The 57,081-nt window shown below is 71.9% G+C and carries 51 protein-coding genes, 1 pseudogene and 2 riboswitches (1 of these 54 running past the window's edge); of the genes and pseudogenes, 24 read left to right on the forward strand and 28 right to left on the reverse strand.

The window, feature by feature from the left end; all coding sequences use genetic code 11:
- Positions 1 to 55 precede the first annotated feature (55 nt).
- The 6 genes from RI138_RS28365 to RI138_RS28390 all read right to left on the reverse strand — a co-directional run bounded on the left by RI138_RS28365 (position 56) and on the right by RI138_RS28390 (position 6,877).
- Positions 56 to 1,120 (reverse strand): lipoate--protein ligase family protein, encoded by a 1,065-nt coding sequence (locus RI138_RS28365; protein WP_311122165.1) that lies wholly within the window; start codon positions 1,118 to 1,120, stop codon positions 56 to 58.
- Between the two features lie 310 nt (positions 1,121 to 1,430).
- Positions 1,431 to 2,240 carry an enoyl-CoA hydratase gene (locus RI138_RS28370; RefSeq protein ID WP_311122166.1) on the reverse strand — a complete coding sequence of 270 codons (810 nt, stop codon included), beginning with the start codon at positions 2,238 to 2,240 and terminating at the stop codon, positions 1,431 to 1,433.
- Positions 2,237 to 3,163, reverse strand: coding sequence for a 3-hydroxyisobutyrate dehydrogenase (gene mmsB / locus RI138_RS28375; RefSeq protein WP_311122167.1), 927 nt, complete (start codon positions 3,161 to 3,163; stop codon positions 2,237 to 2,239). Before mmsB ends, RI138_RS28370 begins: the two co-directional genes overlap by 4 nt.
- Positions 3,160 to 4,227: an enoyl-CoA hydratase/isomerase family protein gene (locus RI138_RS28380; RefSeq protein ID WP_311122168.1), complete on the reverse strand. Its 1,068-nt coding sequence runs from the start codon at positions 4,225 to 4,227 to the stop codon at positions 3,160 to 3,162. Before RI138_RS28380 ends, mmsB begins: the two co-directional genes overlap by 4 nt.
- Positions 4,224 to 5,378: an acyl-CoA dehydrogenase family protein gene (locus tag RI138_RS28385; protein WP_311122169.1), complete on the reverse strand. Its 1,155-nt coding sequence runs from the start codon at positions 5,376 to 5,378 to the stop codon at positions 4,224 to 4,226. Before RI138_RS28385 ends, RI138_RS28380 begins: the two co-directional genes overlap by 4 nt.
- Complete coding sequence (locus RI138_RS28390) at positions 5,375 to 6,877, reverse strand: CoA-acylating methylmalonate-semialdehyde dehydrogenase (protein WP_311122170.1); 1,503 nt, start codon at positions 6,875 to 6,877, stop codon at positions 5,375 to 5,377. The genes RI138_RS28385 and RI138_RS28390 overlap by 4 nt, the downstream gene beginning before the upstream one ends.
- A gap of 225 nt (positions 6,878 to 7,102) precedes the next feature.
- Positions 7,103 to 7,281: riboswitch (cobalamin riboswitch) on the reverse strand.
- Between the two features lie 141 nt (positions 7,282 to 7,422).
- Between RI138_RS28390 and cobF the strand changes: the two genes are divergently transcribed.
- Entirely contained in the window at positions 7,423 to 8,265 is an 843-nt protein-coding gene (gene cobF, locus RI138_RS28395; RefSeq protein ID WP_311123042.1) for a precorrin-6A synthase (deacetylating), read from the forward strand.
- Positions 8,266 to 8,275: 10 nt separating this feature from the next.
- Here cobF and RI138_RS28400 read toward each other — a convergent pair whose 3' ends face one another.
- Positions 8,276 to 8,473: a hypothetical protein gene (locus RI138_RS28400; protein ID WP_311122171.1), complete on the reverse strand. Its 198-nt coding sequence runs from the start codon at positions 8,471 to 8,473 to the stop codon at positions 8,276 to 8,278.
- A 221-nt stretch (positions 8,474 to 8,694) separates the two neighbouring features.
- Positions 8,695 to 8,909: riboswitch (cobalamin riboswitch) on the forward strand.
- A 164-nt stretch (positions 8,910 to 9,073) separates the two neighbouring features.
- On the opposite strand from RI138_RS28400, the gene metE reads away from it, so the two are divergent.
- Together metE and RI138_RS28410 are read left to right on the forward strand one after the other, a co-directional pair.
- A complete protein-coding gene (metE, locus tag RI138_RS28405; RefSeq protein ID WP_311122172.1) occupies positions 9,074 to 11,398 on the forward strand; it encodes a 5-methyltetrahydropteroyltriglutamate--homocysteine S-methyltransferase in 2,325 nt (774 codons plus the stop codon).
- A 166-nt stretch (positions 11,399 to 11,564) separates the two neighbouring features.
- Positions 11,565 to 12,530: an Imm49 family immunity protein gene (locus tag RI138_RS28410; protein WP_311122173.1), complete on the forward strand. Its 966-nt coding sequence runs from the start codon at positions 11,565 to 11,567 to the stop codon at positions 12,528 to 12,530.
- 54 nt (positions 12,531 to 12,584) lie between these two features.
- Here RI138_RS28410 and RI138_RS32445 read toward each other — a convergent pair whose 3' ends face one another.
- Complete coding sequence (locus tag RI138_RS32445; RefSeq protein WP_398863915.1) at positions 12,585 to 12,806, reverse strand: hypothetical protein; 222 nt, start codon at positions 12,804 to 12,806, stop codon at positions 12,585 to 12,587.
- A gap of 155 nt (positions 12,807 to 12,961) precedes the next feature.
- On the opposite strand from RI138_RS32445, the gene RI138_RS28420 reads away from it, so the two are divergent.
- A complete protein-coding gene (locus RI138_RS28420; RefSeq protein WP_311122174.1) occupies positions 12,962 to 14,353 on the forward strand; it encodes a lysine N(6)-hydroxylase/L-ornithine N(5)-oxygenase family protein in 1,392 nt (463 codons plus the stop codon).
- Between the two features lie 63 nt (positions 14,354 to 14,416).
- On the opposite strand, the gene RI138_RS28425 is transcribed toward RI138_RS28420, so the two are convergent.
- Positions 14,417 to 15,379: an electron transfer flavoprotein subunit alpha/FixB family protein gene (locus RI138_RS28425; RefSeq protein WP_311118477.1), complete on the reverse strand. Its 963-nt coding sequence runs from the start codon at positions 15,377 to 15,379 to the stop codon at positions 14,417 to 14,419.
- 81 nt (positions 15,380 to 15,460) lie between these two features.
- Positions 15,461 to 16,246, reverse strand: a complete 786-nt coding sequence (locus tag RI138_RS28430) for an electron transfer flavoprotein subunit beta/FixA family protein (protein ID WP_311118478.1) — start codon at positions 16,244 to 16,246, stop codon at positions 15,461 to 15,463.
- Between the two features lie 170 nt (positions 16,247 to 16,416).
- Here RI138_RS28430 and RI138_RS28435 point away from each other — a divergent pair, with 170 nt between their 5' ends.
- The 8 genes from RI138_RS28435 to RI138_RS28470 all read left to right on the forward strand — a co-directional run bounded on the left by RI138_RS28435 (position 16,417) and on the right by RI138_RS28470 (position 25,047).
- Positions 16,417 to 17,124, forward strand: a complete 708-nt coding sequence (locus tag RI138_RS28435) for a TetR family transcriptional regulator (RefSeq protein WP_311123043.1) — start codon at positions 16,417 to 16,419, stop codon at positions 17,122 to 17,124.
- A gap of 124 nt (positions 17,125 to 17,248) precedes the next feature.
- Positions 17,249 to 17,617, forward strand: coding sequence for a Zn-ribbon domain-containing OB-fold protein (locus RI138_RS28440; RefSeq protein WP_311123044.1), 369 nt, complete (start codon positions 17,249 to 17,251; stop codon positions 17,615 to 17,617).
- Positions 17,618 to 18,019: 402 nt separating this feature from the next.
- On the forward strand, positions 18,020 to 19,894 hold the full coding sequence (locus tag RI138_RS28445) for a gamma-glutamyltransferase family protein (RefSeq protein WP_311122175.1): 1,875 nt from the start codon (positions 18,020 to 18,022) through the stop codon (positions 19,892 to 19,894).
- A gap of 58 nt (positions 19,895 to 19,952) precedes the next feature.
- Complete coding sequence (locus RI138_RS28450) at positions 19,953 to 20,798, forward strand: inositol monophosphatase family protein (protein ID WP_311122176.1); 846 nt, start codon at positions 19,953 to 19,955, stop codon at positions 20,796 to 20,798.
- 148 nt (positions 20,799 to 20,946) lie between these two features.
- Complete coding sequence (locus RI138_RS28455) at positions 20,947 to 22,365, forward strand: phytoene desaturase family protein (protein WP_311122177.1); 1,419 nt, start codon at positions 20,947 to 20,949, stop codon at positions 22,363 to 22,365.
- Positions 22,366 to 22,410: 45 nt separating this feature from the next.
- Positions 22,411 to 22,947, forward strand: a complete 537-nt coding sequence (locus tag RI138_RS28460) for an O-acetyl-ADP-ribose deacetylase (protein WP_096628349.1) — start codon at positions 22,411 to 22,413, stop codon at positions 22,945 to 22,947.
- A 78-nt stretch (positions 22,948 to 23,025) separates the two neighbouring features.
- Positions 23,026 to 24,498 (forward strand): AlkA N-terminal domain-containing protein, encoded by a 1,473-nt coding sequence (locus RI138_RS28465; protein WP_311122178.1) that lies wholly within the window; start codon positions 23,026 to 23,028, stop codon positions 24,496 to 24,498.
- 12 nt (positions 24,499 to 24,510) lie between these two features.
- Positions 24,511 to 25,047 (forward strand): methylated-DNA--[protein]-cysteine S-methyltransferase, encoded by a 537-nt coding sequence (locus RI138_RS28470; RefSeq protein WP_311122179.1) that lies wholly within the window; start codon positions 24,511 to 24,513, stop codon positions 25,045 to 25,047.
- A 138-nt stretch (positions 25,048 to 25,185) separates the two neighbouring features.
- On the opposite strand, the gene RI138_RS28475 is transcribed toward RI138_RS28470, so the two are convergent.
- Positions 25,186 to 25,770 carry a TMEM165/GDT1 family protein gene (locus RI138_RS28475; protein ID WP_311122180.1) on the reverse strand — a complete coding sequence of 195 codons (585 nt, stop codon included), beginning with the start codon at positions 25,768 to 25,770 and terminating at the stop codon, positions 25,186 to 25,188.
- Positions 25,771 to 26,159: 389 nt separating this feature from the next.
- Here RI138_RS28475 and RI138_RS28480 point away from each other — a divergent pair, with 389 nt between their 5' ends.
- Complete coding sequence (locus RI138_RS28480) at positions 26,160 to 26,576, forward strand: (2Fe-2S) ferredoxin domain-containing protein (protein WP_096628343.1); 417 nt, start codon at positions 26,160 to 26,162, stop codon at positions 26,574 to 26,576.
- Positions 26,577 to 26,587: 11 nt separating this feature from the next.
- Here RI138_RS28480 and RI138_RS28485 read toward each other — a convergent pair whose 3' ends face one another.
- Together RI138_RS28485 and RI138_RS28490 are read right to left on the reverse strand one after the other, a co-directional pair.
- Entirely contained in the window at positions 26,588 to 27,319 is a 732-nt protein-coding gene (locus RI138_RS28485) for an SIR2 family NAD-dependent protein deacylase (protein ID WP_311122181.1), read from the reverse strand.
- 125 nt (positions 27,320 to 27,444) lie between these two features.
- A complete protein-coding gene (locus tag RI138_RS28490) occupies positions 27,445 to 27,942 on the reverse strand; it encodes an NUDIX hydrolase (protein ID WP_311122182.1) in 498 nt (165 codons plus the stop codon).
- 151 nt (positions 27,943 to 28,093) lie between these two features.
- Between RI138_RS28490 and RI138_RS28495 the strand changes: the two genes are divergently transcribed.
- Positions 28,094 to 29,212 carry a glycerate kinase gene (locus RI138_RS28495; RefSeq protein WP_311123045.1) on the forward strand — a complete coding sequence of 373 codons (1,119 nt, stop codon included), beginning with the start codon at positions 28,094 to 28,096 and terminating at the stop codon, positions 29,210 to 29,212.
- An 83-nt stretch (positions 29,213 to 29,295) separates the two neighbouring features.
- On the opposite strand, the gene RI138_RS28500 is transcribed toward RI138_RS28495, so the two are convergent.
- Entirely contained in the window at positions 29,296 to 30,027 is a 732-nt protein-coding gene (locus RI138_RS28500) for a PucR family transcriptional regulator (protein WP_311122183.1), read from the reverse strand.
- 252 nt (positions 30,028 to 30,279) lie between these two features.
- Between RI138_RS28500 and RI138_RS28505 the strand changes: the two genes are divergently transcribed.
- Genes RI138_RS28505 through RI138_RS28525 form a run of 5 tightly spaced genes read left to right on the forward strand, consistent with a single transcriptional unit; the run spans position 30,280 to position 35,200 of the window.
- Positions 30,280 to 31,077, forward strand: coding sequence for an ABC transporter ATP-binding protein (locus tag RI138_RS28505; RefSeq protein ID WP_311122184.1), 798 nt, complete (start codon positions 30,280 to 30,282; stop codon positions 31,075 to 31,077).
- Positions 31,065 to 31,874, forward strand: coding sequence for an ATP-binding cassette domain-containing protein (locus tag RI138_RS28510; RefSeq protein WP_398863921.1), 810 nt, complete (start codon positions 31,065 to 31,067; stop codon positions 31,872 to 31,874). The genes RI138_RS28505 and RI138_RS28510 overlap by 13 nt, the downstream gene beginning before the upstream one ends.
- Positions 31,871 to 32,761, forward strand: coding sequence for a branched-chain amino acid ABC transporter permease (locus RI138_RS28515; RefSeq protein ID WP_096628332.1), 891 nt, complete (start codon positions 31,871 to 31,873; stop codon positions 32,759 to 32,761). The genes RI138_RS28510 and RI138_RS28515 overlap by 4 nt, the downstream gene beginning before the upstream one ends.
- On the forward strand, positions 32,754 to 33,950 hold the full coding sequence (locus RI138_RS28520; protein ID WP_311122186.1) for a branched-chain amino acid ABC transporter permease: 1,197 nt from the start codon (positions 32,754 to 32,756) through the stop codon (positions 33,948 to 33,950). The genes RI138_RS28515 and RI138_RS28520 overlap by 8 nt, the downstream gene beginning before the upstream one ends.
- A complete protein-coding gene (locus RI138_RS28525; protein ID WP_311122187.1) occupies positions 33,947 to 35,200 on the forward strand; it encodes an ABC transporter substrate-binding protein in 1,254 nt (417 codons plus the stop codon). The genes RI138_RS28520 and RI138_RS28525 overlap by 4 nt, the downstream gene beginning before the upstream one ends.
- 61 nt (positions 35,201 to 35,261) lie before the next feature.
- On the opposite strand, the gene RI138_RS28530 is transcribed toward RI138_RS28525, so the two are convergent.
- The 12 genes from RI138_RS28530 to RI138_RS28585 form a co-directional block, all read right to left on the reverse strand.
- Positions 35,262 to 37,436: a bifunctional serine/threonine-protein kinase/ABC transporter substrate-binding protein gene (locus RI138_RS28530; protein WP_311122188.1), complete on the reverse strand. Its 2,175-nt coding sequence runs from the start codon at positions 37,434 to 37,436 to the stop codon at positions 35,262 to 35,264.
- A gap of 72 nt (positions 37,437 to 37,508) precedes the next feature.
- On the reverse strand, positions 37,509 to 38,354 hold the full coding sequence (locus RI138_RS28535) for a hypothetical protein (protein WP_311123046.1): 846 nt from the start codon (positions 38,352 to 38,354) through the stop codon (positions 37,509 to 37,511).
- 243 nt (positions 38,355 to 38,597) lie between these two features.
- Positions 38,598 to 39,461 (reverse strand): CDP-diacylglycerol--serine O-phosphatidyltransferase, encoded by an 864-nt coding sequence (pssA, locus tag RI138_RS28540; protein WP_179500162.1) that lies wholly within the window; start codon positions 39,459 to 39,461, stop codon positions 38,598 to 38,600.
- Positions 39,448 to 40,095, reverse strand: coding sequence for a phosphatidylserine decarboxylase (locus RI138_RS28545; RefSeq protein WP_096628326.1), 648 nt, complete (start codon positions 40,093 to 40,095; stop codon positions 39,448 to 39,450). Before RI138_RS28545 ends, pssA begins: the two co-directional genes overlap by 14 nt.
- 180 nt (positions 40,096 to 40,275) lie before the next feature.
- Positions 40,276 to 41,481 carry an acyl-CoA dehydrogenase family protein gene (locus RI138_RS28550; RefSeq protein ID WP_096628325.1) on the reverse strand — a complete coding sequence of 402 codons (1,206 nt, stop codon included), beginning with the start codon at positions 41,479 to 41,481 and terminating at the stop codon, positions 40,276 to 40,278.
- A gap of 78 nt (positions 41,482 to 41,559) precedes the next feature.
- A complete protein-coding gene (locus RI138_RS28555; protein WP_096628323.1) occupies positions 41,560 to 42,063 on the reverse strand; it encodes a MaoC family dehydratase in 504 nt (167 codons plus the stop codon).
- Positions 42,064 to 42,065: 2 nt separating this feature from the next.
- The gene (locus tag RI138_RS28560; RefSeq protein ID WP_096628322.1) at positions 42,066 to 43,040 is read right to left on the reverse strand and encodes an HpcH/HpaI aldolase/citrate lyase family protein; all 975 of its coding nucleotides are present in this window, start codon (positions 43,038 to 43,040) and stop codon (positions 42,066 to 42,068) included.
- Entirely contained in the window at positions 43,037 to 45,049 is a 2,013-nt protein-coding gene (locus RI138_RS28565) for a protein meaA (protein ID WP_311122189.1), read from the reverse strand. Before RI138_RS28565 ends, RI138_RS28560 begins: the two co-directional genes overlap by 4 nt.
- Before the next feature lie 9 nt (positions 45,050 to 45,058).
- Entirely contained in the window at positions 45,059 to 46,396 is a 1,338-nt protein-coding gene (ccrA, locus tag RI138_RS28570) for a crotonyl-CoA carboxylase/reductase (RefSeq protein ID WP_096628319.1), read from the reverse strand.
- A 356-nt stretch (positions 46,397 to 46,752) separates the two neighbouring features.
- Positions 46,753 to 47,544, reverse strand: a complete 792-nt coding sequence (locus tag RI138_RS28575; protein WP_311122190.1) for a GNAT family N-acetyltransferase — start codon at positions 47,542 to 47,544, stop codon at positions 46,753 to 46,755.
- Between the two features lie 63 nt (positions 47,545 to 47,607).
- Entirely contained in the window at positions 47,608 to 48,426 is an 819-nt protein-coding gene (locus RI138_RS28580; RefSeq protein ID WP_096628316.1) for a TetR family transcriptional regulator, read from the reverse strand.
- A 91-nt stretch (positions 48,427 to 48,517) separates the two neighbouring features.
- Positions 48,518 to 50,299 (reverse strand): 3-hydroxyacyl-CoA dehydrogenase family protein, encoded by a 1,782-nt coding sequence (locus tag RI138_RS28585; protein WP_311123047.1) that lies wholly within the window; start codon positions 50,297 to 50,299, stop codon positions 48,518 to 48,520.
- Between the two features lie 362 nt (positions 50,300 to 50,661).
- Between RI138_RS28585 and RI138_RS28590 the strand changes: the two genes are divergently transcribed.
- Positions 50,662 to 51,234 carry an adenylosuccinate lyase gene (locus tag RI138_RS28590; protein WP_311122191.1) on the forward strand — a complete coding sequence of 191 codons (573 nt, stop codon included), beginning with the start codon at positions 50,662 to 50,664 and terminating at the stop codon, positions 51,232 to 51,234.
- Positions 51,235 to 51,285: 51 nt separating this feature from the next.
- On the opposite strand, the gene RI138_RS28595 is transcribed toward RI138_RS28590, so the two are convergent.
- Entirely contained in the window at positions 51,286 to 52,872 is a 1,587-nt protein-coding gene (locus RI138_RS28595; RefSeq protein ID WP_311122192.1) for an alpha/beta hydrolase, read from the reverse strand.
- Positions 52,873 to 53,057: 185 nt separating this feature from the next.
- On the reverse strand, positions 53,058 to 54,095 hold the full coding sequence (locus RI138_RS28600) for an Rv2578c family radical SAM protein (RefSeq protein WP_311122193.1): 1,038 nt from the start codon (positions 54,093 to 54,095) through the stop codon (positions 53,058 to 53,060).
- A gap of 149 nt (positions 54,096 to 54,244) precedes the next feature.
- Here RI138_RS28600 and RI138_RS28605 point away from each other — a divergent pair, with 149 nt between their 5' ends.
- The 4 genes and pseudogenes from RI138_RS28605 to RI138_RS28620 form a co-directional block, all read left to right on the forward strand.
- Positions 54,245 to 54,688, forward strand: coding sequence for an SRPBCC family protein (locus tag RI138_RS28605; protein WP_103507621.1), 444 nt, complete (start codon positions 54,245 to 54,247; stop codon positions 54,686 to 54,688).
- Between the two features lie 261 nt (positions 54,689 to 54,949).
- Positions 54,950 to 55,213 (forward strand): annotated as a pseudogene (locus RI138_RS28610) (carboxypeptidase regulatory-like domain-containing protein); the annotation flags it as partial.
- Positions 55,214 to 55,332: 119 nt separating this feature from the next.
- Positions 55,333 to 56,166 carry a M55 family metallopeptidase gene (locus tag RI138_RS28615; RefSeq protein WP_311122194.1) on the forward strand — a complete coding sequence of 278 codons (834 nt, stop codon included), beginning with the start codon at positions 55,333 to 55,335 and terminating at the stop codon, positions 56,164 to 56,166.
- Positions 56,159 to 57,081, forward strand: partial view of a M20/M25/M40 family metallo-hydrolase gene (locus tag RI138_RS28620; RefSeq protein ID WP_311122195.1) — the 5' portion only. 421 nt of this gene lie beyond the right edge of the window; 923 of the gene's 1,344 nt are visible here — the first part of the coding sequence; the start codon lies at positions 56,159 to 56,161; the stop codon falls past the right edge of the window. The genes RI138_RS28615 and RI138_RS28620 overlap by 8 nt, the downstream gene beginning before the upstream one ends.

The following is a 57,081-nucleotide window of genomic DNA, read 5'->3' on the forward strand; positions in this document are numbered from 1 at the left end:
GGGGTGCAGGCGTCCTGGGCATCGGTGTTCATGCCCTGCGCGCCGGGGGCCTTCGTTACGGCACCCGGGCCGTCCACTCGGGCGAACCGAACTTGGTCCGTACGAGCTCCTCGGCGCGGGCCAGCTCGGCGTCCGTCACGCCGCCCGTGGTCAGCCCGTGCCGCTTGCGGAAGGAGCCGATCATGCGCTCGATCACCGCCTGGCGGGGTAGCCCCGTCTGCCGCCGCAGCGGGTCGACGCGCTTCTTCGCGGACCGGGTGCCCTTGTCGGACAGCTTCTCCTTCCCGATCCGCAGCACCTCCAGCATCTTGTCGGCGTCGATGTCGTACGCCATCGTCACGTGGTGCAGCACCGCCCCCGGACCGCCGTCGGGCCCCACCACCCGCTTCTGCGCCGCCCCCGCGATCTTGCCGACCTCGGTGGCGATGTCGTTGAGCGGCTGGTACCAGGCCTTGATGCCCATGTCCGCGAGGGCTTCGAGCACCCAGTCGTCCAGATAGGCGTAGCTGTCGGCGAACGAGAGGCCCGACACCAGCGACTGCGGCACGGCCAGCGAGTAGGTGATGGTGGAGCTCGGCTCGGCGAACATCGCGCCACCGCCCGAGATCCGGCGCACGACGTTCACACCGTGCCGCTCCACACCCGCCGGGTCGACCTCGTTGCGCAGTGACTGGAAGCTGCCGATGATCACGGCGGGGGAGTCCCACTCCCAGACCCGCAGCGTCGGCGGACGGCGGCCCGCCGCCACCTCCGCGGTGATCACCTCGTCGAGCGCCATGTGCAGCGCGGGCGACTGCGGGGCCTCGTGGATCAGCTGCCAGTCGTAGTCGGACCACTCCGTGGCCCGCGCCAGCGCCCGTCGTACGGCGGTGGCGACGCCCTCCGCGCTCAGCCCGAGCATCACCGTGGATTCGGGCAGCGCCGCCTCGATCCGGGCCGCCAGCCCGGCCGTGTCGGTGTTGGCCGGGGCACCCTCCAGGGCCGCGTCGATCGCGAGGATCGCCTCGTCGGGTTCGAGGAAGAAGTCCCCGGCGACGCGGACGTTCCGCAGCGCCCCGCCCTCGACGTCCAGGTCCACCACGACCAGCTTGCCGCCGGGAACCTTGTACTCACCGTGCACCGTGCTGCCTCCAGCTTCGTCTAAGAGGGCCCGGTTCGACGGATGAGCCGGACACAACTGGATGTAACGCGCATCGGGGCGCGGATCATCCCGCGCGGACGACGGTCAGGCGCCCTCAGTCCTCCGCCGCCGGACCCGGCAGCGCCGCCAGTACCCGATGCAGCCCGTCGGCGGGCAGCCTGCCGCCCCGCGCCACCTCGGCGGAACCGCCGCCGCCCGCCAGGTCTCCCGCCGGCCGTCGACCCCGACCGGCGCACGCACGTTCCGCATCCGGTGGTGGCCGACGGCCGGTCCGCACCGCCTGCGCGGATCAGCGGTGGGCGAACTCCGCGGGCCGCTTCTCGGTGAACGCCTTCATGCCCTCCTTCTGGTCGTCCGTCGCGAACACCGCGTGGAACAGGCGGCGTTCGAAGCGGACGCCCTCGGCGAGCGTCGTCTCGAAGGCCCGGTTGACTGCCTCCTTCGCCATCATCGCGACGGGCGCCGACATCCCGGCGACCGTGCCCGCGACAGCGAGCGCCTTCTCCAGCAGGTCCGCGTCCGGGACGATCCGGGAGACCAGACCGGCCCGCTCGGCCTCCTCGGCGTCCATGTTCCGGCCGGTCAGACAGAGGTCCATCGCCTTGGCCTTGCCGACCGCCCGGGTCAGTCGCTGGGAGCCGCCGATGCCGGGGATCACGCCGAGGCGGATCTCCGGCTGTCCGAAGACGGCGGTGTCCGAGGCGATCACCAGGTCGCACAGCATGGCCAACTCGCAGCCGCCGCCCAGGGCGTAGCCCCGTACGGCGGCGACCGTGGGCGTACGGAGGTGGCCGAGCCGGTCCCAGGCGGTGAACCAGTCGCTGAGGTACATGTCCAGGTAGCTCCGCGGCTGCATCTCCTTGATGTCCGCCCCGGCCGCGAACGCCTTGTTCCCGCTGCCTGTGATGATGATGCAGCCGACGTCAGGGTCGCGGTCCAGCGCCTCGGTCGCCTCCACCGTCTCCCGCATGACGTCCAGGCTCAGCGCGTTGAGCGCCTTGGGGCGGTTCAGGGTGAGCAGGGCGGTTCGGCCCCGGCGCTCGACGAGGATGGTGTCGTACGGGCCCGGGACGGACGTGCTCTCGTTGTTCTCGCTCACGGGGTGGCGCCCTTCTCTGTATCGGTGGTGGTCGAGGAAGCGGCCCGGATGGCCCGGACGATGCCGGAGAAGTCCTGGTCCGCCCCGCTGCCTTCGGCGAAGCGCGCGTACAACTCGGCAGCCCTGAGGCCAAGTTCGGCGTCGACACCGCCCGCGCGCACCGCGTTGGCGGCCAGCCCGAGGTCCTTCGCCATCAGCGGTGCCGCGAATCCGGGGCGGTAGTCGCGGTTGGCCGGGCTGCCGGGGACGGGGCCGGGGACCGGGCAGTTGACGGTGAGCGCCCAGCACTGGCCGGAGGCCGCCGACGCCACGTCGTACAGCGCCTGGTCGGAGAGGCCGAGGCTTTCGGCGAGCACGAACGCCTCGCTGACGGCGATCATCGAGACGCCGAGGATCATGTTGTTGCAGATCTTCGCCGCCTGTCCGGCGCCCGCCGCCCCGCAGTGCACCGCCTTCTCGCCCATCACCCACAGCAGCGGCCCGGCCTCCGTGAACGCGGCCTTCTCACCCCCGGCCATGAAGGTGAGGGTGCCCGCCTCAGCCCCCACCACCCCGCCGGAGACCGGGGCGTCCAGCGAGCGGTGACCGGCCGCCGCGGCCGCCGCGTGGGCGGCGCGGGAGTCGGCCACGTCGATGGTCGAGCAGTCGACGAACAGCGTGCCGGGGCGGGCCGCTTCGAGCAGCCCCTCCTGCCCGTACAGGGAGAGCACATGGCGTCCGGCGGGCAGCATGGTCATCACCACGTCGGCCACCGCGGCCGCTTCGGCGGCGGACTTCGCCCGCTCCACCCCGCTCTCCACGGCGGCCGCCAGACACGTTTCGACGAGGTCGTGGCCGAGCACGCGGTGCCCGGCCCGGACGAGGTTGGCGGCCATCGGGGCGCCCATGTGGCCCAGCCCGACGAAGGCGACAGTGGTGGTCACCAGGGCACCTCCTGCGGTGAGTCGTCTGCGGTGAGGGACAGTTCCTCGCCGCCGGTCGGTGCGAAGTACCGGGCCACGTCCGCGTCCGTGACCTCCACGAGCCTCCCCGGGGTCCAGCGGGGGTCGCGGTCCTTGTCGATCACCTGGGCCCGGATGCCCTCCACCAGGTCGGGGGAGGTCAGGGCCGCGTACGAGACGCGGTACTCCTGCTCCAGCACCCTTTCCAGCGGCCCGAGTTCGCGTGCCCGGCGCAGCGCGGCGAGGGTGACCTTCAGCGCGGTCGGCGAACGGCCCAGGATCGTGGCGGCCGCCTCACCGGCCGCCGGGGCATCGGACACGAGCAGCCGCTCCACGATCTCCTCGACTGTGTCGGCGGCGTAACAGTGGTCGATCCAGAACCGGTTGGCCCCCAGTACGCCGGGCGGTGCGTCATGGACGTGCCGGTGCAGCACCGCCGCCGGGGCCTCCGTCCGCAGTTCGGCGAGGAACGCGGGCAGGCCCTCCTGCGGTACGAAGTGGTCGGCCAGCCCGCACAGCAGCGCGTCCCCGGCCCCCACCGCCGCACCGGTCAGGGCGAGATGGGTGCCCAGCTCCCCGGGGGCCAGCGCCAGCAGATACGTGCCGCCGACGTCCGGCACGAAGCCGATCCCGGTCTCCGGCATGGCCACCTTCGACCGCTCGGTGACGACGCGTACGCTGCCGTGCGCCGAGACGCCGACACCGCCGCCCATCACGATGCCGTCCATGACCGCCACATACGGCTTGGGATAGCGGGCGATCCGGGCGTTGAGCCGGTACTCGTCGCGCCAGAACGCGGCCGACGCCCTGCCGCCCGCCCGCGCGTCGTCGTAGATGGACCGGATGTCGCCGCCCGCGCACAGGCCGCGCTCCCCGGCCCCGGTGATGACGACGGCCGCCACCTCGGGGTCGTGCTCCCAGCGGTCGAGCGCCGCCGCGATCGTCTCCACCATATGGTGGGTGAGGGCGTTGAGCGCCTTGGGGCGGTTCAGGGTGAGCACCCCCGTACGCCCCTCGACGCTCACCCGTACGAGCGCCTCGGTCATCGCAGGCCTCCCGTCAGGCTCCTGGCCACCACGACGCGCATGATCTCGTTGGTCCCTTCCAGGATCTGGTGGACCCGCAGGTCCCGGACGATCTTCTCGATGCCGTACTCGGCCAGATAGCCGTAGCCGCCGTGGAGTTGGAGCGCCCGGTCGGCCACCGAGTAGCCGGTGTCGGTCGCGAAGTGCTTGGCCATCGCGCACAGCTGCGGGGCACCGGCCACGTTCCGGTCCAGCGCCTCGGCCGCCTGCCGCACCAGGGCCCGGGCGGCGGCCAGTTCGGTCGCCATGTCGGCCAGCCGGAACCGAAGCGCCTGGGCGTCCAGCAGCCTGGCACCGAACGCCTCCCGGTCCGCCAGGTGGGACACACTGCGGTCCAGGGCGCTCTGCGCACCACCCAACGAGCAGGCGGCGATACCGAGTCGGCCGCCGTTGAGCCCGTTCATCGCGATGCGGAAGCCGCCGCCCTCCTCGCCGAGCATCCGGCCCGCGGGGATGCGCACCCCGTCCATCAGGACCTGCCGGGTGGGCTGCGCGTTCCACCCCATCTTCCTCTCGTCGGCCCCGAACGACAGCCCGGAGTCGTCCCGTTCGACGAGGAAGGCGGAGATGCCGCGCGGCCCGGCCTCGCCGGTGCGGGCGAGCACGATGTACAGGTGCGAGGCGCCCGCCCCGGAGATGAACTGCTTCGTGCCCGTCAGCACGTAGTGGTCGCCGTCGCGCACCGCGCGGGTGCTCAGCGCGGCGGCGTCGGAGCCCGCGCCCGGCTCGGTGAGGCAGTAACTGCCCAGCTGCTCCATGGCGCAGAGCGCGGGCAGGTAGCGGCCCCGCTGGGCCCCGGTGCCGTACCGGTCGATCATCCAGCCGACCATGTTGTGGATCGACAGATAGCCCGCGATGGACGGGCAGCCGGTGGCCAGGGCTTCGAAGACGAGGACCCCGTCGGAGCGGGACAGCTCCGACCCGCCGACGTCCTCCCGTACGTAGACGCCGCCGAGGCCGAGCCCCGCCGCCTTGCGCAGCACGTCGACGGGGAAGTGCTTGTCCTGGTCCCAAGCCACCGCGTGCGGGGCCAGATGTTCCTGGGCGAAGTCCAGGGTCGTTTCGACGACGGCGAGCTGGTCGTCGGTGAGGAGCGTGGTCACGGCGCTCACCCCATGGTCGGAATCGTGAAGCTCGCGCCGTCCCGGACACCCGAGGCGGGCCAGCGCGAAGTGACGGTCTTCGTACGGGTGCAGAAGCGGATGGCGTCCGGCCCGTGCTGGTTCAGGTCCCCGAAACCGGACCGCTTCCAGCCGCCGAACGTGTGGTACGCCACCGGCACCGGGATCGGCACGTTGACGCCGACCATGCCCGTGTCGACGCGCCGGGTGAAGTCGCGGGCGGTGTCGCCGTCGCGGGTGAAGAGTGCTACGCCGTTGCCGTACGGGTGCTCCGAGGGCAGCCGCAGCGCCTCCTCGTAATCGGCGGCCCGGACCACGGACACCACCGGGCCGAAGATCTCCTCCTGGTAGATCCGCATGTCCGGGGTGACCCGGTCGAAGAGGGAAGCGCCCGCGAAGAACCCCTGCTCGTGTCCCTCCAGGGTGAAGTGGCGGCCGTCCACGACCAGTTCGGCGCCCTCCTCGACGCCCAGGTCGACATAGCCGCGCACCCGGTCCACCGCGTCGCGGCCCACCAGCGGACCGAAGTCGGCGTCCGGGTCGTCCGAGCGGCCGATCCGCAGCTCCGCGATCCGCTCGGTGAGCCTGGCCACCAGCGCGTCGGCGGTGGCCTCGCCGACCGGCACGGCCACCGAGATCGCCATGCACCGCTCGCCCGCCGAGCCGTAACCGGCGCCGATCAGCGCGTCCACCGCCTGGTCCAGATCGGCGTCCGGCATCACGATCATGTGGTTCTTCGCCCCGCCGAAGCACTGCGCGCGCTTCCCGTGAGCGGCGGCCGTGGCGTAGATGTGCGCGGCGACCGGCGTCGAGCCGACGAAGCCGAGCGCCTTGACGCGCGGGTCCTCCAGCAGAGTGTCCACGGCCTCCTTGCCGCCGTTGACGACGTTCAGGACGCCGGGCGGAAGGCCCGCCTCCAGGAAGAGCTCGGCCAGCCGCAGCGGCACCGAGGGGTCCCGCTCCGAGGGCTTCAGGATGAAGGCGTTGCCGCAGGCCAGAGCGGGTGCGGCCTTCCACAGCGGGATCATTGCCGGGAAGTTGAACGGGGTGATGCCCGCCACCACGCCGAGCGGGCCGCGCAGTGAGTGGACGTCGATCCCGGCGCCCGCGTTGTCGCTGAACTCGCCCTTCAGCAGATGCGGGACACCGGCCGCGAACTCCACGACATCCAGCCCGCGCGCGATGTCGCCGTGCGCGTCGGCGACGGTCTTGCCGTGCTCGGAGGAGAGCAGCCGGGCCAAGGAGTCCTTCTCCTTCTCGACGAGCCGGAGGAAGCGCAGCAGCACGCGGGCGCGGCGCTGCGGGTTCCACTCGCCCCACTCGCGCTGGGCCCCGACGGCGTCGGCGATCGCCGACTCGGTCTCGGACCGGTCGGCCAGGGGGACCCGGGCCTGGACCCGGCCGGTGTTGGGGTCGTGGACATCGCCGTAGGCGCCCGAGGTGCCGGACGTGTGCTTGCCGCCGATGAAATGGGTGAGTTCGCGGACCATGGAAGCCTGCTCTCGTCGATGAGATCGTCAGGTGAGATCCGGGGATGGCGCACGGGCCCGCCTCCACCCGGCGCACCGGTCGGGTGCGCGCGGACGCGGAAGGGCGCGCCGTCGGGGACGCGAAGGGCGGGGGCCGTCAGGGAGCGGGGAGAACCGCTCGCCGGGACGGGCCTGCGGGGCCGTGGGTGCGGACCGGTGCCATGCGTGCTGCTCCATCCTCGTGGAAACACGGAACATCCCGCGGCCGGTATCCTGACTCCCGGATCAGCGCGCGTCCCCTTGCCTTCCCGACGGCTCCTTCGCCGCCAGTGGCGTGTCCTGCGAGGACGAACTCCCCGGTCACAGTGGCGGGACCGTGCCGGAATCACACCGGCTTCCCTGACACCACGGGCCTTCGGAGCACTCGGCTGCATGCCGGGCACCCACTGCCCCGAACATATAGTTGGACGTCCTAGTAAGTCCACCCCGCCCGGGGTGTGGCTGGTGGATCACGGCCCGGTCCGCGACGCCTGGCATGATCGGCAGACATGGCAGACACGGCTGATATCAGCGAGGCACCACGGCACGTTCTCGTCATCGGCATGGGCGCCGGTGACCCCGACCATCTGACCCTCGCCGCGGTGAAGGCCATGCGCCGGGCCGATGTGTTCTTCGTCCTCGGCAAGGGCCGCGAGAAGGAGTCCCTGACCCGGCTGCGGCGCGACATCCTCGACGAGCACCTCACCGGCCCCTACCGGGTCGTGGAGGCCGAGGACCCGTGGCGCGACCGCACCCAGGACGACGGTGCGCGCTACGCCTCGGCCGTGCACGACTGGCGCCGCCGCCGCGCCGACATCTGCGAACGCCTGATCATCGAGGAGCTCGCGCCGGGGGAGTGCGGGGCCTTCCTGGTGTGGGGCGACCCGTCCCTGTACGACAGCACGCTCGCGATCCTGGCGGACATCCGGGGCCGCGGCACGGTGAATTTCGGCCATGAGGTGATCCCCGGCATCAGCAGCGTCTCCGCCCTCGCCGCCCGGCACCGCGTCACCCTGAACCGGGTCGGCCGCCCCATCCGCATCACCCCCGGTAGACGGCTCGCCCAGGGCTTCCCCGAGGACGACGGCGACATCGTGGTGATGCTCGACGGCCACGAGACCTTCACCCATCTGACGGGCAGGGGTCTGTGGATCCACTGGGGTGCGTACCTCGGCACCCCCGACGAGATCCTGGTCTCCGGCCCGCTCGACGAGGTCGCCGGCCGGATCAGCCGGCTGCGCGCGGAGGCCCGCGAGCGGCACGGCTGGATCATGGACACCTACCTGCTGCGGCAGGGGCGGGACGAGGCGGAAGGGGCGGGCCGCCCGGCGGAAGGCGCGGACGGCTCTGGGGGCGGCCCGCTCGGCTGACCGGCCGGCGTCAGCGCCGGGACTCGTGTTCCCGGATGACGCCCAGCCCGTGGCCGAGGCTCGGGCACTCGGCGCTCAGGTCGTCACCCCGCACCAGGTAGTTGTGCACCCGGCCGTCCGCCGGCCGCTCGATCGCGCGGTACTGCGTGCCGTTCACGGTGATCGTCCAGTCGTCGCCGTCCTGGGCCCACCCAACTGTCTTCTTCATATGGCGTTTTCCGTTCCTCGGTCGGCCCCGCCGGGGGTCGGCGGGCCGTGTAGTGGGAAGAAGAACGGCTTTTGACGCTCTGTGGTTCCGCCTTTCCTACGCCATTCGGTTACATCTGGGTCTCCGCCCCCGCACACCCAGAGGGGGCTTATTCGGGCACCCGTGTCTCACCTCACCGTTCGAAGTGTGAACAACGGTGTGCGCCCGGCGGTCTCCCCCTTAGGGTGACCGGTGCAGCTGGTTCGCCCTGTCCGCCAGGCAGGGAGTCGTAAGAGGGAACCCGGTGGGAATCCGGGACTGCCCCGCAGCGGTGAGTGGGAACGACCGCCGTCATACGCACTGGGCCCGGCCGGGTCTGGGAAGCGACGGCCAGTAGGTGTCTGCCCCGGCAGGCGTGCCCGCGAGTCCGAAGACCTGCCCGTTGCCCGCACGTGACCGTTCGCGTGCGGAGTTCCCGGTGACCTCGTGGGCGGGTCGGCGTAACCGTCAGGCGGACGGACACGGTCCAGTGTGTCCTGCTCTCCGCCCGATGCGTCACCCCTTCGTGTCCGCGTCCCGTCCCGGGATCAGCAAGCAGCCACGCTCGCGAAGGAGAGTCACGTGACAGCGAAGCCCGCAGCCGCGGCAGCACGGGCCACCGTGTACGGCTACCCCCGCCAGGGTCGGAACCGTGAACTGAAGAAGGCCATCGAGGGCTACTGGAAGGGCCGCGTCGACGCGGACACCCTCCGGCGGACCGCCGCCGAACTGCGCCGGGGAACCTGGCGGCAGCTCGCCGAGGCCGGAGTCCACGAGGTGCCGACCGGTGATTTCTCGTACTACGACCATGTTCTGGACACCAGCGTCATGGTCGGCGCTGTCCCCGCGCGGCACCGCGACGCCGTCCGCTCCGACGCCCTCGACGGATACTTCGCCATGGCCCGCGGCACCCAGGACGTCGCGCCGCTGGAGATGACGAAGTGGTTCGACACCAACTACCACTACCTGGTGCCCGAGCTCGGGCCCGACACCGTGTTCACCGCCGACCCCGCCAAGCAGGTCGCCGAGTTCAAGGAAGCCCTCGCGCTCGGCCACACCCCGCGCCCGGTCCTCGTCGGCCCCGTCACCTACCTCCTGCTCGCCAAGGCGGCCCCCGGTGTCGCCGCCGGCTTCGAGCCGCTGACCCTGCTGGACCGGCTCCTCCCGGTGTACGCCGAAGTCCTCGCCGGCCTCCGCGCGGCGGGCGCCGCATGGGTGCAGCTGGACGAGCCCGCCCTCGTCCAGGACCGCACCCCCGCCGAACTGAACGCCGCCGCCCGCGCCTACCGCGAGCTGGGCGCACTCGCCGACCGGCCCAAGCTGCTGGTCGCCTCCTATTTCGGGCGGCTCGGCGACGCGCTGCCGGTCCTGGCCAAGGCCCCCGTCGACGGACTGGCGGTCGACTTCACCGAGTCCGGCGCGGGCAACCTCGACGATCTCGCGGCGGCGGGCGGCCTGCCCGGCAAGCGCCTGGTCGCGGGCGTCGTCAACGGCCGCAACATCTGGATCAACGACTACGAGAAGTCGCTCGCCACCCTCGGCACGCTTCTCGGCCTCGCCGACCGCGTCGACGTCTCCGCCTCCTGCTCCCTTCTCCACGTCCCGCTGGACGCGGACGCCGAGCGCGACATCGACCCGCAGATCGCCCGCTGGCTGGCCTTCGCCCGGCAGAAGACCGAGGAGATCGTGGTCCTGGCCCGCGGCCTGGCCGGCGGCACCGGCGCCATCGCGGCCGACCTGGCCGCCAACCGCGCCGACCTGGCCTCCCGCGCCGGGGCCGCGCTCACCCATGACCCGGCCGTCCGGGACCGTACGGCGGCCATCACCGGAGCCGACGGCCGCCGCTCCCAGCCGTACCCCGAGCGGGCCGCCGCCCAGCGCGCCCACCTCGGGCTGCCGCAGCTCCCGACCACCACCATCGGCTCGTTCCCGCAGACCACCGAACTGCGCACCGCCCGCGCGGACCTGCGGGCGGGCCGGATCGACGAGGCCGGGTACGAGGAGCGGATCAAGGACGAGATCCGCGAGGTCCTCTCCTTCCAGGAGAAAGCCGGGATCGACGTCCTTGTGCACGGCGAGCCCGAACGCAACGACATGGTCCAGTACTTCGCCGAGCAGCTCACCGGCTACCTCGCCACCCGGCACGGCTGGGTCCAGTCCTACGGCACCCGATACGTCCGCCCGCCGGTGCTCGCCGGGGACATCTCGCGGCCCGAGCCGATGACCGTGCGCTGGACCACCTACGCGCAGTCGCTGACCGAGCGCCCCGTCAAGGGCATGCTCACCGGCCCGGTCACCATGCTCGCCTGGTCCTTCGTCCGCGACGACCAGCCGCTCGGCGAAACCGCCCGCCAGGTGGCCCTCGCCCTCCGTGACGAGGTCAACGACCTGGAGGCGAGCGGCACTTCGGTTATCCAGGTCGACGAGCCCGCGCTCCGCGAGACGCTGCCGCTGCGGGCCGCCGAGCATGCCGCGTACCTGGAGTGGGCGACCGAGTCCTTCCGGCTCGCCACCGCCGGGGTACGGCCGGACACCCAGATCCACACCCACATGTGCTACGCGGAGTTCGGTGACATCGTCCAGGCCATCGACGACCTCGACGCCGACGTCATCAGCCTGGAGGCCGCCCGATCCCATATGCAGGTCGCCCGCGAACTCGCCGCCCACGGCTACCCGCGTGAGGCCGGGCCCGGCGTCTACGACATCCACTCCCCGCGCATCCCGAGCACCGAAGAGGCGGCGGCCCTGCTGCGCAAGGGACTTGAGGCCATCCCGGCCGAGCGGCTTTGGGTGAACCCCGACTGCGGCCTGAAGACCCGCGGCTGGCCCGAGACCCGGGCCTCCCTGGAGAACCTGGTCGCCGCCGCGCGGCAGATCCGCGCGGAGCTGCCCACCGAAGCGGCGTGATCCGCCCCGGGGCGGGAGCGGCCACCGCTGCTCCCGCCCCGGGACGTTCCCGTACGGCCGGTGAATGTCCGATCCCGCTGATGACGTTCCCGTGCGGGCCGGGGAATGTCCGAGCCCGCTGATAGCGTGCCGCTTCCGGATCGAAGATCACGAAAGGGCTGCGGACGTGCGGGAAGTGACGTGTCATGAGGTGGACGCCCGGCGCTTGGGCGAGGCGTCGGAGGGTATCGTCGGGCGCGCCGTGGGGCGGTGGCACTGGATGCGCTACGACGACCCGGCCCCGCGGCGCATGGCCGAAGCGGCCGACGAACTGCTCGACCACGTCGCCGCGCGCACCGCGCAGGGAGCCGCGCTCGACGATGTGGCCCGCTCCGCGCTGCGCACGGCGGCCGAGTGCCGCCTGGGGGAGTTGAGCGTCGGCTGCTACCCCGACGGCGACCAGGAGATCTTCTTCCCGCTGATCGGCGAGAAGCTCAGCACCGAGGACATATCCTTCAGCGCCGCCTTCGGCCACGCGGGGGCGCAGGCCCCCTCGGCCCGGACCTGGCTGGACACCTTCGCGATCTGCGTGGCCAGCGGCCTCGTATGGGACTGGCAGCGGGTCATCGGACTGCTGCTGCGGGACGACTACGCGCCCGAGATCCACGAAGGAGTGCCCTACTCCCCGCTCACCTCGGCATCGGACCCGGCGGACCTCGCCGCGATGGACACCCTGTGCCTCTATCTGACCCGGACGGAGGGCCACCAGCCCCGCCACTGGCCCACCGTGCCGCTGTGCAAGCCCGATGCCGACGAGCGGAAACAGGCAGCCGCCGCGCTGGACGCCGCAGGCACGCCGACCCCCGATCAGCACCTGCTGCGCGTGCTCCTCGACGACGAACAGCACGCATTCGAAGAGGTGTTGGCGGCCCGGCTCGGCACCTACCGGGAGAGCGTGGGGCCCCACCCCGCGCCGCGGAGCCTGCTGCCGCTCGACGCCCTCGCCCTGGCCGCTCTCGCCGTCCAGGCGCACGGATGGGAGCTCGGCGTACGCTCCGGCTATCTGCCGCCCGATCTGCTGGGAAGTCCCGATGCGATGCGGCGGGCCGCGGAGTCCCGCACCAACGACCTGGGCGGCTGGTACGCGAAGTAGCCCCCGTGGCCCGGCGCGGGTGACTGCCCTTCGCGCGCATGAAGTTAGGTTAGCCTAACCAGCAAACCCCCGGTGGTGGATCTTTCCGCTCCGACCGAAGGGCTTCGCCATGCCGCGTCCGGGCTCACCGGTGAACCGGTCCTGGTCGTCGCCACCGTCCGCCGCACCCTGCTCGCCGGAGGTCGTGCCGTGCTCGGCCGGGCCGTCGCGGAGGACGGCGACGGCCGCCGTCGCCTGTGGCTCAAGGCCGCGCTGCCGCACCCGAAACGCCACCACGGCCGAACTGCTGCCGCTCCTCGACCTTGTGACGACCGCGGCGGAGCGTGCCGCGGCCGAAGGGACAGCGGACGGAGATGGCGGGGCCCCGGTGACGGAAAGACTGCCGCCATGACGTTGTTGACGAAGCGCACGAACCCTGTGGGAGGAACCCGATGACGTCCGGACCGCGAACGCCACCGCTCGATCTGCTCGGAGTGGGCGCAGGGCCTTTCAACCTCTCCCTGGCCGCGCTCGCCGACGGCGTACCCGGTCTGCGCGGCGCCTTCTACGAACAGCGCCCCGCGTTCCACTGGCACCCCGGGCTGCTCATCGAGGGGGCCACGCTCCAAGTTCCCTTCCTGGCCGACCTGGTGAGCCTCATAGAGCCCACCAGCCCCTGGTCCTACCTCAATTACGTCAAGATCCGCCGCAGGCTCTTCCCGTTCTACTTCGCCGAGAGCTTCCACATCCACCGCTCCGAGTTCGACAACTACCTGCGCTGGGTGAGCGCGGAACTCCCCTCCACCCGCTTCGGGCACCGCGTGGACACGGTGGCCTGGGATGCCGGACAGGGCGCGTTCGCCGTGGAGTTCACCCGGCTCGGCCCGGACGGTGAGATGTCCTCTTCCGGGTTGGCCCATGCCCGTAACCTCGCTCTCGGCGTCGGGACCGCCCCGTACGTCCCCGAGCCGCTGCGGGCCCTGGCCCAGGATGCGGCGGCCCTCGTCTGTCACTCGGCGGACTATCTGGGCCGGCGGGACCGGCTGCTGGCCGCCCGGCACATCACCGTCGTCGGCTCCGGGCAGTCGGGTGCCGAAGTCCTGCTGGATCTGCTGCGTTCCCGGCCCGACGGGGCGGAGGGACTGACCTGGCTGGCCCGGACCCCGGCGTTCGCGCCCATGGAGTACAGCAAGATCGGCCTGGAGCAGTTCACCCCCGACTACACCCGCTACTTCCACGGACTCCCGCAGGCCACCCGGGACCGGCTCCTGCCTCGTCAATGGCAGCTCTACAAGGGCGTCAGCGGGGACACCCTCGGGGACATCCACGACGAGCTCTACCGGCGCAGCCTCGGAGGCGACTGGCCCGACGTCACCCTCACCCCCGGCATCGAGGTCACCGGTGCGGCGGTCACCGACGCCGGGCGCGTCGAACTGAGCGTCGAGCACGGCCAGCAGGGGGCCCGGGGCCGCCTCACCACCGACGCGGTCGTCCTCGCCACCGGCTACCGGGAGCGCCCCGTGGACACGCTGCTCGCCGCCCTCGACCCGTACCTCGTCCGGGACGGCGCAGGCCGCCCCGAGGTCGATGAGGCCCAACGGCTCGTCCTCGCCCCGGAGATCGCGGGTTCCGTCTTCGTGCAGAACGCCGAACGGCACACCCACGGGGTCGGGGCGCCAGATCTGGGCCTGGCCGCCTGGCGCTCCGCCGTGATCGTCAACGCCCTCACGGGCAAGGAGACCTATCCGCTGCCGGACAGGACGGCCTTCACCACCTTCGGCCTGGAGGGCGTCTCGCGCGACCGTAGGGGGGCGCCTCGCCGCTCCGCCGGAGAACGGCTGTAACGGCTCTGGGCCGCGCGGTGGGTTCACCGTGCGGCCCAGAGGCGGGGTATGCCTGCCCGGGGATCAGCCCTTGCGGGTGTTGATCTCCTCGGTCAGCTGCGGAACGACGGTGAAGAGGTCACCCACGACGCCGTAGTCGACGAGGTCGAAGATCGGGGCCTCGGCGTCCTTGTTGATCGCGACGATCGTCTTCGAGGTCTGCATCCCCGCCCGGTGCTGGATCGCCCCCGAGATACCCGAGGCGATATACAGCTGAGGAGAGACCGACTTACCGGTCTGGCCGACCTGGGAGGTGTGCGGATACCAGCCCGCGTCCACCGCCGCACGCGACGCACCCACCGCGGCACCCAGAGAGTCCGCGAGCGCCTCGATCAGCGGGAAGTTCTCCGCACCGTTGACCCCACGCCCACCGGACACCACGATCGCCGCCTCCGTCAGCTCCGGGCGCCCCGTCGACTCACGCGGCGTACGCGCGGTGACCTTCGTCCCCCGGGCCGCCTCACCGAACGACACCGCCAGCGCCTGGACCGCACCAGCCGCGGCAACAGGCTCGACCGCCGCCGAGTTCGGCTTCACCGTGATCACCGGAACACCCCTGGAAACCCGGGACCTGGTCGTGTACGAAGCGGCGAACACCGCCTGCGTCGCGACCGGACCCTCCTCACCGGCCTCCAGATCCGTGGCATCGGTGATGACGCCCGAACCGACCCGCACCGCGAGACGAGCGGCGATCTCCTTGCCCTCGGCCGAGGACACCACCAGCACCGCCACCGGCGAGACCGCCTCGAACGCCGCCTGCAACGCATCCACCTTCGGAACCACCAGGTACTCGGCGAACTCCGGCGCATCCGCCGTCAGAACCCTCACCGCACCGTGCTCACCCAGCACCCCCGCGGTCGCCTCCGCACCAGCACCCAACGCCACCGCGACCGGATCACCGATCCGACGAGCCAGCGTCAACAGCTCCAGCGTGGGCTTGCGGACCGCACCGTCCACATGATCGACAAGAACAAGAACTTCAGCCATGACAACGCACTCCAGACGAGAACAGAAGAAGAGAAGGACGGATCGGGAACGGACAGCCCGTGCCGGGCCGGGGAACGCGGACTAGATGAACTTCTGACCCGCGAGGAACTCGGCAAGCTGCCTGCCGCCCTCACCCTCGTCCTTCACGATCGTGCCCGCCGTACGCGCCGGACGCTCCGTCGCGGAATCCACCGCCGTCCACGCACCCGCCAGACCCACCTCGTCCGCCTCCAGACCCAGATCATCCAGATCCAGCGACTGAACCGGCTTCTTCTTCGCCGCCATGATCCCCTTGAACGACGGGTAACGCGCCTCACCCGACTGATCGGTCACCGACACCACCGCCGGAAGCGACGCCTCAAGACGCTCCGTGGCCGTGTCACCGTCACGCCGCCCGGTCACCACACCCCCGCTCACCGCCACCTCCGACAACAGCGTCACCTGCGGCACACCCAGACGCTCCGCCAGCAACGCCGGCAGCACACCCATCACACCGTCCGTCGACGCCATCCCGCAGATCACCAGGTCATACCCGGTCTTCTCCACGGCCTTCGCCAGCACCAGCGACGTCCCCATCACATCCGTACCGTGCAGATCGTCGTCCTCGACGTGAACCGCCCTGTCCGCACCCATCGACAACGCCTTGCGCAACGCGTCCTTGGCATCCTCCGGACCCACCGTCACCACGGTGATCTCCGCATCGTCCGCCTCGTCCGCGATCTGCAACGCCTGCTCGACCGCGTACTCGTCCAGCTCCGACAACAGACCGTCGACATCCTCACGATCCAACGTCAGGTCATCGGCGAAACGCCGGTCACCGGACGCGTCGGGCACGTACTTCACACAGACAACGATCCTCAAGCTCACGCCGGCTCTCCTGCCTACCTGGGTGTGGTCCCACCTGGGTGTGGTTCGTAGTAGTGAAGAGATTATGGCACTCAGTACCCTCTGTAAAGGGTACCCAGTGCCAAAAGTGTTCTCGCGGTGCTACGTTTCGCCGCATGAGCGAGGCACGAGGACCCGAGAAGAAGGCACCCATGCGGGAGGCGCTCGCACAGGCGGCTTTCCAGCTCTTCCTGGAGCGGGGATTCGAGCGGACGACGGTCGACGACATCGTGGCGCGGGCCGGGGTGGGGCGGCGGTCGTTCTTCCGCTACTTCCCCTCCAAGGAGGACGTCGTCTTCCCGGACCACGAACGCTGTCTCGCCGAGATGACCGAGTTCCTGGCCGCGGTCGACGACGGCGACCCGGTCGGCGCGGTGTGCGACGCGGCGCGGATCGTGCTGCGGATGTACGCGGCCAACCCCGAGTTCTCCGTACAGCGCTACCGGCTCACCCGGGAGGTGCCGGGGCTGCGGACGTACGAACTGTCCGTGGTGCGCCGCTACGAACAGACCCTCGCGGGGCATCTGCGCGGCCGGTTCGGGGCGGGCGGCGACGGGGAGCTGCGGGCCGAGGTGATCGCCGCGTCCGTCGTCGCCGCGCACAACAACGGGCTGCGGCTCTGGCTGCGTTCGGGCGGCGCGGGGGACCCCGAGGCGGCCGTCGACCGCGCTCTCGCGATGGTGCGGGAGGTGTGGGGGCGGCCCGCCGGTCCCGCTCCGGCCGCAGCGTCCGACGGGGCCGGGGTCGGGCTCGCGGCCGTGGCCTCCGCCGACGGTGAGGTCATCGTGATGGTGGCGCAGAAGGGCGCGCCCATGTGGCGCGTGGTCCAGCAGATCGAGGACGCCGTCGGCAAGAACTGAGCATCAATCGGCACTCAGTGCCTTTACGGTCCGGCACTCAGTGCCATATGGTGCGGACGCGCCGACAGCCAGGTGCGGCGCGTCCGAGTCGAGCGCAGGGGGTCGAGCCGTGTCTCAGACAGGAATGGGCACCGTCCAGAAGGCGCACGAGGAGTGCGGCCTTTCCTACCACCGCTGCCGCTGGTGCGGCACCGCCTCCTTCCGGCGGCTGCTGTGCCCGGTGTGCGCGTCGAGCGAACTGGAGCCTGAACGCACGACCGGCCACGGAGTGGTCGTCCGGACCGCGGTGGTCCACCGCTACACCGAGGCGGCGCGCAATGAATCCCTGGTGCGGTTCGCCGAGGGCTTCGTCTTCCGCTGCCGGATCGTCGGGGCGGCTCCGCATCTGGTGACGGTCGGCGCACGCGTCCGGCCCGTCTCCGGGGACGAGCCGGAGACGGGTGAAGTGGTGCTGGAACTCTGCGAGCCGCCCGCCCTGCGCGACTGGGCCTGAGTCATCCCGGCCGTTTGGTCAGCCGAGGCGCTTCCGTAGTCCGTCCGTCAACGGATCGGAGCAGAGCGGATTCTGACTGGCGGTCAAGTGCTGGTCGGTGATGAGGTACGGAGCCCAGGGCTCGCCCTCCTGGAAGTCCGCGCCGAGCTCCACCAGCCGGTCCTGGAGCAGCCGCGGGGTCTTCTGGGCGAGCTCCCTGCGCTTCCGGCACGTCGGTCAGCCGGTCAGCCGGTCAGCCGGTCAGCCGGTACCCGGCGAACGCGTTCGTCCCGTCGGGGCCGGTGGCGGTCGGCAGGGCCGCCGGACCAAGGGTGACGCCTGCCTCGCCGCCGACACGGGGGTACGCTGCTCGTCCGGGGCAGCCGCCGGACGTATGTCCTGCAACGACCGGAAGGAACAGCCGTGTTCACCACTCGGCCCACCCTCCAGGGCACCTTCGGCATGGTGTCCTCCACCCACTGGCTGGCCTCCCAGTCCGCTATGGCGGTCCTGGAGGACGGCGGCAACGCCTACGACGCCGCAGTCGCCGCCGGGTTCGTCCTCCATGTCGTCGAACCGCACCTCAACGGCCCGGCCGGTGAGGTGCCGATGATCCTGGCGACCGGGGACGGGGAGGTCCGGGTGCTCTGCGGGCAGGGGCCCGCCCCGGCCCGGGCCACCGTCGCCCACTACCGTTCCCTCGGCCTCGGCCTGGTCCCCGGCACCGGGCCGCTCGCCGCCGCCGTCCCCGGGGCCTTCGACGCCTGGATGCTGCTCCTGCGCGACCACGGCACCAAGGACCTGGCCGAGGTGCTGCGCTACGCGATCGGTTACGCCGAGGACGGCCACGCCCCCGTCGAGCGGGTCGGCGAGACCGTGGAGACCGTGCGTGAACTCTTCGAGAGCGAGTGGACCACCTCCGCCGCGATCTACCTCCCCGGCGGCCGCTCCCCGCGCCCCGGTGAGCTGTTCCGCAACCCCGCTCTGGGCGCCACCTGGCGCCGTCTGATCGACGAGGCCGAGAGAGCCGGGGGAGCGGACCGTACCGCGCGGATCGAAGCCGCCCGCGCGGTCTGGCGAGAGGGGTTCATCGCCGCGGCCCTTGTACGCCAAGCCGCCGTCCCTACCCTGGACACCAGCGGCGTCCGGCACACCGGCACCCTCACCGCCGCCGACCTGGCGGGCTGGTCCGCGTCCTACGAAGCCCCCGTCACCTACGACTGGAACGGCTGGACGCTGGCCAAGGCGGGCGGCTGGAGCCAGGGGCCCGCCTTCCTCCAGCAGCTCGCCCTCCTCCCGCCCGAGCTCCCGCCCCACGGCTCCGCCGACTACGTCCACCTGCTCGTCGAGGGCTGCAAGCTCGCCATGGCCGACCGCGAGGCCTGGTACGGGGATGCGGCCGACGTACCCCTGGAGGACCTGCTCTCCGAGCTGTACAACACCGCGCGCCGGGCGCTGATCACGGACACCGCATCGGTGGAGCTGCGCCCCGGCAGCCCCGGCGGCCGCCCCCCGGTCCTGGCCGCCCACGCCCGCGCGGTCGCCGCGGGGGAGCGGGGCGAGGCGGGGGCATCGGTCCCCGCCCCGGGCTCGGGCGAGCCCACGATGGCGCGGGGCGGTGCGGGCGCGGCCAACCGGGCCGGGCGCGCCGGTGCCCGCGACGGCGACCAGCTCGTCGCGCCCGACGGGTCCACCCGGGGCGACACCTGCCACCTCGACGTCGTCGACCGCTGGGGGAACATGGTGTCCGCCACGCCCAGCGGCGGCTGGCTCCAGTCCAACCCCGTCGTGCCCGAGCTGGGCTTCCCGCTGGGCACCCGGCTCCAGATGGCCTGGCTGGAGGAGGGCCTGCCCAACTCCCTGACGCCCGGCCGCCGTCCCCGTACCACCCTCACGCCCTCCCTCGCCCTGCGCGAGGGCGTCCCGGTCATGGCGTTCGGCACCCCCGGCGGCGACCAGCAGGACCAGTGGCAGGTCCACTTCTTCCTCTCCGTCGCCAGGCGGGCCCGGGTGCGCGGCGGGCTCGATCTCCAGGGCGCGATCGACGAACCGAACTGGCACAACGACTCCTTCCCCGGCTCCTTCCACCCGCGCCCCATGCACCCCGGCAGCGTCACCGTCGAGGGCCGCACGGACCCCGGGGTGGTCGCGGAACTGCGCCGCCGGGGCCATGACGTCACGGTCGGGGAACCCTGGTCCGAGGGGCGCCTGTGCGCGGTCGCCCGGGACCCGGAGACCGGCATCCTGTCCGCCGCCGCCAATCCGCGCGGCATGCAGGGGTACGCCGTCGGCCGCTGACCGGCCCCTTCGAGCGCCCGGCGGCCGGGGTGCCGGCGGCCCGTGATTGGGTGGAGCCATGATCGATGACTTCCTGTACGGAACCGCCGGGGACACCGGGCCGCTCGCCGACGTCGAGGCGGCCGTGCGCGCCGCGGCCGCCGCCGAGATCATGCCCCGGCACCGGCAGCTCGCCACCCACGACATCATCGAGAAGAACGGTCCGCACGACCTCGTCACCACGGCCGACCGACTGGCCGAGGAGCACCTGACGGCCTCCCTCACCAAGCTGCTCCCGGGGTCGGTCGTCGTCGGCGAGGAGTCCGTGCACGCCGACCCGTCCGTCTACGACGCACTCGGCGGCGACGCCCCCGTCTGGATCGTCGACCCGGTCGACGGCACCCGCCAGTTCGTGCGCGGCGAGGCCGGGTTCTGCACCCTCGTCGCCCTCGCCCAGCACGGCGAGATCCACGCCTCCTGGACGTACGCACCGGCCCTCGGCGAGATGGCCGTCGCCGTACGCGGCCGGGGCGCGACGCTCAACGGCGCGCCGATACGTTGCGGCTCCCCGGCCCCGGGCGCCGCGCTGACGGTGGCGACCTCCCACCCCGACTACACCACCGACGCCCAGAAGCGGGCCCTGCTCGGTCTGAACACCGACGACATCGCGCCCCGCCCCTGCGGTTCGGCGGGCCTGGAGTACCTCGCGGTGGCGCGGGGCGCCCTCGACGCCGTCGCGTTCAGCTGGGAGTACGCCTGGGACCACGCGGCGGGCCTGCTCCTGGTCGCCGAGGCGGGCGGCGCGCACACGACGCTGTCGGGCGTCCCGTTCCGGATCGCGGGCGGCAACGACCTGCCGTTCACCGCGGCCCGCGACGAGGCCACCGTCCTGCGGATTCTGACGGCGCTGCGGGCGGGCGGCTGACGGCAGCGGACCGGGGGCGACGGGGACCGGTCCGAGCGGGCGGGGGCGGGCCGTGCCGCCGGGCCCGGGCGAAGGGGCCCGGGTCCGGGTTGTCAGCGGGGCGGAATATCCTGGTGATCCGCCTGCCGGCCGACGAAGGAGTCCCAAGGTGCCGTCGATGCTCGATGCGGTCGTGGTGGGCGCAGGGCCCAACGGGCTGACCGCCGCAGCCGAATTGGCCCGCCGGGGCTTCTCGGTGGAGGTCCACGAGGCGCACGGCACCATCGGCGGGGGAGCCCGCACGGAGGAGCTGACGCTGCCGGGGTTCCGGCACGACCCGTGTTCCGCAGTCCACCCGCTCGGCATCGGTTCCCCCGCGTTCCGCGCGATGCCGTTGGACCGGCACGGCCTGGAGTGGCTGAACCCGGAGATCGATCTCGCCCACCCCTTCCCGGACGGTACCGCCGCAGCCCTCACCCGCTCCGTCGGCGAGAGCGCGATGACGCTGGGCCCCGCCGACGCCGGGGCCTACCGCCGTCTCGTCGCGCCCTTCGTCGGCCGCTGGGACTCCCTCGCCGCCGACTTCCTGCGCACCCCCTGGGACGGTCTGCCCCGCGACCCGTACCGACTGGCCCGCTTCGGTCTGCTCGGCCTCCAGCCCGCCACCTGGGTTTCCCGGCGCTTCCGGGGCGAGAAGGCGCGCGGCCTCTTCGCCGGTCTCGCCGCCCACGCCATCGCTCCCACCAGCGGACTCGCCACCTCGGCCATCGCGCTCGTCTTCGCGCTCGCCGCCCACGAGAACGGCTGGCCGGTGCCGCGCGGCGGTTCGCAGGCCATCTCCGACGCCCTCGCCTCCTACCTCCGCGAACAGGGCGGCACGATCCGCACCGGCAGCGAGGTCAAGCGCCTGGACGAGCTGCCGCCCGCCCGCGCGTACATCTTCGACACCTCGCCCTCCGCGCTCGCCCGCATCGCGGGCCTGGGCAGCGCCTACCACGGCTACCGCTACGGCGCCTCCGCCTTCAAGATCGACTACGCGCTGTCGGGTCCCGTCCCCTGGACCGCGCCCGAGGCCCGCCGCGCGGGCACCGTCCACATCGGCCCCACCGCCACCGCCATCGACGCGGCGCTGACGGCGGCCGTCGAGGGCCGCGACCCGAGCACCCCCTTCCTCATCACCGCCCAGCCCACCCTGACCGACCCTTCCCGGGCCCCCGAAGGACGCCATGTCTTCTGGGTGTACGGACATGTCCCGGCGGGCTGGGAGGGCGACGCCACCGAGGTCATCGAACGTCAACTGGAGCGCTTCGCCCCCGGGTTCCGCGATCTGGTGCTCGCCCGTGCGGTCGCCGGACCGCCCCAACTCGCCGCGCGCAACGCCAATTACATCGGCGGTGACATCGCCTGCGGGGCCTTCTCCGGCCTCCAGACCTTGATCCGGCCCAAGCTCGCCCGCGTCCCCTACGCCACCGCGCACCCCGCGGTGTTCCTCTGCTCCTCGGCCACCCCGCCCGGACCCGGGGTGCACGGCATGTCCGGCCACCACGCCGCCAAGGCCGTATGGCGACGGCTGCGGGCCGCTTCCTGACCCGACCGGGCGGCGAAGGCCCCCGGCGCGCGGCATGATGTGCGCATGAGCACCTCCGCTTCCCCCGCCGTACGTCTGGTCCGCGGCGACATCACCGATCAGTCAGTCGACGTCATCGTGAACGCGGCGAACTCCTCGCTGCTCGGCGGCGGCGGGGTCGACGGCGCGATCCACCGGCGCGGCGGCCCCGAGATCCTCGCCGCCTGCCGGGAACTGCGCGCCTCGCGCTACGGCAAGGGGCTTCCCACCGGCCAGGCCGTCGCCACCTCCGCCGGACGCCTTGACGCCCGATGGGTCGTGCACACCGTCGGGCCGGTCTTCTCCAGCGCCCAGGACCGCTCCGCGCTGCTCGCCTCCTGTTACCGTGAATCCCTGCGCCTGGCGGCCGAGTTGGGGGCCAAGACCATCGCGTTCCCGGCGATCTCCACCGGCATCTACGGCTGGCCGATGGACGACGGGGCCCGGATCGCCGTGCGCACGGTCCTGGCGGAGACGGTGGAACCGGTCGAGGAGGTGCGCTTCGTCCTCTTCGGCGCCCACGCGTACGCGGAGTTCGAGGAAGTCCTCGCGATGCGCGGCTGAGACGGGTGCGCGGCTGAGGCGAGGCCCATGTCGGATTTCCGCCAGCCAGGCCCCTGACCGGTGGACCATCCTGGAGTCATGCACACCGACACCGAGCGCTGCGTACGGGCCGTCCAGTCCAAGGACGCCCGCTTTGACGGCTGGTTCTTCACCGCGGTCCTGACCACCCGGATCTACTGCCGCCCCAGTTGCCCCGTCGTGCCGCCCAAGGTCCGCAACATGACCTTCTACCCCAGCGCCGCCGCCTGCCAGCAGGCCGGATTCCGGGCCTGCAAGCGGTGCCGCCCCGACACCAGCCCCGGCTCCCCCGAGTGGAACGCCCGCGCCGACTCGGTGGCCCGGGCCATGCGGCTGATCCAGGACGGGGTCGTCGACCGCGAGGGCGTACCGGGCCTGGCCTCCCGGCTCGGCTACTCCGCCCGCCAGATCGAGCGCCAGCTGCTGGCCGAGCTGGGCGCGGGCCCGCTGGCCCTGGCCCGGGCCCAGCGCGCCCAGACCGCCCGCCTGCTCATCGAGACGACCACGCTCCCGATGGCCCAGGTGGCGTTCGCCGCCGGATTCTCCTCGATCCGCACCTTCAACGAGACGGTCCGCGAGGTCTTCGCCCTGGCCCCCGGCGAACTGCGCACCCGCGCCGCCCGGGTCCCGCAGGCCACCGCCGTCCCGGGCGTGATCTCCCTCCGCCTCCCCTACCGGACCCCGCTCAACCCCAGCAATCTCTTCGGCCACCTCGCCGCCACCGCCGTCCCCGGCGTCGAGGAGTGGCGGGACGGCGCGTACCGCCGCACCCTCACCCTTCCGTATGGGCACGGCGTCGTCGCCCTCGCCCCGCAGCCCGACCACATCGCCTGCCGACTCTCTCTCACCGACCCCCGCGACCTCACCCGGGCCATCAGCCGCTGCCGCTGGCTGCTCGACCTGGACGCGGACCCGGTCGCCGTCGACGCGCAGCTGCGCACCGACCCGCTGCTCGCCCCGCTGGTCGAGGCGGGCCCGGGGCGCCGGGTGCCCCGGACGGTGGACGGGGCGGAGTTCGCCGTACGCGCGGTGCTCGGGCAGCAGGTCTCCACCGCCGCCGCCCGCACCCACGCGGCCCGGCTGGTGACCGCACACGGCATCCCGGTGGACGACCCCGAGGGAGGTCTGACACACCTCTTCCCCACCCCAGGTGCGCTGGCGGGCCTCGACCCGGAGGCCCTGGCCCTGCCGCGCACCCGCCGCACCACCCTCACCACGCTCGTCGAGGCCCTCGCGGAGGACCGGCTGCGGCTGGACACCGACACCGACTGGGAACAGGCCCGCGCCGAACTCGCCGCGATGCCCGGCTTCGGCCCCTGGACGGTCGAGTCCATCGCCATGCGGGCCCTCGGTGACCCCGACGCATTCCTCCCCACCGACCTCGGCATCCGCCGGGCGGTCGAGCGGCTGGGTCTCCCGGCCACCCCCGCCGCCCTCACCGCACGAGCCGCCGACTGGCGCCCCTGGCGGGCGTACGCCGTGCAGTACCTGTGGACGGTGGACGACCACGCCATCAACCACCTGCCCGCCTGAAGGAGGCGCCCCATGGCCACGACCGTGACCACCACACCCCCGGCGACCAAGCGGCACACCGTCGTCGACAGCCCCTACGGCCCCCTGACGCTCGTCGCCACCGACGGTGTCCTGTCCGCCCTCTACATGACCGATCAGCGCCACCGCCCGCCCCAGGAGGCCTTCGGGGTGCCGGACCCGGAGCCCTTCGGCGAGGCGATCCGCCAGCTCGCGGCGTACTTCGCCGGTGAACTCACCACGTTCGAGCTCCCGTTGTGCCTGGACGGCACGCCGTTCCAGCGGAGCGTGTGGGCGGAGCTGCTGAAGATCCCGTACGGCGAGACCCGTACGTACGGCGAACTGGCCGAGAACCTCGGCAAGCCCGGCGCCTCGCGGGCCGTCGGCCTGGCCAACGGCAAGAACCCGGTCGGGATCATCGTGCCCTGCCACCGGGTGATCGGCGCCTCCGGAAGCCTCACCGGATACGGGGGCGGCCTGGACCGCAAGCAGCGGCTGCTCGCCTTCGAGAGCGGCGGCGGAGGACAGGACGGGGTGCAGGCGCTGTTCTGAACGGGAAGAGAGGGACGTGAGCGGGAAGAGAGGAATGCAAGCCGGACGAGAGGGACGTGAACGGGAAGAGGAGCGTGTAAACGAAAGAGAGGGGCATACCGGCCAGGCGGCGGGTACGCCTCTGAGACCGCACCGCCCTCAGCCGGTGAAGATCTCCACGGCCGACCAGACCGCGAGGCCCAGCATGCAGATCCCGCCGATGCGCTGCACGGTCTTCAGCGGTACGCGGCCGGCGATGAACTTGCCCGCGAGCAGCGCGAGGGCCGACACGGACATCAGGGCGGCGGCCGAACCGATCGCCGTGGACCAGGTGCCGTTGCTCGCGGCGAGGTTGGCGGTGGTGATCTGCGTCAGGTCGCCCCACTCGCTGATAAAGACCGCCATGAACGCCGTCGAGCAGACCGGCCAGAACCCGGTCACCGTCTTCACGTCCGTCCCGTCCTCGTCGTCCCCGCCGCTGCCGCGCAGCAGCATGAACGCGCCGAACGCGAAGAGCGAGGCCGAGACGAGCTTGACGACCCAGTCGGGCAGCAGCCCGATCAGGCTGCCCGCCCCGACGGCGATGGCGACATGCACGACGAACGCGGACGAGGTGCCGAACCAGACGTAGAGCGGGCGCATCCGCGTGCCCATGGCCAGCGACGCGAACATCGTCTTGTCGGGGAGCTCCGCGAGGAAGATCAGCCCGAAGGCGGTGATGACCGCCAGAGGGTCGAGGTGCATTCCGGGTGGCTTTCTGTGCGAGCCGGGCCCCGGATCTTCGCGAAGCGCCGCTCGGGCTTTTCGGAGGACCACTCGGCCCGGCATGACGGCAGCGCCCACGGAGCGTGGACGTGTCATACAGGACCGAAGGTCTCGCCCGCCCGTGGGAATCCCTGCGGATCCACGAGCCCGGCCACCGGGAACCCGAAGGCTCCAGTGTGTCGACGACCGGTTTGCGGGGCTACTCCCCTTCGCAGCCCTCAACACTACCTCACGCGGGCGGAACGGGGTGCAGGTGTTCGAGTCCGGACGGTCTCGGTAGAGTCGCGGTGATCATCGCGACCGGCGGTGGTCGCCCAACCCGCCCCATCCCGCTCTGTCCCACTCCACCGCGACGGGAAGTGCCCCTCATGAGCCGCCGCCCCCGCCCCCGCCCCGGCAAGGACGTGCCCGCCCAGGGCGTGCCCCGGCCCACCGTCAGCGTCTGCCGGGGCTGCTGCTGCGGCACCGAGAAGATCCCCGGCGTCGATCACGCGGCCCAGCTGGCCCGGCTGCGCTCCGGTCTTGAGGGCGCCGCCACCGTCCGGGCGGTCGAGTGCCTGGACGCCTGCGAGCAGGGCAACGTGATCGTCGTCCAGCCCTCGGCCGAGGGCCGCCGCGCCGGAGGCCGCCCGGTCTGGCTGGGCCTGGTCAACGACGAACACGCCGAGCAGGACATCGTGACCTGGGCGGCGGCGGGCGGCCCGGGGCTCGCGGACGCCCCGGACATCCTCGACCTGTACGTCTTCCAGCCCTCGCGGCGGGTCCGGGCGGGCCTGGACGGCTGAGCCGGGTCCGGTCAGCCGCCGGCCGGCCCGGCCAGCCCCGCCAGCAGCTTCGGCAGCGCCGTACCGATCGGCTCCCGGACGACCTCGACGGCGAGTTCGTCGTACGGGGTGGGCTCCGCGTTCACCACGATCAGCCGGGCCCCGTGCTCCGCCGCGATCCCGGCGAGCGAGGCCGCGGGCTGCACCTGGAGCGTCGTACCGACCGCCACGAACACCTCGCACGCCTTGGCGATCGTCATGGCGTCGGCCAGCACCTTCGGGTCCAGTCGCTCGCCGAACATCACCGTCGCCGACTTCAGAATCCCGCCGCACACTGTGCACCCCGGGTCCGGCTCGCCCGCCTCGACCCGCTCCAGGGCCTCGGCCATCGAGGACCGGGCGTGGCAGCGCGTACAGACCACCTCGCGTGCCGTGCCGTGGAGTTCGAGCACCTTGCGGTCGGGCAGTCCGGCCCGCTGGTGCAGCCCGTCGACGTTCTGCGTGATCACCCGGACCGGGGTGCCGGACCGCTCCAGCTCCACCACCGCCCGATGGGCCGCGTTCGGCTCGGCGTTCCAGGCGGAGCTGGTGCGGCGCATCTGCCAGGAGCGGCGGCGGATCTCCGGATCGGCCATGTAGAAGTCGTAACGGACGAGCTTCTCCGCCTCCGGATCCTTCCGCCACACCCCGCTGGGCCCCCGGTAGTCGGGGATGCCGGAGTCCGTGGAGATACCGGCACCACTGAGGATCGCGACAAGGGTCATGCGGCGAGGGTACGGAGCGGGAACGCGTCCCACGAGCGGATTTCGCCGGTGCGGGTCCGGCCACGGCCCCGCAGGGCCGACGGTCTCTCCCGCCCGAGCCTCGGCCCCAGCGGGGCCGACGCCGCCTACGTGACCGGCTCTCCGTCCTCCAGCTCCACCGTGCCGCCGCCGGACACCACCACGTCCAGCGCCGCCCGCACCCGCTGCTCCAGCGGACCCAGCAGATAGCCGCCGAGCTCTCCCGGGGCGACGAGCTTCCAGGAGAGCAGCTCCTCCTCCTGGAGCCGGATCGCCGCGAACCGCTCGGGGGCGAGCACCCCGCCGTCGTACACGTACGCCACGATCGGCGGGCGGCCGGCGCCGCGCACCCAGTCGACGGCGAGCAGCCGGCCCGGTGTCACGTCGAGCCCGATCTCCTCCGACGTCTCGCGCCGAGCACCCTGCCGGGGGCTCTCGCCCGTCTCCGACTCGACCGTTCCGCCGGGCAGCGCCCAGCCCTTGCGGTAGTTCGGCTCGACGAGCAGGACCCGGCCCTCCTCGTCGCGGAAGAGGCATGCGGCACCGGCGAGGACCCGGGGGAGTCCGGCGATGTACGCGGCGTAGTCGGCATCGGCAGTGGTCACGGCCGCCAGCGTAGTAGGGGACGCGGGGGCACCGGGGCGGAACGGGGCGGTTGTGGACGCCCATGGCAGATCAGGGGCCGTGCGGATAGGGTCGGGGCGGCGCGACTGCCTGTTCGAAAGCAAGGGATGCAAGGTGACGGACGGAGCAGATGTGGAGACCGCCCGCGTGCTCGTCGCGGCGGACAAGTTCAAGGGCTCGCTCACGGCCGTACAGGTCGCTGAGCGGGTGACGGCCGGGCTGCGGCGCGTCGTCCCCGATGTGCGGGTGGAGACCCTGTCGGTCGCGGACGGGGGCGACGGTACGGTCGCGGCGGCGGTGGCCGCCGGATTCGAGCGCCGGGAGGCGCGGGTGACCGGACCCCTCGGGGACCCGGTGACGGCGGCGTACGCGCTGCGCGGGTCCACCGCCGTGGTGGAGATGGCCGAGGCCTCGGGCCTCCAGCATCTGCCCGACGGGGTGTTCGCCCCGCTCACGGCCACCACGTACGGCTCCGGCGAACTGCTGGCGGCCGCCCTCGACGCGGGGGCGACGACGATCGTGTTCGGGGTCGGCGGCAGCGCCACCACGGACGGCGGCGCGGGCATGCTCGCCGCCCTGGGGGCCCGCTTCCTGGACGCGGACGGCAAGCCTGTCGGCCCCGGCGGCGGGGAACTGGCCGAGCTGGCCGAGGCCGACCTGTCCGGGCTCGACCCGCGCCTGAAGGACGTCGACCTGGTCCTGGCCAGCGACGTGGACAACCCGCTGACCGGGCCCAAGGGCGCCCCCGAGGTGTACGGGCGGCAGAAGGGGGCGAGCGAGGAGGACATCGCGGTCCTCGACGCGGCCCTGGCCCACTACGCCTCGATCCTGGGCCCCGACACGGCGGCCCTGCCCGGCGCGGGCGCGGCCGGAGGCATCGGCTACGGGGCGCTCGTCGCCCTCGGCGCCCGCTTCCGCCCCGGCATCGATGTGATGCTCGACGTCCTCGGCTTCGCCCCCGCACTCGCGCGGGCCACGCTCGTGGTCACCGGCGAGGGTTCGCTCGACGAGCAGACCCTGCACGGCAAGGCCCCCGCCGGGGTCGCCGCCGCCGCCCGCGCGGCCGGTGTCGAGGTCGTCGCGGTCTGCGGCCGCCTCGCCCTGTCCCCGGAGGCACTGACCGGGGCGGGCATCGCGCGCGCCTACGCCCTGGCCGACCTGGAACCGGACCCGGCGGTGTCGATGGCCCAGGCCGGACCGCTGCTGGAACGGGCGGCGGAGTCGATCGCCAGGGACTTCCTGCTGAGCTGACGCACGCACGTACGCACGGGGGACCACGGGGGACCACGGGGTACGGGGAGGGGGCCGGGCAGCGACCGGGCCCCCTACCGGCCTCACGGCGGCGCCGACGTCAGCCGCAGCGCGTCCAGCGCCAGCACCAGGTCGACCAGTTCGCGCGGCCGTGACAGCGACCGGCCCGTCAGGCCCTCCAGCCGCCGCAGCCGGTTGCACACCGTGTTGCGGTGACACCGCAGCCGGGCCGCCGCCCGCCCCGCCGAGCCCCCGCACTCCAGCCACGCCTCCAGCGTCCCCACCAGCAGCGACCGCTCCGCAGGCGCGAGGGTCAGCAACGGGCCGAACACCTCCGCCAGGAGCCGGGTGGACAGCTCCGGGCGGCTCACCAGCAGGGCCGCCGGCAGCCGCTCGTCCAGCCGTACGATCTCCCGGCTCCCCGGCTCGCACGTCAGCAGCGCCGTACCCGCCAGCCGGTGCGCCGCGGCCAACTCCGCCAGCGAACCCACCACCGGGCTCACACCCCCCGGCCCCGCGCCCCGCTCCCTCAGCCACGCCGCGGCCCGGGCCGGGCCAGCCGGTCCCAGCAGCACCACGGCGACCTCCCGGCCCGACGCGTCACCCCCACCGCACCAGCACCAGCGCGTCCCGTCCGGATCAGGGCCCGGGGTTGCCGCCGAGGGCCCCGGCTCGGGCGAGTCCAGGACCACCACCGCGTACCGCCCCCGTTCGGGCAGCCCGAGCGCCCGCGCCGCGCGCTCCACCAGGTCCGGGGGGTTCCGGCCGGCCAGCAGCGGGCCGAGCAGCACCTCGTACCGCGTTTCACGCCGCATCCGCTGCTCCGTCCCCGGGTCCGGGCGCTCCTGATGACCGACGAGGATGCCAGCGGCCGCACGGCGGGGCGCCCGCGCGTCACGGGTCCTGTGCGCGTGCACAACGCGGCCCCGCCTTCGCTGGTCACCCGCATCGACTCCACCCCGCGCTGTGGACGCGCGTCCGGCCCGGTGCTGGTCTGTGGCACCACCCCCCCCACGCACGAGCACCACGGAAGAGCACGACACGACAAGGCGGAAGGAGGAGGACGCATGGCAACGCTAGAGATCCGCGCGCTGTCCGTCGGCTACGGCCCGGTCCGGGCGCTGCGCGACATCTCCGTCGATGTGCCGGACGGCGCGATCACCGCCGTACTCGGCGGCAACGGCGCGGGCAAGACCACGCTGCTGCGGGCCGTGTCGCGGACCCTCGGCTTCCACCGCGGGACGGGCACCGGCACGATCCGGTTCGACGGCCGCCCCCTGGAGGGGCTGCGGCCCGCCCAGGTGGTGGCCGCCGGAGTGGTCCAGGTACCGGAGGGCCGGCAGGTCTTCGCCCGGATGACGGTGGCCGACAACCTGCGGGCGGGCGCCCTCGGGGCCCGCGGCGGGCGCAAGCGGACGAACGCCGCACTGACCCGGGTGCACGAGCTGTTCCCGGTACTGGCCGACCGCGCGAACCAGCGGGCCGGGCTGCTGTCCGGCGGCGAGCAGCAGATGCTGGCGATGGGCCGCGCCCTGATGGCCGGACCCCGGCTGCTCCTGCTGGACGAGCCCTCGCTCGGCCTCGCCCCGCTGATGGCGGCCAGGATCGCGGAGACCGTGCAGGAGATCAACGCGAGCGGCACCTCCGTCATGCTCGTCGAGCAGAACGCGGCCATCGCGTTGCGGCTCGCCTCCACGGCGTACGTCCTCGATGTCGGCGAGGTCGCCCTGTCCGGGCCCGCCGACGAACTCGCCGCATCCGACGAGGTGCGCCGCCGCTACCTCGGCGTCGTCGACGAGAACGCCGCGGCGGACACCGACCCGGCCGCCCGGACCCGCCGCACCCTGAGCAGGTGGTCCGCGTGACCACCACCGCGACGGCTCCCGCGGACAGCACCACGGCCGCCCTCGCCGTGCAGGACGTCACCGTGCGCTTCGCCGGGCTGACCGCCCTGGACAGCGTCTCCTTCACCGTCGAACCCGGCAGTGTGCACGCCGTCATCGGACCCAACGGCGCGGGCAAGTCCACCTGCTTCAACGTGCTCTCCGGCGTCTACCGTGCCACCTCCGGACACGTCCGGCTCGGGGGGACCGAGCTCACCGGACTCGCGCCGCACGCCATCGCGGGCCTCGGTGTCGCCCGCACCTTCCAGAACCTGGCGCTGCCGCCGCACGCGACCGTCGCCGACAGCCTGCTGCTCGGCCGCCACCGGCTGACCCGCTCCGGCTTCATCGCCACCGGACTGCGGCTGCCCTCCGCCGCCCGCGAGGAGCGGCGCCACCGCGAGAGGGTCCGCGAGATCGCCGAATTCATCGGCCTGGAAGGGGCGTTGGAGCGGCCCGCGGGCTCGTTGCCGTACGGGCAGCAGAAGCTCGTCGAGCTCGGCCGCGCGCTGTGCATGGAGCCGCGGGTCCTGCTGCTCGACGAGCCGATCGCCGGGATGACCGCCGCCGAGCGCCACCGTACCGCCGCCGTCGTGGCGAACGTACGCGACAGCCTCGGCATCTCCATCGTGCTGGTCGAGCACGACATGGGGGTGGTGATGCGGCTCGCGGACGCGGTGACCGTACTCGACTTCGGACGCAGGATCGCGGGCGGCACCCCCGCCGAGGTCCAGAACGATCCGGCTGTCGTCCAGGCCTACTTGGGAGCACCTCAATGACCACGTTCGTCGAACTCCTCCTCGGCGGCCTGTCGATCGGCTCGGTCTACGCCCTGATCGCGCTCGGTTTCGTCGTCATCTTCAAGGCCACCGAGGTCGTCAACTTCGCCCACGCGTCCCTCCTGTTGGCGGGCGGGTACGTCACCGCCGTGCTCCACGACGACATCGGGTTCTGGCTTGCGCTGCTCGTCGGGATCGCCGGGGCCGCGACCGTCGGGGCGGCCATCGAGTTCTTCGTGATGCGCCGCTACCGGGGCAGCGACCACAGCGTCCTGGCCATCGTCACCATCGGCGTCGACATCCTCCTCATCACCGAACTCACCCGCCGCATGGGCACGGACGTCCTCGCCCTCGGTGATCCCTGGGGCAACGAGGTCGTCACCGTCGGCGGCATCACCCTCGCCCAGACCCGGATCGCCGCGTTCCTCGCCGCCGGGCTGCTGATCACGGTCTTCCTGCTCGCCTTCCGCTACACCTCGTGGGGCGTGTCGATGCGCGCCGCCGCCGAGAACCCGCAGACCGCGGCGCTCATGGGCATCAAGCTCGGCCGGGTCTCGCTCGCCGCCTGGGCGGTCGCCGGAGCCCTCGCGGCCGTCGCCGCCCTCTTCCTCACCGTGTTCCCGACCCCCGGCCTCGAACGCTCCACCTCGCTCGCCGCGCTCAAGGCGTTCCCCGCCGCGATCCTCGGCGGACTCGACTCCACGACCGGGGCGCTCGCCGGCGGACTCATCGTCGGCGTCACGGAGTCGCTCGCCACCGGCTACCAGAGCGACCTCTCCTTCCTCGGCCGGGGCATCGGCGATCTCGCCCCCTACCTGGTGATGGTCGCCGTCCTGCTCATCCGGCCCGCGGGACTCCTCGGCACGAAGGAGCTCGCCCGTGTCTGACACCGCCGCCTCCGGCACCACCGCCGAAGCCGCCCCCGAGGCGACCACCGCACCCGCCCCCGCACCCGGTCCCGCGCAGACCCTCACCGACCGGCTGCGCCGACCCCGTACGTACGCCGTCCTCCTCGGCTCCGTCCTGCTCCTCGTCCTCCCGTTCTACCTGGACCGCTTCTGGCTCCAGGCCGGACTGTTCGCGATGGCGGCGGCGATCGGCGCCATCGGGCTCAACATGCTCACCGGGGCCACCGGACAGCTCTCCATGGGCCACGCGTTCTTCCTCGCGGTCGGCGCGTACGGCTACTGCGTCCTGGCGGGGGAGAGCAGCACCGAGAACGGGCACACCCTGACCGGCCTCGGACTGCCCACCTGGCTGGCCGCGATCCTCGCCGTACTGCTCGCGGGCGCCGTCGGCGGGCTGTTCAGCCCGATCGCCGGTCGGCTGCGCGGCGCGTACCTCGGTATCGCCACCCTCGCGCTGATCTTCATCGGCCAGCACGTCCTGTTCAACGCGGGCTCCCTGACCGGTGGTTACAACGGGCGGGCCGTACCGCCGCTCTCCCTCTTCGGGCTCACCTTCGACGACAGCGAACTCGTCGTCGCCGCCGTACCGTTCGGGGCTTCCGAGAAGCTCTGGTACGTGGGCCTGGTCGCGCTGCTGCTCAGTGCGCTGTTCGCCCGCGGCGTGCTGCGCGGCCGGCCGGGCCGGGCGATGAACGCCATCCGCGACCACCGGATCGCGGCCGGGGTGATGGGCGTGCCCGTGGCGCGCTACCGGGCCGGGGTCTTCGTCCTGTCCTCGATGTACGCAGGCCTCGCGGGCGTCCTGCTCGCCCTGGTCTTCCAGCGGACCGTTCCCGAGTACTTCGGCATGATCCTGTCCCTCGAATACCTCGCCATGATCGTCATCGGCGGGCTCGGCAGCGTCGGGGGAGCGGTGATCGGCGCCGCCTTCGTCACCCTGCTCCCGCAGGTCCTCACGCACTACAGCGACTCCCTCCCGCTGGTCTCCGCCCCCGGCACGGGCGGGCTGGCACCCGGTGAGGCATCCCGCTACCTGTACGGCGCCGCGGTGGTCGCGGTGGTCCTGTTCCTGCCCGGCGGCCTCGCCCGCCTCGGCCTCGCCCGCGCGAGGAAACCAGCGGCTCCGAAGAATCCAGCGGCTCCGAAGAATCCAGGGGAGAAGAAATGAAACGCAGAGCGCTCACAGCCGTCGTCGCGGCTCTCACCGTCACCCTCGTCGGGTGCAGCGGCAAGGCGACCGAAGGAAAGGGCGACGAGCAGGACAAGGCCGGGGTCAAGACCGGCCCCGGCGTCTCCTCCTCGGCGATATCCCTCGGCGTGCTGACCGACATGACGGGCGTGTACGCCTCGCTCGGCAAAAGCGTCACCCAGGCGCAGCAGCTGTGGGTGAAGCAGACGAACGCCAAGGGCGGTATCTGCGACCGCAAGGTCGAGCTGACGGTCCGCGACCACGGCTACGACCCGCAGAAGGCGATCGCCGCGTACACCGAGCTGGAGCCGAAGGTAGTGGGCTTCGCCCAGTTCATCGGCTCCCCGTTCGTTGCCGCCGTCGAGCAGCGCATCGACGGCCAGGACAAGGGCCTGGTCCTGCCCCAGGCCTGGTCGGCGAACCTGCTGGGCTCCCCGTACATCCGGGTCATCGGCGCCACCTACGACATCGAGACGATCAACCTGATCGACCATCTGCTCTCCGAGAAGCGCATCGCCAAGGGCGACAGGATCGGTCATGTGTACTTCGAGGGCGACTACGGCGAGAACGCGCTCGTCGGCTCGGAGCACGCGGCGAAGGAGGCCGGTCTCACCGTCGTCGAGCAGAAGATCAAGCCGACCGACAACGACATGACGGCGCAGGTCGCCGCCCTCAAGCAGGCCGGGGTCAAGGCCGTGATCGTCAGCGCGGGCCCGCGCCAGGCGGCCTCGCTCGTCGGCGTCGCGGCGGCCACCGGCTTCAACGTCCCCGTCGTGGGCAACAACTCCGCTTTCGCGCCCCAGCTGTTGAAGACCCAGGCGGGCCCCGCCCTGCTCAAGGACTACTACGTCGCCGCCTCCACGCTGCCCATCGGCGACCCGGGCGACGGCCCGGCCAAGCTCGCGAAGGAGTACGCGGCCCGGTACCCGAAGGACGTGCTCGACAACGGCGTCGTCGCGGGCTACACAGCGGCCTCCATCTACGGCGAAGCCCTGATGAAGGCGTGCGAGGACAAGGACCTCACCCGGGAGGGAATCGGCAGGGCACTCCTCACGATCAAGGGGTACGGGAGCGAGTTCGGCGTCTCGCACGACTTCTCGGACCCTAAGGCGCCGTCCACCCGGCAGAGCGTCATCATGAAGCCGGACGCCTCGGTGCCCGGCGGGCTGAAGGTGGTCCGGCCCGCGGCGGCGGCCCCGGCGGCCGAGTCCTTCACGATGAAGCCCTGACCCCGCGGCAGGACTCGGCGGCGGGCCCGGCCCTCACCGGCCCGGCCCGCCGCTGCCGCCCTCAGACCTCGGTGCCGTCCATCCCGATGTACCGGAAACGCCCCCGCTCCACGCGGTAGATGAAGACCCCGGTCCCGGTGTACATCCCGTTGGCGGACTCGAAGGCGTAGCTCTTGGAGACGCCCTTGTACGAGGTCACCCGCAGCGCGGGCAGCAGGTCCTGCCGGCTCAGCTTCTCCCGGCCCAGCCCCTCCGCACAGGCGGCGATCAGCCCCACCGCGTCGTACGCCTCCGCGGCCAGCAGCGGCGGCGCCGCGCCGAAGCGCTCGCGGTAGGCGGCGGCGAACGCGTGCACCGAGGGCACGGAGGAGGGGTCGGCGGCCGTCGAGACCACCAGCCAGCTCAGCGCGGCCTCGCCCGCCTCCGCCAGGAAGCGGGGATCGTGCACGGCCTGGGTGCCGATCCTCGGACCCAGGAACCCGGCCCCGACCAGAGCCTTCGCGAACCGGGCCGCGTCCCGCCACCCGCCGCCGTACACCACCGCCCCCGGCTGCTTCGCGGCGATCCGCTCCGCCTCGGCGTCCAGATCGCGGGTGCCCTCCCGTACGGTCTCCGCGAGCACCGTGCGGCCGTTGCCGCGCAGCCCGGCGTCGAGGTAGCGGGTGGTCTGCCGGCCGTACTCGGTCCCGTCGTCCACCAGCGCGACCTTGTCGATCTCGTACGCCCCCAGGAACTGGGCCACCGGCAGCATCTGCATGTCGTTGCGCGGCCGGGCGCACAGGAAGGTCCGGTTCAGATGCCGGATGTCCCCGTCGACCACGCTGAGCAGCGGCAGCGCCGCCTCGTCGTACGCGACCAGCGCCTCCCGGGCCGCGTCCGTGCCGGTCGCCCCGAGGGCCGCCACCAGCAGCGGGTCCTCGGCGAACCGGCGCACCGCCGCCGTCGCCCGCTCCTCGTCGCCCCGGTCGTCGACCGTGGTCAGCCGCAGCGTGAACGGCGCGTCCTTCCGCGCGTTGTGCTCCTCCACGGCGAGCAGCGCCGCCCGTTCCTGGCCCTTGCCGACGGCCGCCGACGGGCCGCTGAGGTCGGCCTGAAGCCCGATGCGCAGCTCCGGGCGGGCGGTGGTCCCGCGCCCCTCGCCCCCGCCGCGGGGGGCCTTGTCGTCACGGGAGGAGACCAGCCACGCGGTGGTGCCGCCCGCCGCCGCGATGGCCGCGCCGCCGGTGACGTATGCGAGGAAGCGCCGCCGGCCGGGGGAGGCCGGGACGGCGGACGTGTTCCCGGAGCCGGCTCCGGTGCCCGGGTCGGTGTCCGCCGGGCCGCCGGACGATCCCGCGTCCAGGCTGGTCGCCTCGATGTCGGGCAGCGCCAGCATCCGGGCGGACCGCTCGGCGATCAGATGCGTCACCGGGCCGGGCAGCCAGCTGCCGCCCGATACGTCCTCTGCGAAGGCCCGCCGGACGTCACCCGCCGTCGGACGCCCCTCGGGCCCCTTGGCCAGGCACGCCTCGACGACCGGGAGCAGCCCCGGCGGCAGCGCGCCCAGCTCCGCCGTGTCGTGCACGCTACGGAAGAGCATCGCCTCCACCGGGCCGCTGCCGAACGGCCGGCCGCCGGTGGCCGCGTACACCAGGACACAGCCCAGTGAGAAGACGTCGCTCGCCGGGCCGATCCGCCGCCCCTGCGCCTGCTCGGGCGAGAGGAAGCCCGGGGAGCCGACGATCGCGTCCGTCGCCGTGAGGACCGTGTCGTCCAGGGCCCGCGCGATCCCGAAGTCGATCAGCCGGGGGCCGTCCAGACCCAGCAGCACGTTCCCGGGCTTCACGTCCCGGTGCACGAGCCCCGCCCCGTGGACGGCCTCCAGCGCCTCCGCCAGCATCGAGCCGAGCGCCCGCGCGCTGCGCTCCGGCAACGGCCCGCCGCTCCCGACCGCCTCGCTCAGGGCGGGCCCCGGCACGAACTCGGTGGCCAGCCAGGGCGCGGCCGCCTCGGTGTCGGCGTCGACCACCGGCACCGCCCACCGGTTGCGGACCTGCCTGGCGATCGCCACCTCGCGCCGGAAACGGGTGCGGAAACCGGTGTCGTCGGCGTACTCCGCCCGGATCAGCTTGATCGCCACCAGCGCGCCGCCGGGCGACCGGCCCAGCAGTACCACGCCCATGCCCCCGGCGCCGAGCCGGCCGAGGACGCGGTAGCCGGCGATCCGCGCCGGGTCCGTGGAACGGAGCGGTTCCATCAGCGGTCAGGGCCTTTCGTGGGGATCAGTCCGGACCGGGAAGCGGGGTCCGGTGGGCGACGTGCGGTGCGGTCACTTCAGTTCCAGCTCGACGCGGTAGAGGACCTTGGCGCCGCCCTCGGCGGCGATCCGCAGCAGTTCGGTGTTGGTGTAGCCCTTCGCGCCCTTGACCGAGACGGCCGTCGTGACCGGGCCGATCCGGGACTTGGTCCATACGTAGTCCTGCGTCCCGCCCGAGCCCGGCCCGGTGTACTTGCCCGCCTCGAACAGCGAAGCATCCGCGTTGCGGACGTCCTTCTGGTCGAACTGGAGGGACATCAGACCGCTCAGGCGCTGCCCGCCGCCCAGCTCCTGCCGCGGGCAGCGGAAGCTCTCCTGGACGGTGTCCTTGATCTCCTGGTCAGCACCCGCCTCCGTCCGGTGCACGGTCACGGTCACCGCCCCCTGGACCCGTCCCTTGCCGCCCTGGGCCGGCACGTCGAGCCGCCGGGTGAAGCTGTCCAGCACACCGGAGGGCAGCGGGGTGCGGCTCCAGACACAGGAGTCCGCCAGCACCGGCCAGGTGCCGCCGCTCTCGTACGGGGAGTGCCGCACCATCCCGGCCGCCCAGTCCATCTCGCCGAGCGCGGCGTTGCGCGTCAGCTCGCGGGCCTGCGCCGCGTTGTTCGGTACGCGAGCGGGGTTCGGGGTGAAGTCGTACGCACTGGGCAGTGCCCCCGGCTGCCTCGACTCCTCGGGGTCCTCCGGGGCTTTCGGGTCCTTCGGGTCCGGCTTTCCGGACGCCCCCGTCTGCTGCCCGGCCGACCGGCTCGGCTCCGGCCCTTGCCCGCCGTCCTTCGCGGAGCCGCCGCACCCCGCCAGCAGCACCCCCGCCGCCGCGACCGCGACCACCCGCGTCCCACCCAGTGCCAGCTTCATCATCGGCCCCCCGGTCCCCGCTCCGCGCCTGGCCGGAAGGGGCCAGGCGTCGGCTGCGAGGTGATTCTAGAAGCCCGGTGGGCCGAGATGACGGGAACCTCGTACTCAGTCCCCTGCCGGAACATCCCAGCCATGGCGAGGACTCCGCCTCTGGCGAAGCCCCGGCCCGCGGTGGTATACGCACGAGGGGCCCGGATGCCGGGGAGCATCCGGGCCCCGAGGGCCTGTCGTACGTATCCGCCGCTACGGCAGTTGTGCCGCCCGCGCCTCGCGCCGGTTGTCACGGAACGTGTTCACCCGTCGCGCCGTGGCGAACAGCGGGATCACCGCGCCGAGCACCACCTGGAGCGCGCAGCCCGTCTGGAGCAGCAGCTGACCGCCGGGCGCGTCGAACGCCCAGGCGGCGAGCAGGCCCATCGCGGCCACGATCCAGCTGAGCATCGCCACCGCGAGGACGCCCCGCGGCTTGGGGTACTCCACCCGGCTCACCATCAGCCATGCCACACCGATGATGGCCAGCAGCGTCGGAACGAAGGGCAGCTCCAGGAGCACGATCGAGATGACCGTGAGCGCTCCGAAGGGGCTAGGCATGCCCTGGAACATGCCGTCCTTCAAGGTCACGCAGGAGAATCTGGCCAGCCTGAGCACCACCGCCAGGAGCACCACGATCGCAGCCAGCGCCGACACCCGCTGATGGGCGTCGTCCGCGACCATCCCGTACACGAGCACGAAGTAGGCCGGCGCGAGTCCGAAGCTGATGAGGTCCGAGAGGTTGTCCAGCTCGGCGCCCATCGGCGAGGAGCGCAGCTTGCGCGCCACCAGTCCGTCGAACAGGTCGAAGATCGCGGCCATCAGCATGAGGATCACCGCCGTGGCGGCGGAGTGCCTGGCCATGCCCGTCTCGTCGCTGCCCGTGAGGTGGGGGATCAGAATGCCCGTGGTGGTGAAGTACACCGCCATGAACCCGCACGTCGCATTACCGAGCGTGAGCGTGTCCGCTATCGACAGCCGCATCGACAGCGGCATGTCCTCCGCGCTGTCGGTGTCTCTCGCCTCGTCGGCCTCAGGAACCCAGCCGGCCTTGGTATCCGGATCAATCACGGTCAATTCGAGTCACCCCCGCGGTGGTGGCCTGGCCGACCTCGACCGCGACATCGATACCCTCCGGGAGGTAGATGTCCACGCGCGAGCCGAAGCGGATCAGGCCGATGCGCTCGCCCTGCTCGACCTTCGTGCCCTCGGGGAGGTACGGCACGATCCGACGGGCGACCGCTCCCGCGATCTGCACCATCTCGATGTCGCCGAGCTCGGTGTCGAAGTGCCAGACAACGCGCTCGTTGTTCTCGCTCTCCTTGTTGAACGCCGGAACGAACCCGCCCGGGATGTGCTCGACCGACGTCACGGTGCCCGCCAGCGGCGCGCGGTTGACGTGGACGTTGAGGGGGCTCATGAAGATCGCGACGCGGGTGCGCCCGTCCTTCCACGGCATGATGCTCTGCACCACACCGTCGGCCGGGGAGATCACCCGGCCGTCAGTGATCTCGCGCTCGGGGTCACGGAAGAACCACAGCATGCCCGCCGCGAGCGCGGTGGTGGGCACGGCCACGGCCGCCCAGCGCCCCGACTTGCGGGCGCGGGCCAGGCTGAGGGCTGCGGTGGCGACGGTCGGCAGGAGCCAGGGCGATGCTCCGCGGGCGATGCGGACCCCGCCGCGGGGTGCAGAGGTAGGGCTGTCGGGCATGGATGACCTTCGTAGCGGATGATGCCGCGCTGGCAACGGGGGACGGCGGCTTTCCGGCGATGCTATCGGTTGCCGGGCGCAACTGGGCAAGCCAGCAGCCGAGTCGGACTGCTGAAAAGCACCCGCCGAGGATGACTCGGTGTGATGTTCTTCGCCACCAAATCACCTCGAAAGGGACAATCAGCCCTGGAATCGGTACTCCTCCAGGAGGCGCCGGCCAATGATCATTTTCTGGATCTCGGCGGTACCTTCACCGATCAGCAGCATCGGCGCCTCGCGGTAGAGGCGCTCGATCTCGTACTCCTTGGAGAAGCCGTAACCGCCGTGGATACGGAAGGCGTCTTCGACGACTTCCTTGCAGTACTCGGAGGCGAGGTACTTCGCCATCCCTGCCTCCAGGTCGTTTCGTTCCCCGGAGTCCTTTTTGCGTGCCGCATTCACCATCATCGCATGGGCGGCTTCGACCTTGGTGGCCATTTCGGCCAGTTTGAACTGGATCGCCTGGTGCTGGGCGATCGGTTTGCCGAAGGTGTGGCGCTGCTGGGCGTACGAAACGCCCAGTTCGAACGCACGTTGAGCGACACCGCAACCACGTGCGGCGACATTCACCCGGCCGACCTCGACGCCGTCCATCATTTGGTAAAACCCTCGGCCGGTCGTGCCTCCGAGCACACGATTGGCCGGAATGCGCAGGTCGTCCATGATGAGCTCGGTCGTGTCGACGCCCTTGTAACCCATCTTGTCGATCTTCCCGGGGATGGTCAGGCCGGGCCGGACCTCTCCGAATCCGGGCTCCTTCTCCACCAGGAAGGTCGTCATCGACTTGTGCGGCGCGGTGCCCTCGGGGTGGCCTTCGTCACTTCGGCAGAGAACAGCCACCAGCGTCGACGTTCCGCCGTTCGTCAGCCACATCTTCTGGCCGTTGAGAACGTACTCCTCGCCGTCCCTGACACCCTTGGACGAGATCGCCGAGACGTCCGAGCCGAGCGCCGGCTCGGACATCGAGAACGCGCCCCGCACCTCGCCGAGCGCCATCCGGGGCAGGAACGTGTCCTTCTGTTCCTGGGTGCCGTGCTGCTTGAGCATGTAGGCCACGATGAAATGCGTGTTGATGATGCCCGACACGCTCATCCAGCCGCGCGCGATCTCCTCCACGCACAGCGCGTAGGTGAGCAGCGACTCACCCAGACCCCCGTACTCCTCGGGGATCATCAGCCCGAACAGGCCGAGCTCCTTGAGCCCCTCCACGATTTCCGTGGGGTACTCGTCGCGGTGCTCCAGCTGGGTCGCGACCGGAATGATCTCCTTGTCGACGAAGTCCCGGACCGTGGCGAGGATCTCCCGCTGGATGTCGTTCAGACCGGCGGTCTGGGCGAGTCGCGTCATGGCTGCTTCTCCTGTGGCTTCACGCGGATGGCTTCAAGGCTTCACGCGGTTGGTTGGCCGACTGCTGTCCGTGGCCGGTTACTTGGCGGGCGTCGGGCGGCCCGGCTGTTCGCCGCCCCGCTCCTTGATGTACGTCTCGGTGGGGACCATCACCTTGCGGCGGAACACGCAGACCACGGTGCCGTCCTGCTTGTAGCCCTTGGTCTCGACGTACACGATCCCGCGATCGCTCTTGGACTTCGACGGCGTCTTGTCCAGCACGGTCGTCTCGCCGTAGATCGTGTCGCCGTGGAAGGTCGGCGCGATGTGCTTCAGCGATTCGACCTCCAGATTGGCGATGGCCTTCCCGGAGACGTCCGGCACCGACATGCCGAGCAGCAGCGAGTAGATGTAGTTGCCGACGACGACGTTCTTCCCGAAGTCGGTCGTCTTCTCCGCGTAGTTGCTGTCCATGTGCAGCGGGTGGTGGTTCATGGTCAGCAGGCAGAAGAGGTGGTCGTCGTACTCCGTGACCGTCTTTCCGGGCCAGTGCTTGTAGACCGCGCCGACCTCGAACTCCTCGTAAGTGCGTCCGAACTGCATGATCAGGCCTCCGGGGCTTCGAACTTGGAGGTGCGCTGCATTCCGGCGGCCCGGCCCTTGCCCGCGATGACCAGGGCCATCTTGCGGCTGGCCTCGTCGATCATCTCGTCGCCGAGCATCGCCGAGCCCTTCTTGCCGCCCGCTTCGGAGGTGCACCAGTCATAGGCGTCGAGGATCAGCTCGGCGTGGTCGTAGTCCTCCTGCGAGGGCGAGAACACCTCGTTGGCCGCGTCGACCTGGCCCGGGTGCAGCACCCACTTGCCGTCGAAGCCGAGAGCGGCCGCGCGGCCCGCGACCTCGCGGTAGGCGTCCACGTCACGGATCTGGAGGAACGGGCCGTCGATCGCCTGGAGATCGTGCGTACGGGCCGCCATCAGGATGCGCATCAGGATGTAGTGGTAGGCGTCCGCCGGGTAGCCGGGCGGCTGCTGGCCGACGACCAGGGTCTTCATGTTGATCGACGCCATGAAGTCCGCCGGGCCGAAGATCAGCGTCTCCAGGCGCGGCGAGGCGGCGGCGATGTCGTCGATGTTCACCAGGCCCTTGGCGTTCTCGATCTGCGCCTCGATGCCGATCTTCCCGACTTCGAAGCCCATCGTCTTCTCGATCTGGGTCAGCAGCAGGTCCAGCGCCACGACCTGCTGGGCGTCCTGGACCTTCGGCAGCATGATGCAGTCGAGGTTGGGACCCGCGCCCTCGACGACCGTGATGACGTCCCGGTACGTCCAGTGCGTCGTCCAGTCGTTGACCCGCACGACCCGGGTCTTGCCGCTCCAGTCACCGTTGTTCAGCGCGTCCACGATCGTGTGGCGGGCGCCCTCCTTGGCGAGCGGCGCGCAGGCGTCCTCCAGGTCCAGGAAGACCTGGTCGGCCGGGAGGCCCTGGGCCTTCTCCAGGAAGCGCGGGTTCGAGCCCGGCACGGCCAGACACGAGCGCCGGGGGCGCAGCCGGTTCACGGGGGTGGTGGGCGTGGTCATGCGGGGACCTCCAGAGGGTCGAGCTTGTTCGCTTTCCGGATCTCGTCGACGATACGGCCGATGATCTCCGTGATGCCGAAGTCCTTCGGGGTGAAGACGGCGGCCACACCGGCTTCGATGAGTGCGGCGGCGTCCGCCGGCGGGATGATGCCGCCCGCGATCACCGGAATGTCCGGGGCCCCGGCCTCGCGCAGCCGGTTCAGCACGTCGGGCACCAGCTCCGCGTGCGAGCCGGACAGGATCGACAGCCCCACGCAGTGCACGTCCTCGGCGAGCGCCGCGTCGGTGATCTGCTCGGGGGTGAGCCGGATGCCCTGGTAGACCACCTCGAACCCGGCGTCCCTGGCCCGTACGGCGATCTGCTCCGCGCCGTTGGAGTGCCCGTCCAGACCGGGCTTGCCGACCAGCAGGCGCAGCCGCCCCACGCCCAGGTCGGCGGCGGTACGGGCGACCTTCTCGCGGACCAGGGCGAGCGTGCTGCCCGGCTCGGCGGCGATCGCCACCGGGGCCGAGGAGACCCCGGTGGGCGCGCGGAACTCGCCGAAGACGTCCCGCAGTGCCCAGGACCACTCGCCGGTGGTGACGCCCGCGCGAGCGCATTCGACGGTGGCTTCCATCATGTTCCGGGTGCCCGCGGCGGCCTTCTTCAGCGCGGCCAGCGCCTCCGTCGCCCGGGCCTCGTCGCGGTTGTCCCGCCACTCGTGCAGGGCGGCGACGACCCGGGCCTCGTTCTCGGGGTCGACCGTCATGATCGCGCCGTCGAGGTCGGAGGTGAGCGGGTTGGGCTCGGTCGTCTCGTAGATGTTGACGCCGACGATCTTCTCCTCGCCGCCCTCGATCCGGGCCCGCCGCGCCGCGTGCGAGGAGACCAGCTCGGACTTGAGGTAGCCGGACTCGACGGCCGCCATCGCGCCGCCCATCTGCTGGATGCGGTCGATCTCCGCCATCGACTCCTCGACCAGGGCGTCCACCTTGGCCTCGATGACGTGCGATCCGGCGAAGATGTCCTCGTACTCCAGCAGATCGCTCTCGTGGGCCAGCACCTGCTGGATGCGGAGCGACCACTGCTGGTCCCAGGGGCGTGGCAGCCCCAGTGCCTCGTTCCAGGCGGGGAGCTGCACCGCGCGGGCGCGGGCGTCCTTGGAGAGGGTGACGGCCAGCATCTCCAGGACGATGCGTTGGACGTTGTTCTCCGGCTGCGCCTCGGTCAGGCCGAGGGAGTTGACCTGGACGCCGTAGCGGAAACGGCGCTGCTTGGCGTTGGCGATGCCGTACCGCTCCCGCGTGACGCGGTCCCAGATCCGGCCGAAGGCGCGCATCTTGCACATCTCCTCGATGAAGCGGACGCCCGCGTTCACGAAGAACGAGATCCGGGCGACCACGTCACCGAACTTCTCCTCCGGGACCTGGCCCGAGTCGCGGACCGCGTCGAGCACCGCGATGGCGGTCGACATGGCGTACGCGATCTCCTGGACCGGGGTCGCCCCCGCCTCCTGGAGGTGGTAGCTGCAGATGTTGATCGGGTTCCACTTGGGGATGCGGTTGACCGTGTACGTGATCATGTCGGTGGTCAGCCGTAGTGAGGGCACCGGCGGGAAGACGTGGGTCCCGCGCGAGAGGTACTCCTTCACGATGTCGTTCTGCGTGGTCCCCTGGAGCTTGGCGGGGTCGGCCCCCTGCTCCTCCGCGACCACCTGGTAGAGCGCCAGCAGCCACATGGCGGTCGCGTTGATCGTCATCGAGGTGTTCATCTGCTCCAGGGGGATGTCCTGGAACAGCCGGCGCATGTCACCGAGGTGTGAGACGGGCACACCGACACGGCCCACCTCGCCGCGGGCGAGAATGTGGTCCGGGTCGTATCCGGTCTGCGTGGGCAGATCGAAGGCGACCGAGAGACCCGTCTGTCCCTTGGCGAGGTTGCGGCGGTACAGCTCGTTGGACGCCTCGGCGGTCGAGTGACCGGCGTACGTCCGCATGAGCCAGGGCCGGTCCTTCTGACGTTCGTTCATCGGAGAACCTCAGACGTTGCGGAAGCGGTTGATGGCGTCGATGTGCTGCTCGCGCATTTCCTGGTTGCGCACGCCCAGGCCCTCGCGCGGGGCCAGTGCCAGGACGCCGACCTTGCCCTGGTGGACGTTGCGGTGGACGTCGTGGGCGGCCTGGCCGGTGTCCGCCAGGGAGTACACCTTGGAAAGCGTCGGGTGGATCTTGCCCTTGGCGATGAGGCGGTTGGCCTCCCAGGCCTCACGGTAGTTGGCGAAGTGGGAGCCGATGATCCGCTTGAGGGACATCCACAGGTAGCGGTTGTCGTACTCGTGCATGTAGCCCGAGGTGGAGGCGCAGGTCGTGATCGTGCCGCCCTTGCGGGTGACGTAGACCGAGGCGCCGAAGGTCTCGCGGCCCGGGTGCTCGAAGACGATGTCGATGTCCTCGCCGCCGGTGTACTCGCGGATGCGCTTGCCGAAGCGCTTCCACTCCTTCGGGTCCTGGGTGCGCTCGTCCTTCCAGAACTTGTAGCCCTCGGCGTTGCGGTCGATGACCGCCTCGGCGCCCATCGCCCGGCAGATGTCGGCCTTCTCCGGGCTGGAGACGACACAGATCGGGTTGGCGCCGCCCGCCAGCGCGAACTGGGTGGCGTAGGAGCCGAGTCCGCCGCTCGCGCCCCAGATCAGCACGTTGTCGCCCTGCTTCATCCCCGCGCCGTTGCGCGAGACGAGCTGGCGGTAGGCGGTGGAGTTGACCAGGCCCGGGGCCGCTGCCTCCTCCCAGCTGAGGTGCTGGGGCTTGGGCATCAGCTGGTTGGACTTGACGAGCGCGATCTCCGCCAGCCCGCCGAAGTTCGTCTCGAAACCCCAGATGCGCTGCTCGGGGTCGAGCATCGTGTCGTTGTGCCCGTCGGAGGACTCCAGTTCGACGGAGAGGCAGTGCGCGACGACCTCGTCGCCCGGGTTCCAGGCGTTCACGCCGGGGCCGGTGCGCAGGACGACGCCCGCCAGGTCGGAGCCGATGACGTGGTACGGCAGGTCGTGGCGCTTGGTGAGCTCGCTGAGCCTTCCGTACCGCTCCAGGAAGCTGAACGTCGACACCGGCTCGAAGATCGAGGTCCAGACGGAGTTGTAGTTCACCGAACTGGCCATCACGGCGACGAGGGCCTCGCCGGGGCCGAGTTCGGGGACCGGGACCTCGTCGAGGTGGAGCGACTTGCGGGGGTCCTTGTCGCGGGATTCGAGCCCCGAGAACATCTCCGCCTCGTCCTTGTGCACGGTGATCGCGCGGTAGGACTCGGGGAGGGACAGGGCCGCGAAGTCCGCGGCGGTGCTGTCCTGGGATTGGATCGCGTCCAGGATTTCCTTCACGGTGTTGCCTCCGGTGATGCGGCGTCGAGGGAACGCTTGAGGGGCCCTGCTGGCAGGGGTGCGGTGTGGTGTGGAGGTGTTGCCGTCGGTTCGGCGGGGTGGAGCTCGGCTTTGCTCGGTGGAGCAGAAGGGTGCCTGTGACGCAGGCGTCCGGGCGCGCAGCACGGTGGTTGCGGGGACAGCCGGCGTACGTGTGAGTTCTCAGCACGCCGGCCGCCCGGACACCTTCAACGTATGGCACTGCGTGACACCTGACAAGGCACCCAGTGCCAACAATTTCTCTCACTTGTCATCTCGTAGGCACGCATGAGCAACACGATGGGCGTTGTGAGACGTTCTGTCCTGCTGGCGGGCGGTTACGGGCCGGGTCGGTACACATACGGCGTCGTCGCCCCGAGCTCCCTGAAGCCGAGCCGGACCAGGATCGGGGCCGACATGTCGCTCGCGTCGACCTGGAGATACCGGTAGCCGCGCTCGGCGGCGATCCGTGCCCGGTGGGCGACCAGCGCCCGGTAGATGCCCCTGCCCCGCCAGGCGGCGACCGTCCCGCCGCCCCAGAGCCCCGCGAAGCCCGTCCCCGGGTACAGCTCCATACGGGCCGAGCTGACCGGCTCCCCGCCGGCCGTGACGACGAGCGCCACGAAGTCGTCGGGGGCCGATTCCAGCCGCTTCACGACCTGGTGCAGGAGGCGGGTGCCGTCCGTGCCGAACGCCCGCTCATGGGCCAGCGCCATCAGCTCCGCCCCCGCCGCGTCGCTCACACGGCGCAGCGTGACGCCCTCGGGCAGGGGGGCCGCCCCGGTGAGCGGCCCGGCCGGGGCCGCCAGCAGGGTTTCCGGCGGCTCCGGCACGAACCCGGCCGCCCGCAGCCGGTCACCCAGATCGGCCGGCCGGTCGTGCGCGTACAGCTTCCACTCGAATTCCGGGAGGCCGAGCGCCGCGCAGTGCCGGATCTGGGCCGCGATCGCCGCGTCGGCCCCTTCGCCGTCCAGGTCCGGGGACGACCAGACGACCCCGTTCCAGTCGCTCCGGCCGCCCACCTGGCGCACCAGGGGCCCATCGCGCTCGACCCGGACGCCGGGGCCGTCGGGTCGGGCGTGCTCGCGCATCGTGCGGTCGTACAGGGCACGTACTTCGTCGGTTCGCATGGCCGGAACCCCATCACGGGGCCGTGGCCCTCGCGAACGGTTTACGGCTCCGCCCGCGCGCCCTCAGCGGTCCTGGAGCGCCTGCTGGATCGTGCGCATGACCTCGTCCAGCGGGGCGTCGGTGCGGGCCACCGCGACCAGCACCTCGCCCTGCTCGGCGATCGTCGCGGCCGGGGCGCGCTCGGGATCGGCCCCTGCGGTCCGGCCCGCGCCGATGCCCGTGCCGAAGGTGTCGCGCACGATGGCGAAGGCCCGGTCGAGCTGGGCCTCCACATCGCCCTGGCCGCCCGCCCGCAGCCAGCGGCGCAGTACGTGGTTGTGTGCGGTGACCACGGCGGAGGCGGCGACCTCCGCCAGCAACGGGTCGTCGTTGCCCACATGGTGGTCGCGCTCGTCGAAGTGGCCCAGGAGATAGCGGGTGAACAGCCGCTCGTAGCGGGCAACCGAAGCGATCTCGGCCTCCCGGAGGGTCGGCACCTCGCGGGTCAGTTTGTAACGGGCCACGGAGACGGCGGGCTTGGCCGCGTACATCTTCATGACTTCCTTGATGCCGCGGCAGACGGTGTCGAGCGGATGCTCGTGCGCGGGGGCGGCATGGAGGACGGCCTCGGCCCTGACGAGGGTGTCGTCGTGGTCCGGGAAGATCGCCTCTTCCTTGGAGCGGAAGTGCCGGAAGAAGGTCCGTCGGGCGACGCCCGCGGCGCCCGCGATCTCGTCGACGGTCGTCGCCTCGTAGCCCTTCGTGGCGAAGAGCTCCATCGCGGCGGCGGCCAGCTCGCGGCGCATCTTCAGCCGTTGGGCGGCGGCGCGGGTTCCCGCGGTGGTGGTCTCCGGGGCGTCGGACGCTGCGGTGGCACGGGGTGGCCTGGCGGGCTGGGACATGGCATGAACGTAACGCATCGGTGCAGGAGAGCGCGCCTTCGGGGGCGGGCCGCCGGAGGGTCCCAGCAGCCCGCCCCACCCGGCTCCCGGGTCAGCGACGGGCATATTCGCGGAAGCCGCGCCCCGTCTTGCGGCCGAGGCAGCCCGCGGCGACCAGGTGCTCCAGCAGCGGCGCTGGGGCCAGGCCCGGGTCGCGGAACTCCTTGTGCAGCACCTTCTCGATGGCCAGCGAGACATCCAGGCCGACCACGTCGAGCAGTTCGAACGGGCCCATCGGGTACCCGCCGCCCAGCTTCATCGCCGCGTCGATGTCGTCCAGCGAGGCGTAGTGCTCCTCGACCATCTTGATCGCGTTGTTGAGGTACGGGAACAGCAGCGCGTTCACGATGAACCCGGCCCGGTCCCCGCAGTCGACCGGGTGCTTGCGGATCTTCGTGCACACCGCACGGACCGTGGCGTGCACATCGTCGGCGGTCAGGACCGTGCGGACCACCTCGACCAGCTTCATCGCGGGCGCCGGGTTGAAGAAGTGCATCCCGATGACGTCCGCGGGCCGCGCGGTCGCCCGGGCGATGGCGATGACCGGCAGCGAGGAGGTGGTGGTGGCGAGCACCGCGCCGGGCCGGCAGACCTTGTCCAGCGTGGCGAACAGCTGCTGCTTGATCTCCAGGTCCTCCGCGACCGCCTCCACCGCGAGGTCGACCTCGGCGAACGCGTCCAGCGAACCGGCCGCCGTGATCCGGCCCAGCGTCTCGTCCCGGGCCTCGGCGGTCAGCCGCCCCTTGGACACCGATCGCTCCAGCGACTTGGCGATCCGGCCCTTGGCGAGGTCCGCCTTCTCCTGGCCGCGGGCCGCCAGGACCACGGCGTACCCGGCCTTGGCGAACACCTCCGCGATCCCGGAGGCCATCGTTCCGGAGCCCGCGACGCCGACGGAGGCCACTGCGCGCCCGGCTCCGGCGGCCGATTCCGCCGAAGGGGTCAGGGCGTCGGGCACCGCGGTCTGTCCGCCCGGGGCGTCGTACGTGTAGAAGCCGCGCCCCGCCTTGCGTCCGGTCAGGCCCGCCTCGCTGAGCTGGCCGAGGACGGGGGCCGGGGCGTGCAGCCGGTCGTGGGAGGCGGCGTACATGGCCTCCAGGACGGTGCGGGCGGTGTCGATGCCGATCAGGTCCAGCAGGGCGAGCGGGCCCATCGGCAGCCCGCAGCCCAGCTTCATCGCCGCGTCGATGTCCTCACGGGAGGCGTAGTTCGCCTCGTACATCGCGGCGGCCTGGTTGAGGTAGCCGAACAGCAGCCCGTCCGCGACGAACCCGGGCCGGTCGCCGACCGCGACGGGCTCCTTGCCCAGCTCCCGGGCCAGCCTGGTGACGGCCTCGACGGCGGGCGGCGCGGTCAGCACCGAGGAGACCACCTCGACCAGCTTCATCGCGGGCGCCGGGTTGAAGAAGTGCAGCCCGAGGACGCGCTCGGGATGCCGGGACTCGGCGGCGAGCCGGGTCACCGACAGCGCGTTGGTGCCGGTGGCCAGGATCGCGGTGGGCGAGACGATCGCGTCCAGCTCCCGGAACACCTGCTGCTTGATCTCGTACGTCTCCGGCGTCACCTCGATGACCAGTTCGGCATCGGCGGCGGCCCGCAGATCGTCGGACGTACGGAACCGGGCGAGCGCGGCGGACCGCTCCTGCTCGGTGATCCGCCCGCGCCCCACGGCCCGTGCGGTGGACGCTTCGAGGGAGGCGATGGCCTGCCGGGCGGCCGCCTCGCTGATGTCGATGCCGATGACCTCGCGGCCCGCCAGGGCCAGGACCTCGGCGATGCCGGTGCCCATGGTGCCGAGGCCGACGACGGCGATGGTGGAGAGAGGGGTGTCCATCACGGGACTCCAGGGTGAGTGACGACTGTGGGAGCACGGCGCGCGCGGCGATGAGGGAGCGGCGCGAGGCGTACGGAAGCTGCGTGTCGTGGAGCACGGGGCCGACGTGCTGCGAGCGCGCGTCAGGCCGTGAGGGGTGACGGACTCTGTCCCGGAGCCACGTCATACAGAAACTGCCGAACCGACAAGCACTCCGGGTGGCTGCGTCACCAGGCCACCGGAGCCGGCGGGGAGTGTGTCCCGCTCAGATGAGATTAACCGGCGAGTAACGAGCGCGCCACCCCTGGATGCTTGTGCGCCGGCTCACACCGGTCCGCCGATGCCGTCCCGCACGCAGCGTGTCCGCCGATACGCTGAGCGTCATGGATGAGGAGTTCCGTTCGCTCATGGACCGGCTGGAAGCCGAGGCCGACGGGTCGCCGCTGTACGGGCGGCTCGCCGCCACCGAGGACGCCGAGGAGCTCGCCCGCGTCCTCGTCGAACCGCACCGCCCCCTGTGGGCCAGGGAGATGGCCGCGTTCCGGCTCGGCTGTGCGGGCGACCGGCGGGCCTTCGAGGCGCTGGTGCTGCTGCTCAACCACCGCGACCCCGAGCGCTGTGTCTCCGCCGCCCACGCCCTGGCCCGCCTGGCCGACCCCCGCACCCCGAGAGCGGCCGCCGCCCTCGCCACGAACACCCTGCGCACCGCCTACGCCCTGCACCCGGTCCGCCTGCTCACCGCCCTGCGCGCCCCCGAGTCGGTCCCCGCCCTGGTGCTCACCCTCCAGGGGCTGCTGGCCCCCGGCGAGCCCCACTGGCGCGTCGCCCTGGCCTGCGTCGAGGGCCTCGGACACCTCGGCGACGACCGGGCCCGCCCGGTCCTCACGGCGGCGCTCCCGCACCCCCGGCTGGGCCGGGCCGCGGCGGAGGCGCTCAGCCGGTTGCCGGGGGAGTGAGCGGGCGGACGCGGCCCGCTTCCCGCGGGCCGCCGGGTCAGCGGTCGGTGCTCAGCGGCGGAAGCCGAGCAGGCCGTGCAGTCGGCTGCCCTTGCTGTTGTCCACCGACTGGGCCGTCGCCTTCTCGGCGGGCAGCGGCTTCGGGTCCGGCAGCGCCGGGCAGACCGCGTCCGCCTCGCCCCGGCCGCGCGGAACGGTCCCGTCGGCCAGATAGGCCGTCAGATGCCGGTCCAGGCAGTCGTTGCCGCTCAGCGTGATGCCGTGGTTGCCGCCGCCCTCCTCCACGACGAGGCTGGAGCCCTTGAGTTTGCGGTGCATGCTGACCGCGCCGCCGTACGGGGTCGCCGCGTCGTCGGTGGCCTGGAGGATGAGCGCCGGGCGCAGCTCGCGGTTGTGGACCGGACGCGGATGCAGCGGCGCCACCGGCCAGTCGGCGCACGGCGCGTTGTACCAGGTGTTGTTCCACGTCATGAACGGTGCCTTGTCGTGGATGCGGCGGCTGTCGTTGCGCCAGGTGCTCCAGTGCCGGGGCCAGCCCGCGTCGCGGCACTGGACGGCCGTGTAGACCGAGTAGCTGTTGTCGCCGCTCGCGTCGACCGCGCCGAAGTTCTCGTACACCTGGACCAGTGCCTCGGTGTCCCGCTTCTTCACGTACGCGGCGAAGGCCTCGGCGAGATAGGGCCAGTAGCCGTTGTAGTACCCGCCCGGCAGGAAGGTGTCCTCCAGCTCGCTCGCGCCGACCTTGCCGCCCGCGGGCTTGCGCGCCAGGTCCGCCCGCATCCGGTACCAGGCGGCCTCGACCCGGGCCGGGTCGGTGCCCAGACGGTACGCGGCGTGGTGCTTCGCCACCCACGCGGCGAAGGCCTTGTGGCGGTCGTCGAACGCGTAGTTCTGGCCGAGGTTGCCCCCGTACCAGACCGCGTCGGGGTCGACGACGGAGTCCAGGACCAGGCGCCGCACGCGCTCCGGGTGCAGCTTGGCGTAGACCGCGCCGAGGTAGGTGCCGTAGGAGTATCCGAAGTAGTTGATCTGCGGGGAGCCCAGCGCCCGCCGGATCACTTCGAGGTCCTTGGCCGCGCTGACCGTGTCCATGTACGGCAGCACGTCGCCGTGCTTCTCGCCGCAGGCGCGGGCGAAGGCCTCGGCCCGGTCGCGGTTGATCCGCTCCGAGCGGTAGGAGTCCGGCACCGAGTCCGGGCGCACCGGATCGAAGTGCCCGGGCAGGCAGTTCAGGGCCGGAGTGCTCTTCCCGACCCCGCGCGGGTCGAACCCGATCACGTCGTACTGGGCGGCGACCTTCTTCGGCAGCGAGGACGCCACGAACCCGGCCATCGCCAGACCGCTGCCGCCCGGACCGCCCGGGTTGACCAGCAGGGGGCCCTGGTAGGCCTTCCCGGTGTGCCGGACGCGGGACAGCGCGAGCGTGATCTGGCGGCCCGACGGACGGGTGTGGTCCAGCGGGGCGCGGACCTTCGCGCACTGGAGCTTCGGGTAGTTCTCGGTCGGGCAGTCGGTCCACTTGAGCGGCGGGGCGGGCGGGGTGCTCGCCCCGGTGGCGGCGGCCGGGGCCGGCGCCGCGGTCAGCAGACCGGCGACGGTCGCGCCGACGGCGACAAGAATTCCTGCACGTTTCGTCATGGGGCCTCCCGGGAGTGACGGGAACGCGGCGCCGGATCACCGGGTCCCCGCCGCATGGTCCCCGAATCGGCCGCCGGAAGGGGCCGTTCCGGGCTGAGTCGACCCGTACGGTCACGCCATCGGCCCTGCGAAAGCCTTTCTCGGCAGGCCCCGGGCTACAGGAGGGCCGGCTGGGTGCGGCCGGGCTAAAGCAGAGTCAGCTGGGTGGGGCCGGACTCCGGGGTGGCGGCCGGGGCCGGGTCGGGAGCGATACGGCGGGCCTCGCCGCGCTGCGCCGGTCCGATGCCGAACTCGTCCGCCAGCTCGTGCACCTGACGGGTGATCCGGCGCTGGTACCACGTGGGGGCGTACGAGCCGTCCGCGTACATCCGTTCGTAGCGCGGCACCAGCTGCGGATGGTGCTGACCGAGCCAGTGCAGGTACCACTCGCGCGCGCCGGGGCGCAGATGCAGGACGAGCGGGGTCACCGAGGTCGCCCCGGCGGTGGCGATGGCGGCGACGGTGGTGCGCAGCTGCTCCGGGCGGTCGCCGAGGAAGGGGATGACCGGGGCCATCAGGACCGAGCAACCGATCCCCGCGTCGGTGAGGGCCCGCACCACGTCCAGGCGGCGTTCGGGGGAGGGAGTGCCCGGCTCGACAGTCCGCCACAGCTCCCGGTCGGTGAAGCCCACGGAGACCGAGACACCGATCTCGGTGACCTCGGCCGCCTGCCGCAGCAGCTCCAGGTCCCGCAGGATCAGCGTGCCCTTCGTCAGGATCGAGAAGGGGTTCGCCCGGTCGCGCAGGGCGGCGATGATGCCGGGCATCAACCGGTACCGGCCCTCGGCCCGCTGGTAGCAGTCGACATTGGTGCCCATCGCGATGTGCTCGCCCCGCCAGTGCCGGGAGGCCAGCTCCCGCTGGAGCAGCTCGGCCGCGTTGACCTTGACGACGATCTGGGAGTCGAAGCCGATGCCCGTGTCCAGGTCCAGGTAGCTGTGGGTCTTGCGGGCGAAGCAGTACACGCAGGCGTGAGTGCAGCCCCGGTAGGGGTTGACCGTCCATTCGAACGGCATCCGCGAAGCCCCGGGCACCCGGTTCAGGATCGAACGGGCCCGGATCTCGTGGAAGGTGATGCCCCGGAACTCCGGGGTGTCGAACGTGCGCGTGGTCACCGCGTCCGCGGCGAAGAGCGCGCTGTTCCCGGCCGTCGAGCGGTTTTCGGCCAGATTGTCCCAGCGCATGGACGCCTCCTCGGTAGCACTGGCCACAGAATAGAACACTTGTTCCCTTGATCGTGCGGACCGGCCCGTCGGCCCCGATTTTGAGCGGCTGTGCCCGAGGTGGTTGGCTCAGCTCACCCACCGAACCACCGACTGCTGGAGGAACAGCCATGGCGCAGGTCGAGGCCACGACGGAGCGGATCATCGCGGCGGACGCGGAGGCGGTGTTCGACGCGCTGGCCGACTACAAGGACGTCCGCGGCAAGGTGCTGACCGGGCACTTCAGCGAGTACGAGGTCCGCGAGGGCGGCGACGGCGAGGGCACCCTGGTCCACTGGAAGCTCCAGGCCACCAGCAAGCGCGTCCGGGACTGCCTGCTGGAGGTCAGCGAGCCGACCGACGGGCAGCTCGTCGAGAAGGACCGCAACTCCTCCATGGTCACCACCTGGACGGTCACCCCGGCCGGTGAGGGCAGGTCCAAGGCCGTGGTCACCACCGTCTGGGACGGCGCGGGCGGCATCGGCGGCTTCTTCGAGCGGACCTTCGCCCCCAAGGGCCTCGGCAGGATCTACGACGAGCTGCTCCAGAACCTCGCCACCGAGGTCGAGAAGTAGTTCCCGGGCGGTCGCCCTCTCCGCACCAGGGCTCGAACAGTCAGGCCTCACCGGAACGGGTGGTTTTCCGGGGCGGCCGGTTGTGCGCCGTAGCGGCTCCCACCGGCGCACGAGCCCTCCGTACGCGCCCTGTACGCCCCTCGTCGCGTTTGCCCCGCCTCGCCGCACGATGCGAGAAACGGGTGTCGCAGACGCGACGAGGGGAGCGTTACGTGGTGCGCGGGACGCCTCGCCGGGTCCGTCCTCACCGCCGACGGCACCCCGGTCAGCGTGCAGGAGGCCCGCGAGACCCGGCAGGACGTCGAGCCGGCGGGCGGGGCCGTGCTGTGCGGTGTCGTGCGGGCCACCGGCGGACGCCGCGTCGAGGACACCCGGGTCACCCTGCTCGACGCGGCGGGCCATGTGGTGGACACCCTCACGACCGGGCCCGACGGCTCGTTCCGGTTCGTCGACCTGTCGTCGGGCGAATACACCGTGATCGCCGCCGGGTACCCGCCGGTGGCCACCGTGCTCCAGGTCCCCGGTGAAAGCGTTCGACGCCTCGGACAGGAAAGGGACCGCCGGAGGGACCTTCGCCGGACTGGACCTCTGGCGAGCCCGATCTCCCTGGCCCACGCCGCTCGCGGCGCGTACGGTGTGGCGGCATGAAGATCCTCATCAGCGCCGACATGGAGGGCGCCACCGGAGTGACCTGGCCGGCCGACGTGCTGCCGGGGACTCCTCAGTGGGAGCGCTGCCGGTCGATGTTCACCTCCGACGTGAACGCGGCGGCCCTCGGCTTCTACGACGGCGGCGCCGACCAGGTCCTGGTCAACGAGGCCCACTGGTCGATGCGGAACCTGCTGCTGGAGCACATGGACGAACGGGTCCAGATGCTCACCGGCAAACACAAGTCGCTCTCCATGGTGGAGGGCATCCAGCACGGCGACGTGGACGCGGTGGCCTTCGTCGGCTATCACACAGGCGCCGGCACGGAGGGCGTCCTCGCCCACACCTACCTCGCCAACTCCATCACCGGCGTCTGGCTCAACGGGGTCCGCGCGAGCGAGGGCCTGCTCAACGCGCATGTCGCCGCCGAGTACGGTGTCCCCGTCATCCTTGTCACCGGCGACGACCTGACCTGCGTGGACGCCGAGGGATACGCCCCCGACGCCCGCAAGGTCGCCGTCAAGGACCACGTCTCCCGCTACGCGGCGGTGTGCCGCACCCCGGCCCGTACCGCCGCCGACATCCGGGCGGCGGCGAAGGACGCCACCGCGCTCGCGGGGCGGCGGGAGCCCGTCACCGGAGGGACGTTCACCGTGGAGCTGGAGTTCGACGCCGAACATCTGGCGGCCGCGGCGACCGTGGTGCCCGGTGTGGCGGCGACCGGCGAGAGGCGCGTCGCGTACACCGGCGCGACGATGTACGAAGGCATTCGCACGTTCAAGGCGGTGACGACGATCGTGTCGGCCGCTGTGGAGGAACAATATGGCTGACGCCCCCGGCCGGCTCGGTCCCGTGGACCGGCAGGCGCTCGACGAGGTGGTGACGTTCACCTCCGAGCTCATCCGGATCGACACCACCAACCGGGGCGGCGGCGACTGCCGGGAGCGTCCGGCCGCCGAGTACGTCGCCGAGCGGCTCGCGGACGCCGGACTCCGGCCGACCCTGCTGGAGCGGACCCCCGGCCGGACCAACGTCGTCGCCCGCATCCCCGGCACCGACCCGACGGCCGACGCGCTGCTCGTCCACGGCCATCTCGACGTGGTGCCCGCCGAGCCCGCCGACTGGAGCGTGCACCCCTTCTCCGGCGAGGTGAGCGACGGAGTCGTGTGGGGGCGGGGTGCCGTCGACATGAAGAACATGGACGCGATGGTCCTCGCCGTCGTACGCGGCTGGGCCCGCGAGGGGTTCCGGCCCCGGCGCGACATCGTCATCGCGTACACCGCCGACGAGGAGGACAGCGCAGCCGACGGCTCCGGCTTCCTCGCCGACCGGCACGCACAGCTCTTCGAGGGCTGCACGGAGGGCATCAGCGAGTCCGGGGCGTTCACCTTCCACGCCGGGGGCGGCCTCTCGCTGTACCCGATCGCCGCGGGCGAACGCGGCACCGGCTGGCTGAAGCTCACCGCCGAGGGCCGGGCCGGGCACGGCTCCAAGGTCAACGGGGAGAACGCGGTGAGCGCGCTCGCCGCCGCCGTCGCCCGGATCGGCGAACACGAGTGGCCCATCCGCCTCACCCCGACCGTGCGCGCCGCGATCACCGAGATCGCCGCCCTGCACGGCATCACCGCCGACCCCGACGACCCCGGCTTCGACGTCGCCGAGCTCCTCGGCAAGCTCGGCCCCGCCGCGTCCCTCGTCGAGAACACCGTCCGCAACAGCAGCAACCCGACGATGCTGGACGCCGG

Source organism: Streptomyces durocortorensis (assembly GCF_031760065.1).
GTDB lineage: Bacteria > Actinomycetota > Actinomycetes > Streptomycetales > Streptomycetaceae > Streptomyces.

Coding starts and splice junctions, on each gene's coding strand:
- RI138_RS28380 (WP_311122168.1), bottom strand. CDS start 4,227: ATGACCGAGGCGCTCGTACGGGTGAGCGTCGAGGGGCGTACGGGGGTG.
- RI138_RS28565 (WP_311122189.1), bottom strand. CDS start 45,049: ATGAACGAACGTCAGAAGGACCGGCCCTGGCTCATGCGGACGTACGCC.
- RI138_RS28605 (WP_103507621.1), top strand. CDS start 54,245: ATGGCGCAGGTCGAGGCCACGACGGAGCGGATCATCGCGGCGGACGCG.
- RI138_RS28545 (WP_096628326.1), bottom strand. CDS start 40,095: ATGCCCGACAGCCCTACCTCTGCACCCCGCGGCGGGGTCCGCATCGCC.
- RI138_RS28555 (WP_096628323.1), bottom strand. CDS start 42,063: ATGCAGTTCGGACGCACTTACGAGGAGTTCGAGGTCGGCGCGGTCTAC.
- RI138_RS28485 (WP_311122181.1), bottom strand. CDS start 27,319: ATGACCCTTGTCGCGATCCTCAGTGGTGCCGGTATCTCCACGGACTCC.
- RI138_RS28595 (WP_311122192.1), bottom strand. CDS start 52,872: ATGACGAAACGTGCAGGAATTCTTGTCGCCGTCGGCGCGACCGTCGCC.
- RI138_RS28500 (WP_311122183.1), bottom strand. CDS start 30,027: ATGCGGCGTGAAACGCGGTACGAGGTGCTGCTCGGCCCGCTGCTGGCC.
- RI138_RS28470 (WP_311122179.1), top strand. CDS start 24,511: ATGGCCACGACCGTGACCACCACACCCCCGGCGACCAAGCGGCACACC.
- RI138_RS28465 (WP_311122178.1), top strand. CDS start 23,026: ATGCACACCGACACCGAGCGCTGCGTACGGGCCGTCCAGTCCAAGGAC.
- RI138_RS28530 (WP_311122188.1), bottom strand. CDS start 37,436: ATGGAACCGCTCCGTTCCACGGACCCGGCGCGGATCGCCGGCTACCGC.
- RI138_RS28420 (WP_311122174.1), top strand. CDS start 12,962: ATGACGTCCGGACCGCGAACGCCACCGCTCGATCTGCTCGGAGTGGGC.
- RI138_RS28440 (WP_311123044.1), top strand. CDS start 17,249: ATGGGCACCGTCCAGAAGGCGCACGAGGAGTGCGGCCTTTCCTACCAC.
- RI138_RS28615 (WP_311122194.1), top strand. CDS start 55,333: ATGAAGATCCTCATCAGCGCCGACATGGAGGGCGCCACCGGAGTGACC.
- RI138_RS28425 (WP_311118477.1), bottom strand. CDS start 15,379: ATGGCTGAAGTTCTTGTTCTTGTCGATCATGTGGACGGTGCGGTCCGC.
- RI138_RS28575 (WP_311122190.1), bottom strand. CDS start 47,544: ATGCGAACCGACGAAGTACGTGCCCTGTACGACCGCACGATGCGCGAG.
- RI138_RS28450 (WP_311122176.1), top strand. CDS start 19,953: ATGATCGATGACTTCCTGTACGGAACCGCCGGGGACACCGGGCCGCTC.
- RI138_RS28590 (WP_311122191.1), top strand. CDS start 50,662: ATGGATGAGGAGTTCCGTTCGCTCATGGACCGGCTGGAAGCCGAGGCC.
- RI138_RS28535 (WP_311123046.1), bottom strand. CDS start 38,354: ATGAAGCTGGCACTGGGTGGGACGCGGGTGGTCGCGGTCGCGGCGGCG.
- RI138_RS28525 (WP_311122187.1), top strand. CDS start 33,947: ATGAAACGCAGAGCGCTCACAGCCGTCGTCGCGGCTCTCACCGTCACC.
- RI138_RS28585 (WP_311123047.1), bottom strand. CDS start 50,299: ATGGACACCCCTCTCTCCACCATCGCCGTCGTCGGCCTCGGCACCATG.
- RI138_RS28505 (WP_311122184.1), top strand. CDS start 30,280: ATGGCAACGCTAGAGATCCGCGCGCTGTCCGTCGGCTACGGCCCGGTC.
- RI138_RS28550 (WP_096628325.1), bottom strand. CDS start 41,481: ATGACGCGACTCGCCCAGACCGCCGGTCTGAACGACATCCAGCGGGAG.
- RI138_RS28475 (WP_311122180.1), bottom strand. CDS start 25,770: ATGCACCTCGACCCTCTGGCGGTCATCACCGCCTTCGGGCTGATCTTC.
- RI138_RS28480 (WP_096628343.1), top strand. CDS start 26,160: ATGAGCCGCCGCCCCCGCCCCCGCCCCGGCAAGGACGTGCCCGCCCAG.
- RI138_RS28580 (WP_096628316.1), bottom strand. CDS start 48,426: ATGTCCCAGCCCGCCAGGCCACCCCGTGCCACCGCAGCGTCCGACGCC.
- RI138_RS28435 (WP_311123043.1), top strand. CDS start 16,417: ATGCGGGAGGCGCTCGCACAGGCGGCTTTCCAGCTCTTCCTGGAGCGG.
- RI138_RS28600 (WP_311122193.1), bottom strand. CDS start 54,095: ATGCGCTGGGACAATCTGGCCGAAAACCGCTCGACGGCCGGGAACAGC.
- RI138_RS28390 (WP_311122170.1), bottom strand. CDS start 6,877: ATGGTCCGCGAACTCACCCATTTCATCGGCGGCAAGCACACGTCCGGC.
- RI138_RS28400 (WP_311122171.1), bottom strand. CDS start 8,473: ATGAAGAAGACAGTTGGGTGGGCCCAGGACGGCGACGACTGGACGATC.
- RI138_RS28515 (WP_096628332.1), top strand. CDS start 31,871: ATGACCACGTTCGTCGAACTCCTCCTCGGCGGCCTGTCGATCGGCTCG.
- RI138_RS28560 (WP_096628322.1), bottom strand. CDS start 43,040: ATGACCACGCCCACCACCCCCGTGAACCGGCTGCGCCCCCGGCGCTCG.
- RI138_RS28460 (WP_096628349.1), top strand. CDS start 22,411: ATGAGCACCTCCGCTTCCCCCGCCGTACGTCTGGTCCGCGGCGACATC.